This is a genomic window from Dysgonomonas hofstadii (genome assembly GCF_014196915.1).
GTDB classification, from domain to species: Bacteria; Bacteroidota; Bacteroidia; order Bacteroidales; family Dysgonomonadaceae; genus Dysgonomonas; species Dysgonomonas hofstadii.
Window position 1 is genome coordinate 1 of sequence record NZ_JACIEP010000002.1, and the last position, 57,671, is coordinate 57,671.

Genomic DNA, 57,671 nt, shown 5'->3' on the forward strand with positions numbered 1-57,671 from the left:
GAGTGAAACGAAGGATCTCTTATCTTACAAGAGATGTTTCACTCCGTTCAACATGACAAAGAGGGTATAAATTTCAGAACTTAACAGCCCTGCCCTGCGGGGAAAGACAGTTCCTCCCCTGCGGGCAGGTCAGAAGGGGCTTGATTTTGTAAGGTTTGTAAGTTTTTTGTTAAAATATCAATTGACTCCGTCGATTCCCACGAAACAACGTCCAGCGGAGTTAATTGCCTCCAGCTAAAGCTGGAGGATAAAATGAGGAATGAAGATGGCTTTAGCCAAAAGACATTTGACTCTGCCTATCCTCCGAATTCGACTAAAGTCGTTTGGTCATTAACTTTATTCCACGCCTTAAAAGGCATGGCAATTAATAGGACTTAACACCCTTTCCCTCCTGAGGAGGCCGGGAAGGATGAACTGCTAACTGCTGATTGTTAACACTAAAGTTCTCCTGCTGATTGATATTATTTACTAATGATTCCAATAAAAATGCGTACCTTTGCACCAAAATCAGAGATACAATAATTAATTATGGGAAATTTAGTAGCTATCGTCGGTAGGCCTAATGTGGGCAAATCAACCTTATTCAACCGTTTGACCGAGAGCCGGCAAGCTATTGTTGACGAAACCTCGGGTACAACCCGCGACCGCCAGTACGGAAAAGTAGAATGGGGCGGCCAGGAATTCTCTCTTGTAGATACAGGAGGATGGGTTGTCAATTCAGAAGATATTTTCGAAAGCGAGATAAACAAACAGGTAACTATAGCCATTGAGGAGGCCGATGTCCTCCTATTCATGGTAGACGTAAAGAATGGCCTTACCGACCTCGATTCGAGTGTAGGCAATATGCTCCGCCGCTCAAAGAAGCCGATCATACTTGTTTCGAACAAGGCTGATAACTTTAACCTGCATGCCCAATCGGCTGAATTTTATGCTTTGGGGCTGGGCGATCCGATTAATATATCGGCGATCAATGGTTCAGGGACAGGTGACCTTCTCGACCTGATCGTTTCGAAATTCACGAAGAAGGGAGAAGAAGAACCTTTGGAAGAGATCCCACGTATAGCTATCGTGGGACGCCCTAATGCCGGGAAATCTTCTTTTGTGAATGCATTGATAGGCGAAGAACGGAACATTGTGACCAATATAGCCGGCACCACACGCGACTCGATCTATACCCGCTTCGACAGGTTCAATATGGATTTCTATCTGGTAGATACTGCGGGGATACGCAAGAAAGGCAAGGTGGTAGAGGATCTGGAATATTACTCTGTCATCCGTTCCATCAAAGCGATAGAAAACTCAGATGTGTGTATTCTTATGCTGGATGCCACACAAGGGATAGAAAGTCAGGACCTGAATATATTCTCATTGATACAGAAGAACAGTAAAGGCCTTGTTGTATGCGTGAATAAATGGGATCTGGTGGAGAATAAAGAGCTGATCGCAATCAAGACGTTTGAGAACGCGATCCGTAACCGTCTGGCTCCTTTTACCGATTTCCCTATTATCTTCGGGTCAGCCCTTACCAAGCAACGCATACTGAAAGTGCTGGAAGAGGCAAAGGAGGTATATAAACGGCGTAAGACAAAGATTCCGACTCACAAGCTGAACGAGGTACTGTTGCCGATAATAGAACATACCCCGCCTCCGTCGAACAAGGGTAAATATGTAAAGATCAAGTATATTACCCAATTACCTAATACGCAGATACCATCGTTTGTGTTTTTCTGCAATCTGCCGCAATGGGTGAAAGAGCCATATAAACGCTTCCTGGAAAACCGGATAAGGGACAACTGGGACTTATCGGGTACTCCGGTAAATATATTTATCAGGGAGAAATAAGATAGAACCGAATATAACAAGGAGTGGCTTTCAGGACGAAAACCACTTTCTTTTTCTAAGGTAGGGCTGCTTATTCAGGAAAAGATGCTACTATAAGAAACAAGAATTATTATCTTTGTAAGTTTGAGGAATATAACAGAAACAGATAGTGGATCAACCAAATATAAATATAAAGAACAAGCGTGCCAGCTTTGATTACGAGTTCATCGAAACATACACGGCAGGCATCGTACTCACAGGCACAGAGATAAAATCGATCCGTCTGGGCAAGGCCAGTCTTGTTGATACATTCTGCATGTTCGAGAAAGGCGAACTGTGGGTTCGTAATATGTATATCGCCGAATATTTCTACGGTTCGTATAACAATCATGCCGCACGCCGCGACCGTAAGTTGCTATTGAACAGGAAAGAGCTTAAAAAAATAGAGCGTCTGGTCAAAGAGACCGGATATACCATTGTACCTACCAAAGTCTTCCTGAATGAACGAGGCCTTGCAAAAGTGAATATTGCAGTTGCCCGGGGCAAGAAGCAATACGACAAACGCCAGTCTCTTCGTGAGAAAGACGACAAACGGGCGATGGACAGAGCGATGAAGGGAGATTAAGAATGAATGGGCTTAAGAAATACTTTTCTGCCGGATGGATCAGGAATAATACGTCAGTATTGGTCTTGTCGGTTGTCATGGCTTTGACTGGTATATTCTTCTATCTTCTTAACACCCTCTACCCTATCTATCTCGACGACTGGTTCTACTCATTCAATATGGTTGACGGGCAAAAGATAGATAGCTTCTCGGCAATAATACAAAGCCAGTATGCACATTACTTTGAATGGGGCGGCCGTGTTATTCTGCATAGTATAGCCCAGGTCTTATTATGGCTTGGAAAATCGTGGGCCGATATATTGAATACGCTGGCTTATGTGGCTTTGGTTTATATCATCTACTCCATTGCCAACAAAGGGAACAAAGCCAATCCGATCCTGTTTGTATTTATAAATATCTTCCTTTGGTTTACCTTACCTTCATTTTCCCAGAATATATTGTGGAAGACAGGTAGTGCCAATTATCTGTGGGGAGGACTTATCCTTTTCGCCTTTATATATGTTTATGTATCCTACTATCTAAGCCCTCAGTCCTCAGAAAATAAGATGAAGTCTCCGGTATTGTTCCTCTTTGGCATCATTGCAGGATGGACAAACGAGAACATGGCGCTGGCACTGGTATTCTTTCTTATCGCATTTATTCTACTGCTGAAATATCAAAAGAGACCAATTCCCAAATGGATGTTATTCGGATTAGCCGGAGCAATAACGGGTTGCCTCGTAATGCTCTTGTCACCCGGAAACGCAATAAGGAGCAGTAACGACTTATGGGTAGCACACCAAAGACGTGAGACGGATCTGTCGTTTTACTTTTATCGCTTTGTCACAGTTACCAGACTGGCATACCAATATATCCTTATTCCATTTATGCTATATGTATTATTACTGGTATTGCACTGGTGGAAAGGGAATGCTAAGAATAAGAAAGAAGCAGTATGCTTATCTGTATTATTCCTATGCGCGGCAGGGATTGCCACAGCAGCTATGTCCGGGTCTCCGATGTTTCCCGAAAGAGTATGGTTCGGTATTATTCTATTTCTTATGACAGGCACAATGATATTATATGCAAACCTCGATTTTTCGGCTTTGATACCCAAAATAGTCAATTATTCAGCCTTCTCCATTATCCTGATCATTTACATCATATCATGCAAAGAGAACTACACAGAACTGAAACGATTCAGCCAGGTGTGCGGAAATAGAGACAGTATGATCCTGGCCGAAAAGGATGAGGGAATACAGGATATTGTTATAACCGACTATTTTTTCCATCAGAAGCAATCGGCGCTGATTGTCCTCGATTTGCAGGACTGGATGATGATTGATCCGGGATGGAACAAACGGGTAGGTAAGTATTACGGTGTGAATACAGTTGTTTTTAAAGAAAAGAAGCAAACGCTGGAATGACGATAGTTAAAGATAGCAGAAAAAAGAAGAGTATTTTATTATGCATAGCGATTGTCCTTACATTCGCGGGCATTTATGCGTTGAATTATTTCTTCCCTCTATATACAGATGACTGGAAATATGCATTCGTGTACGGACGCGATTCCGACAGAGTTGCCGGATTCCTTGATGTGCTGGAGTCCCAGTACTATCATTACTTCCATTGGGGAGGACGTTCAGTGGCACACACAATTGCACAATCATTTATTTATATAGGAGAACAATGGGCCGGTTTGCTCAACAGCCTCGCTTACGTTACTTTAGTCACATTGATCTACCTTATTGCTGATTATAGACGAAAGGTCAATCCATTTCTTTATGCAGGCATCAGCATCCTAGTCTGGTTCTTCGTACCCGATCTTATGGTATGTATAGCATGGCTGACAGGAAGTGCCAACTATCTTTGGGGATGTATGCTGGTGGTATCGGTAACAGTCCCCTACTGTATGTACTACCTGAAATATAAAGAACCTGACAAAAAGAAAGACAGCATTGGACGATGTATATTATTCATCTTTTGTGGTATTCTTGCCGGATGGACAAATGAGAATCTGGTCGCAGGACTTCTAACTTTCCTGTTCATATATATCCTTCTCCTTAAATATGAAAGGAAGGCCATACCGAAATGGGTTATATCCGGATTTATAGGAGTGGTAATTGGTGCTGTTTTTATGTTGGCAGCTCCGGGCAATTTTATCCGTAATAAGATAGAACTGGAAACCATACATGGTATAACTCCGGATCATTTTTCGTATTCATATTACTTTTACCGTTTGGTTTCGGTCATAAAGGCCTATTTAGTATATGGTATCTGGCCTACGATTATATACCTGTTCTCGTTACTGCTTTTCTGGAAAAAGGGAGAAATGGACAATAAGAGAAATGTATTGCGCCTGTCTTTATTATTCTTTTTCATGGCTATGATATCGATGCTGGTAATGGCAGGAGCACCGATCTTTCCGGAGAGGGTATGGTTCGGCATAATTGTGCTGATCATAATAGCAACGGCCTTGCTGTATACAAACCTCAATTTTGAATACAAGCTAATTAAAGTATCTAATTACGTCGTCTGGATTCCATTCATCATATTTTTTCTCGTATCATATACATTAAGTTTAAAAGATACGATCAGGCTTAGTGAAACATTCGAGTTCCGGGAGACTTATATACTGGAGGAAAAGAAGAAAGGAATAGAAGAATTTATCCTGTATGACAGGTTCGAACCCAGGCAAACATTTATCTTTACCCAAAAGGTATATGATATTCCCCATCTGGAGAATAATCTGTGGGAAGATGCTTATGCAAAGTATTACGGAATAAAGTCCATTGAAATAAGGAAAGGATCAGAGAAATGAATATACTTCAGCAGATATTGAAAAGCAGGATATTACTAGGGATTATCTCTCTGGTAGTATTTGCTGTTATATTCATCTTTAACAGATTGTTCCCGCTATTTGCCGATGATTGGGTCTATAGTTTCATATTCGAAAATTCATTTTTCGACCATTCCCTGAAACCGATCTCCGGATTATCTGATATATTCATTTCGCAGTACAATCACTATTTTCTTTGGGGAGGACGTAGTGTTGTACATTTTATCGATCAGTTTCTGTTATCTATCGATCCATTATTGTGTGATGCAATAAACAGCCTGGTCTATCTGGGATTTATATTCTTCATATATAGACTTATCAATCAGGGACGGGAAACTAATATAGGGGCATTCATTTTTGTTATTTGTTTTTCGTGGGTATTTGTGCCTCAACTTACAAGCAATGTGTTCTGGATAACAGGCAGTGCCAATTATCTTTGGGGAACATTTATTCTTTTGCTCTTTTTATATCCATATTATACTCGTTTTCTAAATGGAAGGGAGAATGATCCTGATACTGTGTTTAAATCAGTCATTTTCTTTATTACCGGGATAATAGCCGGATGGACAAACGAAAATACGGTACCCCCTATTCTATTAATGATCTTTTTTCTGGGTATTTATCTATATAGAAAAAGGGAATTGCCCCGATGGATGATTTTCGGATTTATAGGTTTGTGTGTCGGGTATCTCATTATGGTATTAGCCCCAGGAAATTATATAAGAATGCAATTCGAGTTCGAGCATAGTGAAAAAATGGTTGACGTAGCCTTTATAACTATTATAAAAGAACGGATAATCAGAATATTTTCTAAAAATTATCTGTTATATATGCTTCCGTTGGTTATTCTCTACCTGGCAATGTTTCTTGTTCACCGTAAATATGGCTATAAAACAGAGGAAGGAATAAATAAGAAACTATTGGCTTCCATATCCTTTTTCATAGCAGCACATATATCATTCTTCATAATGATCGCCGCCACAACCTTCCCGTTAAGAGCTATGTTCGGAATGGTGATTTATATGGCAATTGCAATCGGGATATTGTATTCCGAAATAGAAATAAACACAAAATGGAAGTCAGTTGTTAATATAACGTTCATTGTAATTCTGGCCTGTTTATATACTTTCGATGTTATCAGAAAATACCCTTCGATACACCTGATATCGGAAACATTCAGGCAACGTGAGATAATTCTTGAAGAACAAAAGGCAAAAGGGATTAAAGACATTACCTTTGAAGGGCGAATCGGATTCCACGAAAAATATGGATTTGAAGACCTACAGTCTGATTCAACGGCGTGGATGAACCGCGAATATGCAAAGTTTCACGGAATACACTCTGTAAAAGCAATAAATAAAGAATAGCTATATATGGAAAGATTCATTACCAGTATTTACAATAAGTTATCGAGTAACAAAGTTCTACTCGTTATTCTTATCATAACCTTTGTTTTTATTTATATGTTCAACAGGATATACCCGTTAATGATAGACGACTGGATGTATACTTTTATTTTCGGTCAAAACCCTCCTGTAAGAGTAAGCAGTTTTAATGATATTTTAGTATCTCAATACAATCACTATATGCAATGGGGAGGACGAACTGTTGTTCACATCATTGCGCAAGTATTAATCTGGATAGGCCCCTTCTGGCATGATCTGCTAAACTCAATAGTTCTGGTCGGGTTATTATTCCTTATGTACCGAATTTCTAATTATACAAATAAAACCAATATAACTGTTTTCATTATTACAGCAGTTTTGTTTTGGTTTCTTCAACCGGGATTTGCCGCTACAATGTTTTGGATAACAGGTAGTGCAAACTACTTATGGGGCACAATGATCATACTATTGTTTGTATATCCTTACTATACTTACTATGTAAAAGGGCAATCCCGTGATGGTATTATTAAAATGCTGGGATTCCTGTTCTTTGGCGTCATAGCCGGGTGGTCTAATGAAAACATGTCTATTGCGCTTATATTTTTCATAATAGCTTTATTTATAATATTGAGAAAGCAGGATAAGGATATACCAAAATGGGCTGTATTCGGACTGGTTGGTGTTATTATAGGATCTCTTTTTATGCTTCTGGCTCCAGGAAATTATCTAAGATACGAATCTGCAATGATAAATCTAAATCTGCAAAGAGAGAGCCTTTTTTCTTTAGATGTTTTGATGCCCAGAGTTTCTTTTATGTCTTGGCTATACCTAAAACGTGTATTTATTCTTTGCCTTCCTTGCTTGATACTTATACATTTCTACAAGAAGCAAAAATGGGATTCGGAAAAAAAGAAAACCTTTATCATTGCAGTTCTATTCCTTGTTTCTGCTCATGTTGCCTTCATCTCCATGCTGGCATCTCCCGGATTTCCTAACCGCGCCTTGTTTGGCATAATAGTATTTATAATCATTGCTATTGGTATTATATTTGCTAATATGAGTTTTCAGACAGTGAAGGCACATGCTATTATACTATTGATATTATTTGCTTCAATTATAGGATCCGGTATTGATTATGGTATTAAGTATAAAACCGTTGGACTTATATCCGAGACGCTAAAAGAGAGAGAGCAGATAATAAAAGAAGGAAAGGAAAAGGGACAAACAGATTTTGTTTTTACAAATGGATTAAAAATAAGAAGTCGATATTCGTATACCGAATGTACCGATGACCCTCATTTTTGGGTAAATATACTTTATCAGAACTATTATGGTATAAATTCGGTAAAGGTAATAGAAGTAGAGAAGAAATAGATTTATGCATAAGATAGAAAATATACTAAAAGACAGGATTCTTATCCTCGATGGTGCTATGGGCACCATGATACAACGATATAAGCTTACGGAGGAAGACTTTCGTGGTGAGCGATTCAAAGATTCAACTACCCTGCTGAAAGGCAACAATGATCTCCTTTGCCTTACTCGTCCTGATGTTATAGAAACCATCCATCGCGAATATCTGGAAGTGGGAACAGATATCATTGAAACCAATACTTTCAATGCCAACGCCATCTCGATGGAAGACTATAATATGTCCGGTCTGGTGAAAGAAATAAATATAGCTGCAGCTAAACTGGCACGGAAAGCAGCCGATGATTATACAAAGCAAAATCCTGATAAGCCTCGTTTTGTAGCCGGGTCGATAGGGCCAACCAATAAGACGGCCTCAATGAGCCCTAAAGTAGAAAACCCTATCTTCAGAGCAGTTACGTTCGATGACCTTTACTTTGCCTATAAAGAACAGATAGAAGGCTTAGTTGACGGAGGTGTGGATTTACTATTGATAGAAACGATCTTCGATACCCTGAATGCAAAGGCCGCACTCTTTGCTGCGGATGAAGTCAGAAAAGAAAGAAATATAGCTCTTCCTATAATGATTTCTGTCACCTTATCAGATAAGGGAGGACGTACATTATCGGGGCAAACGATCGGTGGATTCTTAGCATCGGTCAGCCACATAGACTTCTTGTCGGTCGGGCTCAACTGTTCTTTTGGGGCAAAAGATATGAAACCTTTCTTAAAAGAACTAGGCCGCTTGGCTCCTTCTTTTATATCTGCCTATCCGAATGCAGGACTACCAAACCAATTCGGGGAATATGACGAAACACCGGAGATAATGGCAGGCCAGATCAAAGAATATATTGATGAAGGCCTGGTTAATATTTTGGGTGGTTGCTGTGGCACAACCCCTGAACATATTGCCCGGTATTCGGAACTGGTAAAAAATGCTATTCCCCATAAACCTGCCGAAAAGCCAAAATACATGTGGCTTTCAGGCCTGGAGTTATTGGAAGCCAAACCAGAGATCAACTTTATAAATATAGGCGAACGACTCAATGTAGCTGGGTCTCGTAAATTCTTGCGACTTATTAAAGAGCAGAAATATGAAGAAGCGCTTACTATTGCTCACAAGCAAGTAGAAGATGGGGCGCAGGTGCTCGATGTGAATATGGATGAAGGTCTCCTCGATGGTGTGAAAGAAATGACTACTTTCCTCAACCTGATGGCGTCAGACCCCGACGTGTCTCGAATACCTGTGATGATAGATTCTTCGAAATGGGAAGTGCTCGAGGCAGGGCTGAAGTGTGTGCAGGGAAAGCCTATTGTCAACTCTATTTCATTGAAAGGCGGTGAAGAAGAATTCCTGCATCAGGCACGCCTGGTCCGCCAATATGGAGCGGCTGTTATTATTATGGCATTTGACGAAACAGGCCAGGCGGATACATATTCCCGTAGGATAGAGATCTGTGAACGGGCATACAAGTTATTGATCAATGACGGATTCAATCCGCTGGATATTATATTCGACCCTAATATACTTGCGATAGCGACAGGAATTGAAGAGCATCGTAACTATGCCGTTGATTTCCTTGAGACCATTACATGGATCAAGAAGAATCTTCCGCATGCAAAGATAAGCGGAGGAGTCAGCAACCTCTCATTTTCTTTCCGTGGAAATGATTATGTACGTGAAGCGATGCACGCCGTATTCCTCTATTATGCCATACAACGGGGAATGGATATGGGAATTGTTAATCCGGGACAATCAGTAGTGTATGATGATATCCCTTCGGATTTAAGAAACCTTGTTGAAGATGTTATCTTCAATCGCAGGCCGGAAGCTACTGACGAACTGATCGAATACGCAGAAAAGGTTAAAAATGAAAACACAGGCCAAACCGAGCAAAAAGTAGAGGAATGGCGCTCTTATCCACTTGACGAACGTATCCAATATGCCTTGATAAAAGGGATCAGTGATTATCTCGAAGAAGATCTGGCCGAAGCTTTAAAAGTCTATCCCAAAGCGGTGGATATTATCGACAAGCCATTGATGGATGGAATGAATAAGGTTGGCGACTTATTCGGTTCGGGTAAGATGTTCCTGCCTCAGGTTGTCAAGACTGCCCGCACCATGAAACGTGCTGTGGCTATACTTCAACCTACACTGGAAGCTCAAAAAGCATCTTCGTCGGGAAACAATAAAGCAGGCAAACTGGTCATAGCTACCGTTAAAGGAGATGTGCATGACATTGGTAAAAACATCGTTTCCATTATTCTGGCTTGCAACAACTACGAAGTGATCGACCTTGGTGTGATGACTCCACCGGAAGTAATTATACAAAAGGTAAAAGAAGAACAACCGGACATCCTTTGCCTTAGCGGGTTAATTACCCCCTCTCTTGAGGAAATGAGTATCGTTGCACACGAAATGGAAAAGGCCGGATTCTCAATTCCTTTGATGATTGGTGGGGCTACTACCTCAAAACTTCATACGGCGATTAAGATTGATCCTAAATACAATAATGGTTCGGTGGTATATGTAAAGGATGCTTCACAGGCTCCGGCTGCTGTAAGCAAGTTGATCAATCCTACCACCAAAAACAGCTATATCAAAGAGATAAAAGACGAATACTCTTCACTCAGAGATAACGCCGTAGATAAAAAGGAAGGCCTCCTTCCTCTGTCTGAAGTTTTGGGTAAGGGCATGAAAGCTGATTGGTCTGAATATATCACGCCAACCCCTAAAGTAGAAGGACGGCAGATGTTGAAACATATTCCTATCGAAAAGATTATCCCTTATATCGACTGGAAATTCTTTTTCCATTCGTGGAATCTTTCTGCCCGTTATGCTTCTGTACAACATATAGATGATTGCCCATCATGCAGGCAGCAATGGCTGAATTCTTTTCCAGAACAGGAAAGGGAAAAGGCCACTGAAGGAATGCAGTTATATAAAGATGCCAAAGAACTCTTAGACCAATTAGTCTTTAATAAGGCTGAATATATCAATGCTGTGTTCGGTATATTCGAAGCCTATTCCGATAATGAATGTATCTTCATCAACGACATTTGTTTTCCGATGCTTCGCCAACAAAAGAAGAACGAGAAAGGGGAATATCTCTCGCTTTGTGATTTCGTTGCACCCAAAACTTCCGGGATGAAAGACTTTGTAGGCGGATTCACCGTTACAGCTGGAATAGGAGCTAACGAACTGATGAGTGAATACGAACGGCAAGGCGATGAATACAAAGTCCTCTTGTTAAAGTCCGTATTAGACCGACTGGCGGAAGCGACTACCGAGTGGCTTCATGCCAAGATCAGGAAAGAATACTGGGGCTTTGCACCGGATGAAAATATATCGGTTAATGAGATGTTCGCCTTAAAATATCAGGGCATCCGCCCGGCAGTGGGTTATCCGTCTATTCCCGATCAATCCATTAACTTCCTGCTGAATGATAACCTTCTTCAATCAAAGGAGATTGGTGTGGAACTTACCGAGAACGGGGTGATGCTCCCGAACGCTTCGGTGAGCGGTATCATTATCTCGCATCCCAAATCCAAATATTTCAATATAGGCAATATCCTCGACGATCAGTTGGAGGCATATATTGAAAGACGCGGCGAAGATGCCCAGCTAATCCGTAAATTCTTAGGGGCTAATTTAGTATAATATGGAATTTTTCGATCTCTTATCATACTCCTTTTTTCAGAATGCCTTGCTGGGCAGTCTTTTGGCCAGTATAGCCTGTGGAATTATTGGTTCGTATGTCGTTGTGCGCCGGCTGGTCTTCATCAGTGGCGGCATCACTCATGCCTCGCTTGGCGGGATAGGAATGGGATTCTACTTCGGGTGGAACCCTATTCTGGCGGCAATGGTCTTTTCCATATTATCCGCATTCGGTATCGAATGGCTTTCGTCCCGTCAGGGAGTACGCGAAGATTCAGCGATAGGGTCATTCTGGTCGTTGGGTATGGCTGTGGGTATTATCTTTATATACCTCAAACCCGGCTTTGCACCTAACCTTTCCGACTATCTGTTCGGAAATATCCTTACAATAACCCAGACGGATATCATATCTTTAGCTATCCTTTCCCTTGTACTGATCGCAGTATTCCTGCTATTCGGGCAGCATATACTCTTCGCTGCTTTCGATCCCGACTTTGCCAAGACCCGTAACCTGCCTGTCAATTTCATCAAGTATGCCATGATGATGGCCATCGCTATTACCATTGTCCTTTCTATACGCCTGGTTGGCATCGTCCTGCTCATGTCTATCCTCACCGTTCCGCAAATGACAGCTAATTTGTTTACTTCCAATTTTGTAAAGATGATATTACTGTCAGTGCTCATTGGCTTCGTCGGATGTATTGCCGGCCTTTTTCTGTCAGCCATACTGGATGTGCCATCGGGAGTATTCATCATCTTTACTCAGATCGTGGTATTCCTCGTTGCAAGATCAATAGTCCGTTTAACTTATAAACACGATTTAAAGAAAATGGCCGAATAATGCGAATCAGCAAAACTTTATAGTAAATAGTCATCAGTTAACTAAAACCTGACAAAAATTACATATTTTATTATTTTCCAATTTGTTCATTTTTCAAATTATCATCAGCACATCGGCATATTATATAATCAGCACATTGATATACTATAGATAAAGTATCTGAAATAAAATGCAGGTCCAACTATCTATTTGCATAAATAATCCCCGCTTGTTTTATCCAAGACTGTAATAGTGAACCTCATTCCCCCTGTCACTGCATCTTACCTTTTCCTATGACATCCTTAAACGAAATATGTTTCACGCTCTGCTTCCTGAACAACAACGCTCCGATACATATACCTATTGCCAAAGTGAACAACAACGACATAGTCAGCATCAGGTTATGTGCCGTATCTATCAGGATATGCGGATTCTGCTCTATCGTTGCCAGATCGGTAGATTTTATTCCCCCTATCATTGTCCGGTAAGCAAACATACCCGGGATCATGGTAATACAGGCAGGCATCGTAAATACTACCGGAGGGCTGTCCACCCTATGGGCGGCAAATATACCCACAAACCCGATAAATACAGAACCGGCCAGCGTAGCCGTGATTAATCCGAAATCAAGCTGTACTAATATAAAACGTATACAATGCCCCATCCCACCAAGCAACCCGGCCACCCATAGCAATCTTTTGGGTGATCCGAACAAAATAGCCCAGCAAAATCCCACTATAAAAGCGATACCAAAATCGCGCAGAATATTTAATATTGTCAGTTCTTCCATATTATCTAAAAGTTACCGATACCTAAAAAAGTGATACACAATGTCATACCCGCTGCAATACACAACAATATAAATCCGCCGAACAATGCCCTGTTCATAGCCGAAGACAGATAACCTTCTATCAGGTCTATCACACAATTAATCAACGGAACTCCCGGTATCAGGTACAAAACAGCTGTCGCCATCGCTGCCTCAGGGTGCGATCCTATACCATATATTCGTCCTAGAGCCGTGATCAGAGTAGTAACAAAGGCGGCAATGGAAATGCATATCATCGGGTTGAATTTCTTACCCGAAAAAAAGCATTTTATCAGATAACCGACAAAAGCTGCAAAAAATGCAACGACCGCATTCATCGTATCTCCCAAAGAAAACAGGCACAGTCCGGCACACGAAAACCCGACCGCTATGGCAACAGGAAAATCTTTATAATTCGGTTTATTCTTTATCCTGGTAAACTCCTTTTCTGTTTCATCTATAGATAACTCTTCTTCCTGAACCTTCCAAGACAAATGCGACACCTCTGTCAACACAGCCAGATGGACCGAATGAGCTGGAGATTCTTTATAACAGGTTACTGAATTAGATGAATCGTTCTTATCCTTTACCGTTACCAGCAAACCTTTGAAAGTAGGGCTCATATTCATTTCAAACCCCCAGGTAGAAGCAAGCCTGCCCAAATTACTGTTCAGACGTCCACAATGAGCACCCGAAGCAAGCAGGTATGTGCCAATATCGAGTACCAGGTCGGCAAACCGTTGCGCAGGTATCTTTTCTTTTTTAGTCTTATCTGTTATAAGTTCCGGCATATTCGTATGCAATGTAATTTTGATGCAAAGATATTAAGAAATTTTTGTCTATTCCCTTATTACAAACAACTATACTGATGCATTGTTTTTTCTCCTCAGCCACATTTTAACTAAAACATTACAAACTTGACATTTTATTTAGCCTATAATTGTTAGTTTGTTAACCCCTATATTTTTAACTAAAACCTTACATTCCTTACAGATTTTCAAAGATCTTTTTACTATTGGCACATCGGCATATTAGCCAATCGGCACATTAGTATCCTACAGATAAACTTTTTTATTTCTCATTCGCTTAACTCATAACTATTTCTTACCTTTGCACAGCTTTGTTCCTTATAGGATTAAAAGGGAATCAGGTGTAAATCCTGAACAGACCCGCTGCTGTAAGCTCCGCAAAGTTTCATACAACTATAGCCACTATATTGAATGGGAAGGCTGTATGAAAATGGAGCAAGTCAGAAGACCTGCAAAGTGGATTTTTCTTAAAAGCTTTCGAGGAATAAGGCTTAAGAAACATTTTAAAGATACATTTCTTTTCTTTGTTCTTACCGGAAGCTATTTATTAATCTAAGACTGCTTTAGCCGTGGTAAGAGTTTCAATCTTTTCTGTCTTATTTTTTTCTATTGTATGTACTTTACAGGCACAGATAAAAGATAGTATACCCGACCAAAAACTACGGGAAATAGAAATATCAGTTCATAACAAACCTCTAAACTCATTATCAACCAGTCCGCTTCAGGTCATTACCAATGACGAGCTTTTACAACAAGGTATACAATCGGTAGCCGATGCCGTGCGTCGTTTTAATGGCATTGTTCTGAAAGATTATGGAGGCATAGGTGGACTGAAAACCATTGCCATACGGGGGATGGGGGCGGAGCACACAGCTATCAGCTACGACGGAGTAATGGTCAGCAATGTACAATCGGGGCAAGTAGACTTAGGACGTTTTTCTCTCGACAATATATCGATGGTCTCGCTCAACATAGGACAATCGGACGAAATATTACAAACAGCAAAATCCTTCGCATCATCGGGCGTTTTGAATCTGCAAACTATAACACCGGAATTTATTGAGCGTAACTTCACAGGTCACGCAAGCATAACTGCGGGTTCATTCGGACTATTCAACCCGATGCTGGATTATGCACAGAAACTGAACGAGACATTTGTAGTCTCTGCCAACGGAAGCTGGCAGCGCGCTGACGGGAATTATCCGTTCAAAGACTACACGACAGGAGAAAAGAAAAAGCGGAATAACAGTGATGTGGATATATGGCGGACAGAGCTTAACCTGTTCAGCGACTTTGGCAAATCGGGGAAACTAAATGCTAAAGTATATTATTTCGATTCTGAACGTGGATTACCCGGGAATGTGACTTATGGAAATGATTATGCCGCAGAACGGTTATGGGATAAAAATTTCTTCTCTCAACTTGCCTATATCAATAACTTAGGGAATAAATTTAAGCTCAAGTCGCAAATAAAATATGATTATGTTTATACAAAATACGAAGATAAACATGATAAATACAGCCAATATCCCAATAATACCCTGAGAAATATTTACAAAGAACAGGAGTTATACTTATCAAACGCATTGCAATATCTGCTGAATGACAAAATATCATTCTCCTTTGCCGAAGATTTATTTTACAACAAATTAAAAAATGAAATACAACTAGCGGAGGCACTCCCTTACCCCGAACGTTATAATTCATTATCCGCATTAGCTTTTCAATATAAGCATAAACGCCTCATCGTGACATCAAGTATTTTGGCAACTTACATCTCCGAAAAAACGAAAAACAACAGTAAAAACACTACATATAAAAAATTGTCTCCTTCATTAGGATTGTCATATAAACCCATTGACGCTACCAATTTAAGGATAAGAGCATCATATAAACAGACATACCGTGTACCGTCTTTCACAGAACTATATTACACCCCGGTAGACAAAAAACTTAATCCGGAATCTGCCCGGCAATTCAATCTTGGACTCACATGGGTAGGTGCAATTCCAAATACGGCTTTCAATTATATAAGCTTATCCGCTGATGCTTACTACAATAACGTGGATGATAAGATTGTGATCATACCCAAAACATTTATAGCCACAGCCTTCAATATGGGGAAAGTGGATATTAAAGGAATAGACCTGCGAGCTGTAAGTAATTATGCTATCAATAGTAAAATGAGCCTCAACCTGTCATTAGCATACAGTTACATGAAAGCGCTGGATGTTACCGACAAGAGCAACGATACTTATAAACATCAATTGGTGTATACTCCACAGCATTCGGGTTCTGCATCCTTATCTTTCGATAATCCGTGGATAATTTTCTCTTATTCGATGGTAGCCGCAAGTAAACGTTACTCCCTGCCTATCAACGAGAAATCAAATGCACTGGACGCATATACCGACCATAGTATATCATTATACCGCGCCTTCAAAATCAAAAACAACGAATTGTATTTGCAGGGCAACATACTGAATATCTGGAATAACAATTACGATATAATCAAATTCTATCCTATGCCCGGAAGATCTTTCAAGATTTCGGCAGGGATAAAGTTTTAATAAAGTAAAATCAAATTATTTATAAAAATGAAGAAGTATTTTTTAAGAACCATTTTAATCGGAATTTCGGCAATTTCTTTTTTTTCATGTGATTCTGACGATGACCCGGACTGGACGGAGCCCGAAGTGAAAACGACAGGAGTATACATACTAAACAGTGGAAACTATAAGGGGAATGATGCCAGTCTCACATATTACGATGTAGAAAACAATACTGTTACAGAAAATGTATTTGCCAATGTTAATAAACCCCTTATATTGGGTGAACTGGCGAATGACATGGCCATTTACGGAAGTAAGATGTATATTGCTGTGACAACTTCCAACAAAATATATGTAACAGACAAAAAAGCCAGGCTAGTGACTAATGGCACAATCACTCCTTTGAACGATGAAATGCCAATGGAGCCTCGTTGTATTCTTACTTATGAAGGGAAAATATACATATCTACTCAAACCGGCTATGTTTTGCGAATGGATACAACAACATACAGTTACGATAAAGTAAAAGTAGGCGCATACCCTGAGCAAATGGCAATTTCGGGGAATAACCTGTTTGTCGCTAATTCGGGGCAATATTATGATAATACGGTTTCAGTTGTTAACCTGAATACTTTTTCTGAAACCTCCAAAATAGAATTACCTACATATAATCCGGTAGCAATACAAACAGATAAGAGTGGCAATATATATGTACTCTGCTGGGATATACATATGGGAACATCTTCCGCCTTATACAAAATAAACGCTACTACACACGCCATTACGAAAATAGGAGATGACGGTATAGGATCATACATACTTATGAATGGCGACAAACTGCTGATAATGAGTTTGGATTATGATGCGAACACCAGTAATATAATTAGTTACGATACAACCGGCAATACATTCTCGGGTTCTTTCGTTACCGACGGAACTGTTATCGAAACCGGTAATTCCCTGAACATAGATCCGGTTACAGGTAATATATATGTTGGAACAGCAGTCTATGGCAGAAAACATCAAATGCTTATTTTCTCTCCTGACGGCAAATTAATCACAAAATTCAATACCGGAGGCTATTATCCAATGGGAGCATATTTCCTAAGTGAAATAAAATAGCAATAGATAATGAAACTACTGAATATCACTATCATTTCATACTCACTTATTTTTCTGCTTACGGGCTGTAACCAAAAACAGCCCGCAAGTCAGGAACCGCTATCTGTGAAGCCATATGAGATACACTATGCAAAAGGATTTCAGGTTAAGAAATATGCTGATTTCACAGAAGTTTCAGTAGTCAATCCCTGGGATACTACAAAGCTTCTGCAAAAATATATCCTTGTTGACAGGGACAAAGATATTCCTGCCGGTATTCCGCAAGGAACACTTGTTAAAGTTCCTGTAAAAAGTATGGCCGTTTACAATACACTCCAGTGCTCCACTCTGGATGAGTTGGAGTCTCCGGACATAGTCAAAGGAGTGTTTGAACCGCAATATGTAAAGCAGGAAACAATAAAAGCCGGAGTGCAGAATGGAAGCATCGTTAATTTAGGTGAAGCCAGTAAGCCCGATATCGAAAAACTTATTATGCTTTCTCCCGAAGCCATACTGGCATCCCCCATCGTAGGGCAGACATACGGAAATATCGAAAAAACAAAGATTCCTGTGATCGAGATACCGGATTATACAGAATCCAATCCGTTAGGACGTGCTGAATGGATACGCTTCTACTCTCTCTTTATAGGAAAAGAAGAATTGGCTGATTCTCTCTTCAACATTACAGTAAGCAATTACAATAAACTTAAAGATATAGCTACATCAGCAGCAAATAAACCAACTGTATTTACTGATACCAAATATCAGAGCAACTGGAATATGCCGGGAGGCAAAAGTTATATGGCTAATATGCTGACTGATGCAGGAGGTGCATATATATGGGCCGAGGATAATTCGACCACATTCCTGCCTCTGTCGTTCGAAGCTGTACTGGACAAGGCCGGAGAAGGAGATGTTTGGCTTATCAGGTACTTTACACCGCAGGATATGACTTACGAAAGCCTAAAAAAGGAATACAAACAATATTCTTATTTTAAAGCATTCAAAGAAAAGAACATATATGGTTGTAATACAACCTACTCGCCTTTTTATGAGGATCTGGCCATACACCCCGATTATATACTGAAAGATTTTATTAAAATATTTCATCCGGAATCGCTACCCGATTACAAACTGAAATACTATAAAAAGATCGGTGAATAATAAATACCTGAAAGACTTTGATACCAATTATCAAGGTCTTTTTCTTTTTTCAGGATTTACTTAGAGCCTGTATGAAAATTTTTGCTAAAATTTAAACAGGCTCTTAATCTAAAAAGTTGAAAAAACATCATCTATAATTGTGGAAATCGGGAACAATATGCATCTTTGTATATAGAGGCAATCTCATAAAAACTATTATAAAACAAGAGGATCAATCATAAACACTATAATTCCATGAAAAAGAACTTGTTATCAGCTTTACTTTCAATACTGATTATCTGCCCGTCCCTTTGCTTTGCTTCAGACAAAGATGACTATAAAAAAGGATGGGATGAATTTTATAAAAACAACCGCACGGAAGCCCGCAAACTGTTTACATCAGCCCTGAACGATGAATCCGTAAAAGCCGACGCATACCTCAGTCTTAGCCTGTTAGACTGGAGCGAATCCAGATTGGAAGACGCTTTTACAAAACTGGAAGGATTCTACGATTCGTCCTCCGATCCGGCGCCGTATCTGTACGGGATGTATTCTTTACCATTTGCATTCAGCGGAAGCGAAGTTTTAGAGAAGAACAAACTCGCCCTGCTCGAAAAACTGGCCGATACTCCAATACACGGGACACTGAAAGCGATGATATATATTTCACTGGGAAAACACTATATGGGTTGTAACGATTTTGAAAAGGCCAATATACTGTTCGACAAAGCAGGTTCTTTGAAAAACTGGCAGGTACTGGGTACATTCAATAATATTTCGGGTAGCGGGTTCGACAAAGATTGGGGTGCATTGGCAAAAAGCCAGACTAACGACAAATTCACCAATCAGATCGGGGCTTCTGTTAACTGGTACACCCCAAGTTCTAATAAGCCGGACGGATGGTTCTATTTCGATTATTACTTTGTACTGAACAGCATAATAGTATATGCCCAGACATTCGTAGACAGCCCTGTCAGCCAGGAAGTATATCTGCGAACCGGAACCTCAGGATCATTAAAAATATGGGTAAATGACGCCCAGATATCTTCTGTTGCCGATGAGCGCAATTGCGACCTGGATATATATGCATATAAGATAAAGCTGAATAAAGGGGCAAACCGCATTCTCATACAGATAGGCCAAAGCTATATAAACGCAGCTAATTTTCTTATGCGTATCACCGATACCAATGGAAACCCAGTTGAAGGCCTAACTCACAAATCTGAATATACCAAATATACCAAATCAGCAGCAAAGGATACAAACAGTCTGCTACCGATGTTTGCCGAAGAATATTTTGAGAACAAAGTAAAAGAAGATCCTGAAAATCCTGTCAATTACCTGATTCTGGGAGAGACATATCTTCGCAACGATAAGGCTGACGAAGCGATAGGAATATTACGCAGGCTTCAAAATATAGCTCCTATGTCTTCATTGGTGCAGCACCGCCTTGCCGAAGCATATGCCCGGGCCAATAATAACACGTATTACACCAAAGAGATAGAAAGTATAAAAAAAGGAGACCCTGATTCTTTCTATGCCCTCGATATCCTGGCAGGAGAGGCTATCAGTTCGAAAAAACTGACTGAAGTAAAAAATATCAATCAGAAAATGAAAGACCTCTACGGAGAAAGTATCACCACCCGTGCCATCGATTCGTGGCTGGCAGCTCAACAGGGAGACCAGGAAACAGTTATTGCAATATCCAAAGCTAATTACGAGAAATATCCTTATCGCTACGATTTGATGAATACCATGTTTTCCATCGAGGAATATACGTTGAAAAACAGTAAGGCCGCAACCGCCATCGTCGAGGACTATTGTTCAAAATACTTCAGTGCGGCCGCATTGGAAACCCTTTCAAACAGATATATAAAAGACGGAGATACTGAAAAAGGACTTAAAATACTAGCTGACAGAATCGATAAAATGCCTTATGCAACAGGATACCTCTACAATTATGCCAGTACCCTGTATAAGATGCAACGCTATCAGGAAGCTCTTGACGCAGCCGAACGCCTCCATAAGCTTTCTCCATATCTGCCCGGAGTATATGTACTGAAAGCAGATATTTACAAAGCGATGAAAGACGAGAAAAAGGCTATTGAGAACTATAAACAATCGATAACATACGACCCATCCCTGTTCAGTTCCCGCACCCAACTGGCTCAGCTGGAAAATAAGAAAGAGATAAACGACCTCTTTCCTAAATATAATATTGACAGCCTGATATCGAATGCTCCGACAGTAACAGAATATCCAAACGACCACTCTGTCGTACTGCTCAACGAAACCAAAATGATATTCTATCCGGAAGGAGCAACAGAATATTTGTGTGAGCTGGCAGTAAAAATTCTCAATCAATCGGGTATTGAGACGTGGAAAGAGTATCAGATTCCATATTATGGCAGCCAGAACCTTACCCTCGATAAATCGGAGATTATAAAGGCTAACGGACAAAAGGTAAAAGCTGAAACCAATGGAAACAGCCACATCGTATTCACCAATCTGGAAGTAAATGATGTCCTTTACCTCGAATACAGGATCAAGGATATGGCTACAGATGTTTTGTCGAAACATATTTTCGACCAGACTAACTTTAAGTATTATGTACCTACTGTAGTAACCAGTTACTCGATACTGGCACCTAAAGATAAAAAGATCAATTATATAGTGACCAACGGAAAGATCGATCCTAAAATATCTGATGTAGATGGAATGAAATTATATCATTGGGTTCTCAGCAATCAGGAATCGATCAAATCGGAACCATACATGAGTCCTCTTATAGATATCGCTCCTACGCTGACAGTAAGCAGTGTACCCGACTGGACATTCGTCAGCAACTGGTACAAAGACCTTACTACCAATAAATTCAAGGACGATTATCTGCTAAAGGAGACCATGGCGGATATACTGAAAGGGAAAGAAAATGCAGGCCAGTTGGAAAAAGCGGAATTGTTCTATGATTATATCATGAAGAATATCACTTACTCCAATGTTCCGTTCATGCAAAACAACTATATCCCGCAAATGGCTTCGCGCACGATATCAACCCGCCTAGGCGATTGCAAGGATATGTCGACACTGTTTGTCGCCATGTGCCGCAAATCGGGGATACAGGCAAACCTGGTACTCCTTATTTCCCGCGATAACGGTGAGAACATGATTCTGCTGCCGGCTAATAACTTCAACCATTGTATCGCTCAACTTGTTGTCGACGGGAAAACATATTATGTGGAACTGACTGACAACAGACTGGCATTCGGATCAGCCCTTGAGGTCGACCTGCACTCATGGATTCTCCCGATTCCTTATGGAGATGAAAAAGGTGTGGGCAGTACTATCCTGAAAATGGATATGCCTTTCCGCACTCCAAATTCCATGTCAAGGGAAACAAGCCTCAATATGGTCAACAATGATATGCAGACATCGACGAAAGCAACACGCACAGGTTCATTTGCATCCTATCTTCGCCAGATGTATGCAGACCTGGGACAGGAAGACAGATTGAAAGAGTTTTCTCAGATAATAGCCGCAGATTATACCACTCCGGTGAAAGTAACGAACCTCGTTTTCGATGATCTGACCAGCCTGTCCGAAACCGCAGTATATTCCTATGATATAGAAGCCAAGAACATTATCCAGGAAATAGCAGGAATGAAGATATTCAAGATCAGATGGTCCGACGGTATCAGTTCGCAGGAAGAATTCTCTGTTGAAAACCGTAAGACTCCATTCGAACTATGGATATATATGATGGAAGATTTCAACGAAGAAGAATATACCATTGTGCTACCTGAAGGAAGGAAGATGGTAGAAATTCCTAAAGATGTTCATCTGGAATGCGCCAACGCTTCTTATGACCTGAAATATGACGCACAAACACCGGGTAAAGTAAAAGTGCGCCGTACAATGAAACGTAAGACCGAGAAAGTATCAATAGAAGAATACAGCGCATTCAAAGACTTCATGCACTCCGTCAGCGAATACGACAATAAACAATATGCTGTAAACTAACACAATATAACAAAACAGAAAAGCCTTCCGATTTTCAGTCGGAAGGCTTTTTGTTTATATAGTATAGTTATTCTGCTTTTCAGGCTTCTCCTTTTTTACGCCATTTTACATTCCTCATATCGCCTGTTTCATTAAACGCTTCGTGGAATGCGAAAGCATTGTACATATCGAAACGTGTATGTCCCTGCGGAGCATTTTTGATGTACTCCTGCAACAACGGACGATAATCAGGATGAGCACATTTATTAATGATTTCCTGTGCACGTTCATCCGGATCTTTACCACGAAGGTCTGCTACCCCATATTCTGAAATAATGATCTTAACAGAATGCTCACTATGGTCCTGATGTGCTACCAAAGGAACAAAAGAACTGATCTTTCCGTCTTTTGCCATAGATGGAGTAACAAAGATCGATACATATGCGCTACGGGTAAAGTCACCCGAACCACCGATACCATTCATCATCTTTGTTCCCATAACATGAGTAGAATTGATATTTCCATAAATATCGGCTTCGATAGCCGTATTGATAGCAATAACACCTAAACGGCGGACAACCTCAGGGTTATTGGAATATTCAGATGGGCGAAGGATGATTCTTTTCTTGAAGAAATCGAGGTTCTGATATATATGTTCGATGCATGGATTACTTACTGTCAGCGAACAGCCACTTGCAAATTTAACACGTCCGGATTCCATCAGTCCGATTACAGCATCCTGTATTACTTCAGTATATACTTCAAAGTCAGGAATTTCTTTGCTATCACCCATAGCAGCCAATACCGCATTAGCGATATTACCTACTCCCGACTGAACAGGAAGGAAAGTTTTAGGCATACGGCCTTCGGCTATTTCCTTTATAAAGAACTCGGCAACATTTGCACCTATCTTAGAAGTAACATCATCTACCGGAGCAAAGCCACTTCCTTCATTCGGTTCGTGAGTCTTTACTACAATGATTTTTGTCGGATCTATTTTAATATGATTCTTGCCCACTCTGTCGTGAACATCATAGACAGGTATATCTTTACGACGGGGAGGATCCATTGGTTCAGGAATATCGTGCATACCACGCATTTCTTTCGGATTCCAGTCATTCAACTCCACAATAACTTTTTTAGCCAACCGGGCAACTGTAGGTGAGATACCCACACCACAAGTAGGAACGATTTCACCGTCTTCTGTCACATCGCAGGCCTCTACAATCGCAAAATCGATATTTCCGTAGTATCCGTAACGGATATCCTGGGCCATAGTAGACAGGTGAAGGTCACAGAACTTAACTTCGCCATTGTTTATAGCCTCACGCATACTCTTGTTAGTCTGGTAAGGTGCTCTGAAGTTAATAGCCTTGGCACGGGTTAGAACTCCATCCAATTTATCTCCGGTAGATGCTCCCGTGAAGACATTGATCTTAAAAGGGTTCCCCTTAGCGTGCTCTGCTTCTGCTTTTTTAGCGATGAATCCGGGAACTACTTTAGGACAGCCAGCGTGTGTAAACCCGCTGAATCCTACATTGTCGTTGTTGTTAATCAGCTCTGCCGCTTCTTCGGCAGTCATAAATTTTAAAGCCATTGTTTTTACAAAAAATATGATTTATATTGTTTTATATCCTTTGTTATAAGATCTTCTACTTTCGCGCTGCAAAATTACGAAATAAATACCTGAATAGCTATTTTAAATAACTAAAAGTTACTTAGTTTTGCACTTATTGAGGATATATGAAGCCTTTATAAAATCGAAATAAGAATACCCATTCTTTTTTGTTTCATTTTGTCACCCAGAGGTGTCAAAGATCTCTTTTTTCTGAAATTATAATTCATGTCAATCAGTGGTTAAAAGTTGACAATTATCAATCGCCGAAGCGCAGGCGAGGCAAAGTTGACGCATTTTTTCATTTCCTTTTTTGTCATCCTGAGGAACGAAGTATCTTCCCTTTAGATGCTTTGCTTCGCTCCAGCATGACAGAGTACAAAACCTGACAAACAACGTTCGGCAGAGCAAAGCGGAGCCAATTAGCTACTCTACGTTCCGCTGAACGTTGTTTCTTACACATTTTATTTTCTTTATTTTTCATCTCTTTCATTTTCACATTGGCATATTGCCACATTAGCTCATTGTTTTCTATATAGATAAAGATCCCGAAAAAAGATGTACACAATAACGATTACTTCTTTCATAAAATAAAAAATACCGCGCTTTGTCTTGAAGCACGGTATCTATATTACTTATCTCCGTTTTACTTAGTTAAATGCCCGATCCAGAACAACAGCCAGCCTTAAACCGCCTTTTTGTAACTGCTCTTCCATTTTATACTTATATTGGTAGCTGTATTGGTATGACAGTTCCATACCGTTGTGAACATTTGCATATACATCTTCTGCCACCAAATAGGTATCATGCATCCAGTCTTCCAGTGTGCCGGCCTGCATTTTCTGTTTTTTGTCTTTGCTGATCGAATTCAGTATATCGGCATACTCTGTGTAGCTGTAATTCTCATTGTCCACAATGCGGGAATCCCACACAGAGTGAATATTTGTATTGCTTCGGAACCATGTCACCGAAATCTTATTTCCCCCCAGATCTTCTTCTCGTCCCATATGCATTGGCTGATGCGCATCTCCTACCAGATGGATAAGAAAATAAAGGGCTATGCGCTTCTGGTCATCTGTAGATTGTTTATTTTTTATGATGGCCTCCAGTTTAGGAATTTCACTGTATACATTCTCTTGTGGTGTATTTTTTATAAAATCGATATATGCCTGCTTATCCAACCCACCCGGAGCATTCACAAAATGCCAGATATGAGTGTGCTTCCATGTGTCGGTAGTATCCGATTTTATAAAGTCAGCCCAATTGGCCCAATATGCCATCGGATAACCATCCAGCAATTTGTCTATTTTCTTTTTTGTCTTCGATTTAATATTCTTATTCGCAATCTCTGCTATCACACGATGTCCCGTAGTTCCCCACGCAAATAATTCATTCGGCAATATAAGTACCACAAGCAAAGTGAGTGTTACAATTATTTTCTTCATAATATTTCTTTTAAATATAAACAAAACAAGCCGGACTTATCCGGCTCGTAAAGGTATAAAATAATTTAACTGAAAGAGAATACGACTGTACTACTTTTCCGTTAAATATTTGCAGAGGGCTTTCACGGCCAACGCCCGGTGACTGATTTTATTTTTCACATCGAGCCCCAGCTCCGCAAAGGTATGAATGTAACCTACCGGACGGAAAACAGGATCGTAACCAAATCCGGCTGTCCCATGCTCTTCCGTAAGTATCTCCCCGTCTATGCGGCCTTCGAAGTAATGTTCCTGCCCATCAAGAATGAGAGCTATTACCGTACGGAAACAAGCCCGGCGATTTTCAATACCACTCAATTCCTCCAGCAATTTTTTCATATTGGCTTTAGCATCGTGCCCGTCTCCGGCATAGCGTGCCGAATATACGCCCGGTGCGCCGTTCAAAGCTTCTACTTCGAGTCCTGTATCATCTCCAAAGCAGTCGTACCCGTATTTGTCCTTAACATACTTTACTTTGATAAGAGCATTCTCTTCCAGCGTTTTCCCTGTTTCTTCAATATCCTCGGTACAGCCTATATCTTTCAGGCTTAGTATTTCAAAACTATCGCCGACTACTGCCTTTACCTCTTCCAGTTTATGTGCATTATTTGTGGCAAATACAAGCTTTTGTTTCATATTAAATTTCAAGTTTCAAGATTTCAGGTTTCAAGATTTCAAGATTATTTTTCAAAATTTTGAAACCTGAAATCTTGAAATTATTATAACTTATTATACGTTTCCAATGCCTTTTCCAGTACAGTCAGGGCATTTCCTAAATCTTCCTTATTCAGTACATAAGCAATACGGACTTCATTTTTACCCAATCCGGGAGTAGTATAAAAGCCCGAAGCAGGAGCCATGAAAACAGTCTGTCCCTCGTATTCGAAATCGGAAAGGCACCACGCGCAAAACTTATCAGAATCATCTACCGGAAGACGGGCCACAGTATAAAATGCACCCATCGGTATAGGTGAGTAGACACCTAGAATGCGATTTAACCTGTCAATCAGGAACTTACGCCTTTCCACATATTCATCGTAAGTATCCTGCAAATAGTCAGGACTGGCTTCTAACGAAGCTTCCGCTGCGATCTGTCCGATTAGCGGCGGACTAAGGCGTGCCTGACAGAATTTCATCAATGTTTTACGCAATTCCTTGTTCTTGGTTATAAGCGCCCCGATACGGATGCCACACTCGCTGTATCGTTTCGAAACAGAGTCGATCAGCACCACATTTTCCTCGATCCCCACCAGATGACAAGCTGATATATATGGCGAATTTGTATATATAAATTCCCTATAAACTTCATCGGAGAAGAGATACAGGTCATATTTCTGCACCAGATGTTTTATCTGGTTCATCTCGGCACGCGAATAGAGATAACCGGTAGGGTTATTAGGGTTGCAAATCATTATCCCTTTGGTACGCTCATTTATCAGCTCCTCGAACTTCTCAACCGGCGGCAGGGCGAATCCCTCTTCGATAGAAGATGACACTGTCTTTATCACTGCACCCGCCGATACGGCAAAGGCCATGTAGTTGGCATAGGCAGGTTCAGGCACAATAATCTCATCGCCCGGATTCAGACAGGCTAGGAATGCGAAAAGCACAGCTTCTGAGCCTCCGGTAGTTATAATGATATCGTCTGCCGATACATTTATTTTAAATTTGGCGTAATAGCCCACCAACTTTTCCCTGTAGGAACGATAACCATCGCTCGGACTGTATTCCAATATCTTACGATCTATATTGCGGATGGCATTCAACGCTTCTTCCGGGGTCGGCAAATCGGGTTGTCCTATATTCAGATGATAAACTTTCAGACCCCTGGCCTTAGCCGAATCTGATAGCGGAGCCAGCTTCCTGATGGGAGAATTCGGCATTTCCAAGCCTCGTTGCGAAATATGTGGCATAATGAAATTATATAATACAATTCTTTAACAATAAGTCGCAAATGTACAAAAAAACTTGCAGTTTTTACTAGTTAGCAGATAGTAGACAGTAGTTAGTAATTTTTTAACTAAAAACGGACAAAGGTGACAGATTTTTAGCCTTTAGCTGTTAGCCAATAGCTATAAGCTTTTTAACTAAAATCTGACAAACATTACAAATTATCAAAGATCTTTTTACTATTGGCACATCGGCATATTAGCCAATCAGCACATAAGTATCTTATAGATAAAGTCACCCAAATCTGATCTACAAAAACAAAAAAGCCTGCTCTTAATGGCAGGCTTTCATTCCCCGGATATTATATCTTATCTGAATGCGGCTTTCCGTGTAACCCAGATCAGCGTATCTTCTTTATTAGTCATAGCGTCAACCGTTGCGAAAGATGATAAAGAAGCTGCATACTCCTTATCTATCTCCTTCATCGGCACAGCCTGTACTATTTTGAAATTACCATCTCCTGTTTTGTAACCAATATAGTGCTGACGGATATCGAGGACCGATACATCGCCATCGCCGTAATATTTAAAATCGCCATTCTTTTCTACATACAAAGAGCCATCCTCGAATTTATAAGGGAAAATTTCCTTAACACTCGATTGCTCTATCGACATCCTTTCCCCGATAAACGATATGCTCGTACTGGTATAGCTTTCGAATGAAGCTGAAGCAAAAAATACTTCGGGCTTCCTCTTCAATGTATCTGTTCTGGTATTTTCAACTCCTCCGGCATCCGATCCATAATACAGTTTAAAGTCTACCAGCCCTGACTGCGAATCCACGTAACGGAGTGCGGTAGTATCCGAAGCATCGTCACCACAAGTTGCTAACAATAATACGGATAAAATTAACGGTACTATATATTTTAGTGTTTTCATATTCAGAATCAATTAAACAGATATTTAATATTACACCAGACTATGGTATCAGACGACAGTTTCAAATCGTCTAAAGAATCGTGTCCTGCTAGTTTCAGTATTGTATCGGCTCCTATTATTACATCAAACGTCTGAATCGTATCTCTGTCCAGCCCCGGCAACGGATAGCGAGCTATACTTCTCAGCATATATAAATTATTGGGATTATCGCCATATGCTACAAACTTCAGTGTATCGGCATTCAATATGTAGAGTTTATCATCCTTAAACTCATAAGTCGATACAATCTTTCGCCCTATTCCGTTATCATCCAGAAAAACATATGTCAAGCGACCTTCATAAAAATCCATAGTGTATCTGCTGAAGTAAGCGGGTTGGTATGATGTCTTGAAAAAATATGAAGCCAGCGTCCTGTTTTTAAGGTCGTTGTATATAATTTCTTCCGCACCGGACGCACTCCCTTTATACACTACCAGATCCGATAGGTCTAAATAATTGACAGACTTCTCTGTTGTCAGCTTATCGTCATCGCCGCAACTCATAAAAGAAAGGAAGCCAATAAATATCAGATATATTATTTTTTTCATTGACAAATCTGTTTTTTTTAGAACCGTAAAGATAAATAAAAATTGCCTTATCGCGCAATTATTGTTCAACACAGGATCGCCTTCCCTATAAAATAAAAAAGGCAATCATACCGATTGCCTTCCCATATATTAATAGAAATAGATTAATATGCCCATTTAAGATATAAAGAGCCCCATGTAAATCCACCACCGAATGCAGCAAGAATAAGGTTATCCCCTTTCTTCAATTTATCCTGCCATTCGTAAAGGCAAAGAGGAATAGTACCGGCGCTGGTATTTCCATATTTCTGGATATTGATCATCACTTTATCAGCAGAAAGCCCCATGCGGTTGCCCACGGCTTCAATTATACGGATATTTGCCTGATGTGGTACCAACCAGTCCACAGTTTCCCGTGTAAGGCCATTGCGCTCCATGATCTCAACAGAAACATCAGCCATTTTAGATACAGCGTGCTTGAAGACAACCTGTCCTTCCTGATATACGTAATGCATATCTTTATCTACTGTCTCGTATGAAGCAGGATACACAGATCCGCCGCCATACATATGAAGATTAGGCCTCCCCGAACCGTCGACATGCAGAATAGAATCTATTATACCGACATCTTCGGTTGTGGGTTCCAGCATAACAGCTCCCGCAGCATCGCCGAACAACGGGCATGTGGTACGGTCTTTATAATTGGCTATCGAGGTCATTTTATCGCCGGCGGCAACAATCACTTTCTTGTATCGTCCCGATCTGATAAAATTCGATCCTACTTCCAACGCATAAATAAAGCCGGAACATGCAGCCTGAATATCAAAACCCAAAGCATTTTTTATACCACAAGCTTCGGCGGTCATTGCTGCTGTTGAAGGGAATATATAATCGGGGGTTGTTGTCGCAAATATGATGACTTCCACCTCTTCAGGCTTAGTATTGGATTTTTCCAAGATTATTTTTACAGCTTCAGCCCCCATAAAAGAAGTACCCTTACCTTTTCCCAGTACACGACGTTCTTTGATACCCACACGTGTCATGATCCACTCGTCGGTAGTATCAACTATTTTGGCCATATCATCATTGGTCAATATATCCTCAGGCACATATGCGCCAACGGCGGTAATAGCAGCTCGAACCATCTTTATTTTTGTTTTGTATATAATTAATAAAAAAAATGCCCTATTTTTTTAGGGCTTAAAGATTCGGATTAAAGAATTTAAACCGCAGCTTCTTTTTCAATTGCTAATTTCCCCCTGTAATATCCGCACTCAGGGCAAACTGTATGAAAAACATGCCATGAACCACAATTAGAGCATACTGCCAGTGTAGGAGCGACCGCTTTATCGTGAGTTCTTCTCTTAGCTGTTCTAGACTTTGACTGTCTTCGTTTAGGATGTGCCATTTTCGTTTTATTTAGTTATTTTTATTTATCCGGATTAGAAAAATTATTTTCTATCTATTTTTCTTGTTCTGTTTAATCTTCGTCCACTGCTACATCTTTCAGTCCATCCCAACGGGAATCGGAAAGTGATGAGTCGTCTTCTGTTTCCACATCGTCGTAATCGTCATCCGAATCATCGTCGTCTGAACTCTTCGCCCTGTGTTTATTTAACTTGGAAGACATCATTTTATTGCATGTGCCCGGAGGATGCACTTTCTTTGTAGGCAGGCTCAGAGCTATAAATTCGTATAAAAACCAGGCGATATTTATTTCCCCGTCGGCTTCAGGTATAATAACAATCTCATCGCTTTCTTCCGAATATTCTTTTCCAAACTTTACGATCAGTTTATTCTGCGTATCGACATCCATTGTTATATCATCGAGACATCTGTCACAGGGAACATGTACCATGCCCTTAATATCGAAATTCAATTCGAAAGTAACAGATGTTTTTTTCAAAGATACAACCACCTTAAGATTGCCTCTTTTTACATCTGCCGAACCATCGTCGATAAGTGCGAAAAACTTATTATCCAGATCGTACAGGAACTCATGTTTCCCTTCTGATAATCCCCTTAACGGGATATTATATAAACTAAACTTTCCCACGCCTTAATTTAATAATGAAAAGAACGGCGGCAAAGGTACAAAGTTTTTTTGAATAAATAAATAATTAATCAATTAACCTTTAATCTTAACACCTGACAACAAATATGATTTATTCTATCTGCCTTTTTGCAGAACCAGACCTTTGTTCTAAATAAATTATGATTTTATTTTTTAATTAACTATATTTGATGCACCTATGAAAGGGTAAGACAAACAATGGAATGAATACAGCGACTTTAACAAGGCGTGATGTATATGCTGATTATGTAAAAGGGCTACTTATAATATTAGTCGTTATGGGTCATGCTATACAACACCTTAGATATCATAATCCTGTTTTTTGGGACGATTATATATATAAAAGTATATATATGTTTCATATGCCATTATTCATTGGAATAAGTGGTTATTATTCTTGTTTTTCACTAAAACGGAAGCCGGCCCTGAGTTTCATCAAAGAGCGAATGATCTTACTACTCGTCCCCTTGATAACATGGGGAATTATGAATGGGCTCTTCGATATAATAGCCAAAGGAAATACAATCCCCGATAAATATATGTATATATACATGACCATAAGATGGTCATACTGGTTTATATGGGCCTTGTTGATCTATTCTGTCATATTTGGTGTTCTTAAGCTTGTACGATTAGATAATAAATATGTAATAATGGTCACGGGAGTGCTTTCCATGCTGGTTCCCCTGTTCTTTACCCAGAATGTCATACTGGCTTTTACGAAAGACATGTTCGTTTTTTTATTTTGGGCTATTTACTTACCTGTGTGAATATTAACAAGTTGTATCTAATCTGCAAAAAATACTTTATTATAATTATTGTGCTGGTAATTGCCTGTTATTGCGTATGGACCAAAGAAGACCTTATATATTTTACCCCATCGGATATTTTTCATCTGAAAACAGGAATACTGCGTCTTATCAGTGGAATAATATTATCAACCGCATTTTTGGCTATTACATTCTTTATATACGGGCTAACAAAAAGTAGTAAATTTATTCATTCATTAGCTCAATTGGGTACAAAAACCATGGGCATTTATATGATACAGGGATTTTTATTTTCCTGTCTGGCCAGTAATTTTCTGTTCAATCTGAACATTCTGCCATCTTTACCTTCTTTTTTTTATATAATACCAACTTTGTTTATTATTATTGTCATTTATTTCGTCATTAAACTGATGGAAAAGAACTGGCTTACAGCCTTTATTTTTCTGGGAAAGAAAAAGAAAGTGAAAGCCACAAGTAAACAAACGGTTGATGTTGTGACTAAAGAATCTGAAAATGAATGCGGAGAAATTATATATAAAGAATATGGTTTGTGACCGATGCAAAATGGTTGTCAAATCGGAACTCGAAAAACTTGGACTTACTCCTCTAAATATCGATTTAGGGGAAGTCATATTAGAAAAACCTTTGGATGAGCATCAAAAATTATTGATAGAGAATGCTTTGGCTCCACTCGGCTTCGAACTGATAGACGATAAAAAAAGCAGACTGATAGAACAAATTAAAACATTGATCATCGAACTGGTACATTATAACAACAGTAATCTGAAAATAAACTTATCCGATTATCTGAGCGACAAACTGCATCACGACTACAATTATATCAGTAATCTGTTTTCGGAAATAGAAGGTACAACCATCGAAAAATATTTTATAGCCCAAAAGATAGAAAAAGTAAAAGAACTACTGGTCTATGACGAACTATCTTTAAATGAGATCGCTTTCCGGCTCAACTACTCCAGTACTGCACATTTAAGCAGTCAATTCAAAAAAGTAACAGGGCTTACCCCCAGCCACTTCAAACAGATAAAGACAAATAAACGGAAACCTCTGGACAAGGTGTAAATCATATAAATCTATCTGTAAATAATGTAACGGAAATAATCCTTTCTTGTGCCATCTTTGTTATATCAAATTATAAACCACAAAGATTATGGCAACTCCAAATAATAAATCGGTCCTAACTAATAAAAATACAGCCGGAAAACCGACATTTTCCAATCCCGGCAAGAATCTTGTTTTTGCAGAGGGCAATTCAGTAAAAGCAGACTTTCCGGTAACAGGTATGTCATGTGCATCGTGTGTCGCTCATGTACAATCGACATTGAGTAAACAACCCGGCGTAAAAAATGCAACGGTCAACCTGGCCAATGCAACTGCTTATGTAGAATACCTGCCTTCGGTAGCAACTCCCGAAAAATTGAAGGAAGCCGTTCAGAATGCAGGTTATGATCTCATTATTGAAGAAAAAGAAGAGGAAGAGATAGAGGGTATACACAATAAGCACCTGGCTGAGCTGAAAAGAAACTGCCTGTGGTCTGTCATATTCGCCATACCGCTGGTTGTTATAGCCATGCTTTTTCACACCATACCTTATGCCAACTATATAATGTGGGCATTGTCTACCCCTATTGTACTTATTTTCGGACGCCAATTCTTCATTAATGCATGGAAACAGGCAAAACACCGCTCCACAAACATGGACACTCTGGTTGCGTTAAGTACAGGAGTAGCTTATCTTTTCAGTATATTCAATACACTCTTTTCTTCTTTCTGGACAAGTAAAGGCCTCGAGCCACATGTTTATTTCGAAGTATCGGGTGTGGTTATCGCTTTTGTCCTGCTGGGAAGATATCTTGAAGAAAGAGCCAAAAGAAGTACGACTACAGCAATAAAAGAATTGATAGGATTGCAACCCAAAACAGCTATATTAGTAAAAAACGGGCAATTCACAGAGACTCCGATCAAAGAGATAAAAACCGGTGATGAGATTGTTGTGAAACCCGGAGAAAAGATAGCTGTCGATGGTCAGATCGTTAAAGGCAATACATTTATCGATGAGAGTATGATAAGCGGCGAACCCATCGCGGTGGAAAAAGGAGAAGGCGAAAAAGTTTTTGCAGGAACGATAAACCAGAACGGAAGCTTCCACTTCATCGCCGAGAAAGTGGGTAAGAATACACTCCTTGGCCAGATTATAAAAATGGTGCAGGAAGCGCAGGGCAGCCAGGCTCCTATACAAAAAACAGTAGATAAAATATCGAGTATATTCATTCCTATCATAGGTGTTATTGCTATTGCTACATTCTTTCTCTGGTTTTTCCTTTCGGGCGAAAACGGATTCACTCAGGGACTATTGTCTCTTGTAACCGTGCTGGTTATAGCATGTCCTTGCGCATTGGGACTAGCCACGCCAACTGCCATTATGGTAGGCATAGGCAAAGGTGCGACAAACGGAATCCTTATAAAAGGAGCCGAAGCCCTCGAAAAAGCACAGAAAACGACTGCCGTGGTTCTGGATAAAACGGGCACAATCACCGAAGGAAAACCACATGTAACGAATATGATATGGACAGCAGAGCCGGCCAAAGAATTATACAATATATTATATAGTATCGAGGCCTATTCGGAACACCCGCTTGCCGATGCCATAAAGTCATACATAAAAGACAAATCGGAATTATTGCAAAACCTGAATGTGACCTCCCTTACAGGCCGGGGAGTACAAGGTGATACGGCAACAATGAAATATTTCGTAGGAAATAAAAGACTACTTGAAGAACAAGGCATTGCACTTACTGAGGAACAAGAAGGACAAATAGCGATTGAAACGGAAAACGCCAATAGTGTAGCTTTATTTGCCGATCAGAATACGTTATTAGCGATAATCGGCATTACCGATACCGTTAAGCCAACCTCACTGGAGGCCATCCGGAAAATGAAAGCTAATGGATTGAAAGTCTATATGCTTACCGGAGACAGTTTCCACTCCGCTAGTCTTATCGCCGGACAAGTAGGGATAGAGCCGGAAAGAATAAAAGCCGGAGTATTGCCTGCCGAAAAATCTGATTTTATAAAAGAGCTGCAAAATCAGGGAGAAGTAGTTGCCATGGTAGGCGATGGTATTAACGACAGCGGGGCCTTAGCAACAGCAGATATAAGCATTGCAATGGGTAAGGGCAGTGATATCGCGATGGATGTTGCGCAGATCACCATCATATCATCCGATCTCAACAAGCTGCATCAGGCAATAAAGCTATCTAAAGAGACAGTGAAAACTATAAAACAGAATCTCTTTTGGGCATTTATCTACAATCTGATAGGTGTGCCAATAGCGGCCGGTATACTTTTTCCCATCAACGGGTTCCTCCTCAACCCAATGATTGCAGGGGCAGCGATGGCGCTTAGTTCGGTAAGCGTAGTCACTAATAGTTTATTACTCAAATTCAAAAAGATATAAGAGAAGAGGCTGTCCCAAAAGTAAGATTATACTATCAAAGTGTTACTTCCCTTTGTCATTCTGAGTGCAACGAAGAATCCCGACTCTCCGGAAACGAGATGTTTCACTCCGTTCAACATGACAAAGAGATAATAAAAATTACTTTTCAGACAGCCTCATTCTTAATATTATTCCGCTTTCTTTAAAACAAACCGTTGTTTAGATGCATTTGCTATCTGCTCATAAAAAGCTTTATAGGAAGGATATTCAGACTTATCGTATTTCCCGGTAAAGACAACTGTATTCTGGGAATATATCACCCTGCCATCCTCTTGTTTAGCCGAAGACAGGAATGTTCCGTACGGTGTTTCTACCGAAATATCCTTAGGTGAAGATTCAAGGACATATCCATTTGGTAAATTATATATTATCGTATCAGCCTGCGAGTAACCATTATTGATCACAATATCATGATTCCTGTTTTTAGAAGAAAATACACTATATTCTTTTTTATTGAGGGGACATGCGGGAATAAACAATCTTGAGCCTGTCTTGTTGGCAAACTCTGCAGCATCGAAATTTGCGGTAAGGGTACAGGATGGCATCGAAGATTTATTCTCTTTGGCTTGCACCTGGTTAAACTGAGCTTTAGGAAGCTTCAGATTCCTGTTCAGATACCTAACTACAATATCCCTGTCTTTCGATGTCATACTAAATTCATTTACTGAATATCCGTGAAGGTTTTCCACAAAAACAGCTTCCCCCCTGGCGCTACCGTCTTCTGTCAAATTAATAATTAGAGTCGATTGTTTTCTATTAAGACTGTCAGTATAAACCGGCAAACGGCACATCTTCCCGCCATCGTCTGTTACTACCAGCACATCGTGGCCGGCTATGTCTTCATGTACATAACCAAATGGCAATCGCTGCGATGTACATTCCAGCCAAATACTATCGTTTTTGAGAGGAACAAGAAGAATAGCATGATTAAATTCATTCAAATTCGTAAAATCTTTTGTGAAATATTTCTTATCTCCCAGGTAAATAGTACAATAATTTGATGGTATATCCAGAGCCTTCAGCATGGCTTTCATCAAATTGGTCAGTCCTTTACAATCACCATAATTTGTTTTGGAAACAGACATTGCGTTTATAGGCTTCCAGCCCCCAATACCAAGTTGTATACTTACATATCTCCAGTTATTTTGTAAATATTTATACAGTATCTCCACTTTTTCCCTGTCGCTTCCCGCATCCTTGGTTATGTCTTTAATTTTACTCACAAAATCAGCAGGTAATACATCCTGATTTTTGAGGAATTCTAATATCCAGTTTCCATAGTTCTTCCAATCAGACATGTTACCGCAATAGGAATCGAAGCAGAAATTGTTTGGAGCTATAAGTACCTGAGGGAATATTTCTTTATAGAATGGGGACAGGGCTTCACTTTCTATATAACTTAAATTCTGCACCGAGAATGAGTATATATGTTTATTCTCTGTTTTTTCGTCTTTAATCTGGCAATCGAAATTAGTATTATACCGCAAATCCATATCAACAGGTAATTCTATCGTATAAGTAGCTTTTGTTACAGATTGCATATAACCGTCTATCGGATCGAAAAGTGGATAAACAATTACTCCGTTCTTCCATCGTTCTTCATAGGTATACTCTACTGTATAAGGATAGGTAGTTGCCTTGCAATTATACATTATCGAGTAAGAATCGGTAGCCATCTGATCCGAAAGGGAAGAGATAACCAGGTCTTTTTTACCTATCTTGCGAATAACTGCTCCCGTTATACTTTTCACCACACCCGAAAAATCCTTCAACTCTCTGAATTTATCTCCCGACGACCTGAAATAACCGTAACCTTCGCCTTGTTTTTCAAATATAGTAACAGACTTAGTAACCTTATATGTTGCATTATTCAGATCCGTCTGAGTAAACACTGCTTCATAATTATTTACAACGGAAACCGCATTCCCGTCCTTACTTGTCAGAGCTGTAGGAATCTGCGCACTGACAAATGGAAATGTAACGAACAAACTTACAATTACAGATAAAAAACGAATCATATTTTATCCTCCCTCTCTATTTATTTTCTGCAATACTTTTTGCTTTTTTCAATACGATCATCTCCGAATTCTTCAATATCAGATTTGAGAAGAAGGTACGTAAATCTTCATACTCATCCGGAAGAAATAATAATTTCTTTAACTGATACTGATAATGTACCCTTACATGGCCTTCCGCTTTGATTACACGATAAGTCAGCATAATATGATTATCCTTAAACACAATCCTTTCCGAACGGGGTACTTCGTCTACAACAAATCCCGCAGGGATAGGTATATCGATAATTTGCACATAATTCATCAGATTATCAAATTGCACAGGGTACTCTCTTTTTTCTTCCGTGAACGGATTTGTCGAATACAACTTTTCTACAATAGGATTTATATACACAACATCCTCATCCAGGTTTATATCCTGCATTTGTACATAACTCATAGTCAAAGCTTCTGCTGTATTATCCAAATTTGAGATACTAAAGCTATCTATTTCTGCTTCCAAACGTGCAGATTTCTTCTCTACATAGTCTTGTTCATCTTTAGCGTCAAAATACGAAGATCTGGCATTGTAAGCCGTATTTCCTTTCAGAGTCTCTGTCACTTTGGCTTTAGCTTTGGAATCCGTAAATTTAAAATTTGCCATTTTTACTGCTGAAGATGGAGCAATCGTAGACAAATCCCTCCAGTGAAATCTTTCATCCCGTAATTCACAGGCATTAGGCACCATACATTCCTCTGGGAGAATATTCCAGTTCCCATATTTCGCGGCAGCATCTGTATAATATATAGTTGTATCTATCTGTATCCCTGTTATCACGTAATCAAACGCCCGTTCGGTAGGCCGGAACATCGGCAAACGTCCATCACTACGGGTCCTCAGCAGCACAGGGAAAGCATCGAATCCTCCGGTCTTCAAAGCATTGATAAGCAGAAAATTAATATCAGCACTATTTCCTTCTCCTTTTTTGAGTACATTAGTCAGGTTACCGGGTATTCGCGCGTTTCTGTCGTTCCATTTTACCTTATACTTTATCATGTCCTGTATTTCCCTTGCACGATCGAGAGTTGGATCACCTTGCGATATTTCATCTTTAAACAGCTTTTCTTCTTTTAGTCTTTTCCCAAAACTACTTGCTCCCATATAATTACCTGCCACTTTTGACCACGATGACGATGTAATATTGTGAGCTTTTTCGGCAAACGGCAGGTCAATATTTTTCAATTCATAAGACACTCTCGATATATAATCGGATATTGCCCATACATAACTTTCTTTTTTCATTGCCGGAGCATTTCTCACCTCGGTTATTGTCCGGCTCGATGTCCATCTGAGAGCTTCCTGATAAACACCGAATCTATCCCTGTAGGCCGCAGGGAAATTCTCATTTTCAAACTCTGATTTAGTATTAAATCTCAGGTAGCCCTGATAGTTAGGAGTATATCTAAAATATTCGGGAATAGTAATATCAAACACACTATATTCTACAGGGATAGATTCCTGAAAATCAAAATCACGCAACATCCAGTAAAAGTCCGACACAAGGGTATATTTGTATTCTATCACAGATCCCACTTTTGCGGCAGGCATGGTAAACTTCTTGACTCTCCATATTCCATCGACATCTTCATCGAAGATATGCTCTTTCGACAGCTTCACTTTTTGTATTTTTCCATCTTCGAGATTATATGTAGTGCCCGAAAGTCCACGTATATCTTCCTTGTCTGTCCTGCTGGGCTCATAATATTCGATCTCATTATTACACCAATCCAAACCTTCAGTTTTTAGTATTTTTATCCTGGTTTGTATCGTATACTCGATCTGAAACAGCTTATGCAGACTGAATATAAACCGGGCAGTGCCTATTTTTGACAATACAACTGCCGTAGCGGCTGTATCCTGTGGATAGACTTCCATGGTCATCTCTTCCATAGTTACATTACCATACTTCGACTGGGAATAACCAGAGGATACAAACATAAACAACAATGCAAAAAACATTATCAGGGTATAGTTTTTCATAAGATAGATTTTTCAGTTTATACAAATGTATAAATATTTATTCAATTAAATTAACATTCAATTCATGTCATAAAGCATAATATTTCTTTCTATTTAGAGGAATTGAAATACAAAATTCCATAAACTAAATAACACAAATAATCTCACAATACACTCAAAGTGATGAATATCAAATAATTGATCGCTCAATATAGAATCCTACAAATTTACAACCAGAAGCCTATCCCCCCTGAAAATGAAAGAAAATTATCCGGATATAAATTTCACATATGTTGTGAAACAGCAAAAAGAAAGTTTTGCCATATATATTTCATCCGATCGATAAAGTATCGGTAGATATTAAAATATTTCAATGGAGGGTATATATCGACATAACCATGTAAAAAAATGGCATAAAGATAAACTATAATTATATAGTTATTATTTTAAGAATTCCACCTCGCCACATTAACGCTTATTAACTTAAAGGATGAAAACGAATGAATATTCATAGCAATTAATCCATAAAATATCAATTTGCAACATCAAGTAAGCAAAATGATGTATTTTTGTAAACATCAGCATTTTAATTGACATTATCGATAAAATATATGAGTCATTTTGTTCTTTTTTGATAAATAAATAAAGTATCTTTGTGCCCTGTAAAAACAAAGTATGTTAAGGAGGAAATTATGAGTTCAAATCTGTATGATTTTTTACCCATATTGATGCAAATCGCCTTTTCTTTTATTTTCGTATTCGCTACGGTATTTGCATCCAATATGCTCGGCCCGAAACGTAAAGGCTTTAGAAAACAGGCAAACTTCGAATGCGGTCTCGACCCCATAGGTAACGCCCGGTCACCTTTCCCGATAAAGTACTTTCTGATAGCAATATTGTTTGTGCTTTTCGATATCGAAATCATATTCATGTACCCATGGGCTGTCAACTTCAAGGAACTAAGCTGGGAAGGATTTGGCAAGATGGGAATATTTATAGGAGTTATAGTCGTTGGCTTTTTGTACGAAGCTAAACGCAGGGCTTTGGAATGGGAAAAATAAACAAAATATATTAAATGTTATATCCATAAACTATAACAAACAAGCAATGTTATAAGTATATACATTTAATAATATCGATAGTTAAAGACCATGAGTAAATCATCAAATATAAAAGTAGTACCAGCGCCCGAAGGTTACACTGGGCATGGTTTTTTTGCCACAAAATTCGATTACGTTGTCGGATTGGCACGGGCAAACTCTTTATGGCCACTACCATTTGCCACTTCTTGTTGTGGTATCGAGTTTATGGCCACAATGGCATCTACATACGACATGGGACGCTTCGGAGCCGAGCGCAACAGCTTCTCTCCACGTCAGGCAGATATGCTGCTGGTGATGGGAACTATTTCGAAAAAGATGGCTCCCATTCTTCGTCATGTATATGAGCAGATGGCCGAACCTAAATGGGTGATCGCAGTTGGTGCATGTGCATCGTCAGGTGGAATATTCGACACATATTCGGTATTGCAGGGAATCGACAAGGTTATTCCTGTTGACGTCTATGTACCGGGATGCCCACCCCGCCCTGAGCAAATACTGGACGGAGTAATGCAATTGCAGGAACTCGTAAAACACGAATCGATACATCGCAGAGGTTCTGAAAGATACGAAGAGCTTCTTGAATCATATAAATTTGAATAATTGGGAATGACACTTGAGACTACAGTTATTGAAAACAAGGTAAAAGAAAAATTTGGGGACAACGTATCGGATTTCAGGATGGAGCAGGATATACTCACGTTCCATGCTTTGCCTGTATCTATCTGGGACGTGATCAGTTTCATGAAAAATGATGAAACACTTCGTTTCAACTTTATGACCGATCTCTGTGGAGTACACTATCCGGATAATAACGAAGACGCACAGTTTGCCGTTGTCTACCACCTTCACAATTGGGTAGATAATGTACGTGTACGTGTAAAGACATTCCTCGATGGTAAAAACCCCGAAGTGAATACAATGTCCGATATTTTTGCAGCCGCCAATTGGATGGAACGTGAGACATACGACTTCTACGGTATAAACTTTATCGGACACCCTAATCTGAAACGTATACTGAATGATGAAGGCATGGTTTCGTTCCCTATGAGGAAAGATCATCCGTTGGAAGATGCCGGAAGGACTGATAAAGACGACAGATTCTTCGGAAGAACACCGAATAATTATGAACCAACTAAATAAAGCAAAGTAAAGTAATGTCAGATCCATTTGTAAATCCGGAACATCGCTTTGCGAAAATAGTAAGAGAGCAAAAATTTGAGGATGGAAAGGAACTATCCGTATTGAACTTCGGACCAACCCACCCTTCCACTCACGGCGTGTTTCAGAATATTCTGCTGATGGATGGTGAACGCATCCTCGATGCTGACACTACCCTCGGTTATATTCACCGTGCTTTTGAGAAAATAGCCGAACACCGTGCATTCTATCAGATAACCACACTTACCGATCGTCTGAACTACTGTTCTGCACCTATCAACAATATGGCGTGGTGGATGACTGTTGAAAAAGCACTTGGCGTGGAGGTACCCAAACGGGCGCAGTATATGCGTGTCATAGTGATGGAACTTGCCCGCATTACCGACCATCTTATATGTAATGGCATATTGGGTGTAGACCTCGGTGCATATACTCCGTTCCTTTATGTAATGAAATACCGTGAACTGGCATACGAAATCTATGAAGAGATCTGCGGAGCACGTTTAACAACCAATATGGGACGCATAGGAGGTTTCGAACGGGACTGGAGTGATGCTGCATGGCGAAAACTCGATGAGTTCATTGATGGTTTTCCTAAAGCATGGGATCAGCTTGAAAGCCTTTTCAAACGCAACCGTATTTTTATAGACAGATTGGTTGGGACAGGACAGATCTCAGCTGAAAAAGCTATGAATTATGGATTTACCGGCCCCAATCTACGTGCGACAGGCATCGATTATGATGTACGGAAAGCACAGCCATATAGTTCATACGAAGATTTTGAATTCGATATTCCTGTAGGGCAATCAGGTGACACATACGATCGCTGGTGTGTACGTGCAGCCGAAGTGAAAGAAAGCCTGAAAATAATCATACAAGCTCGTGACAATATGCCGGAAGGTTCTTTCCATGCCGATGTACCTGACTATTACCTTCCTCCGAAAGAAGCGGTGTATACCGAAATGGAAGCTTTAATAGATCACTTTAAAATAGTGATGGGCGAAATACCTGTGCCTATCGCCGAAACATATCATGCTGTGGAAGCCGCTAACGGAGAATTGGGCATGTACCTGATTACAGACGGTTCACGCTCTCCTTTCCGCCTGCATTTCCGCAGACCATGCTTTATATACTATCAGGCTTTTCCTGAGATGATAAAAGGAGGTATGTTTTCTGATGCTGTGGCTACATTATCCAGCATCAATGTTATTGCAGGAGAATTGGATGCTTAGGCAATTTGCCAATATGAAAATATGCTAATGTGCCAATTTATAAAAATATATTTTAATTAAAAAGCTAAAAGCTAATGGCTAAAAGCTAAAAGCTAATATGGAATATAAACAAATAATCAATATGTCGGATGAATTGATGGCTCGTATCAATGAATTGTTGAGCCATTATCCTGCCGACAAAAAGAAATCGGCAATGCTGCCTGTACTTCACGCTGTACAGGATGCACATGACAACTGGCTTAGCCTGGAATTAATGGACAAAGTTGCTGAAATACTCGAAGTAAAGCCAATCGAAGTGTATGAGGTGGTAACATTCTATTCAATGTTTAACCAAAAACCGGTAGCCAAATACATGTTCGAGTTTTGCCGTACTGCCTGTTGTGCTATACGCAAAGGTGAAGACCTGATGGACTATACCTGTCAGAAACTTGGCGTTAAACAAGGAGAAATCACCCCCGATGGCATGTTCAGTGTTGTAGGCGTAGAATGCCTTGGCGCATGTGGTTTTGGCCCGATGCTCCAACTGGGAGATAACTATCACGAGAATCTGACAAAAGAAAAGATCGACACCCTGATAGAAGATTGTAAACAAGGAAAAGTAAACCTATACTAATTTGCGATGGCTAAAAAGATATTACTTGAAAAAATAGATATCCCCGGAATAGACGGATACGAAGTTTATCGCAAAAACGGCGGTTATGCCTCTGTGGAAAAAGCTCTGAAAACCATGACTCCTGACGAAGTAGTCGAAGAAGTCAAAAAATCGGGTATCAGAGGCCGTGGAGGTGCAGGTTTTCCTATGGGGATGAAATGGAGCTTCATCGATAAAAAGTCGGGTAACCCCCGCCATCTGGTGGTCAATGCGGACGAATCGGAACCGGGAACATTCAAAGACCGTTATCTGATGCATCATATTCCTCATCTGTTGATCGAAGGGGCTATCGTTTCCAGCTACGCACTAGAGGCTAACCTATCATATATATATATCCGTGGCGAATATATGTGGATTTTCAAAATACTGGAAAAAGCCATAAAAGAAGCATATGCTAACGGATGGTTAGGTAAAAATATACTCGGGACAGGTTACGATCTCGATCTGCATGTTCATTGCGGAGCAGGAGCATATATCTGCGGAGAAGAAACCGCTCTTATAGAATCATTGGAAGGTAAACGAGGCAATCCACGAATCAAACCGCCGTTTCCTGCCGTTAGTGGATTATGGAACGAGCCGACTGTTGTGAACAATGTAGAATCCATTTCAACAGTATCATGGATTATCAATAACGGTGGTGACGAATATGCAAAAGTAGGGATAGGTAAATCCACCGGAACAAAATTAATGTCTGCTTCGGGACATATCAAAAATCCGGGCGTATATGAAGTTGAGCTGGGTATCACAGTAGATGAATTCTTCAATTCCGATGAATATTGTGGAGGCATGATGGACGATCGTCCGTTGAAAGCCTGTATTCCCGGTGGAGCATCCGTTCCGATTTTACCGCCGAATTATCTGTTTAAAACAGCAAACGGGGAAGACCGCCTGATCTCTTATGAATCTCTGGCTGACGGAGGATTTATTACAGGATCGTCTCTTGGTTCAGGTGGATTCATCATTTATAACGATTCTGCCTGCATAGTAAGAAACACAGCCAATTTCGCACGTTTCTTCCATCACGAAAGTTGCGGACAATGTTCTCCTTGCCGTGAAGGAACAGGATGGATGGATAAAATCCTGCATCGTATAGAAAACGGTGAAGGAAGGGAAGAAGATATAGACTTATTGTGGAGTATTCAAAGCCAGATAGAAGGAAATACCATCTGTCCGCTCGGAGATGCAGCTTCGTGGCCGGTAGCGGCTGCCATACGTCATTTCCGTGAGGAATTTGAATACCATGTGCGCTTTCCTGAAAAGATAAAAGACAGAAATCACTTTGTGAACGAACCAATGGAGAAAGTTCGCCACCTTTTAGGATAAAAGCCGTTAGCCAATAGCCTTTAGCTGTTAGCAAAGGTTTTTGGGAGCAATTATATAATCATTATAAAATGCTAATAGCCAATAGCTATCAGCTAAAAGCTAAAAAAATGAAAATTACAATAGACGGACATACAGTAGAAGTAGAACCGGGAACAACTGTTCTGGAAGCCTGCCGCATGGTAGGTGGCGATAGTGTTCCTCCTACAATGTGTTACTATTCCAAACTGAAAGACTGTGGAGGCAAATGCCGTTGCTGTCTGGTGGAAGTAACAAAAGGAAGTGAAAGAGATCCGCGTCCGATGCCCAAATTGCAGCCATCATGCGTGACTGCTGCCCAGGATGGCATGGAAGTAAAAAGCGCCACTTCGGAAAGAGCCAAAACATCACGCCGTGCTGTTTCAGAGTTCTTACTGATCAATCACCCACTCGATTGCCCGGTATGCGACCAGGCCGGAGAATGCGATCTGCAGGATCTGGCGTATGGCAATGAAAATTTCAGGTCTCGTTTTGTCGAAGAAAAACGCACATTCGAACCTGAAAATATAGGACCTTATATACAGTTGCACATGAACAGGTGTATACTTTGCTACCGTTGTGTGAAACTGGCGGATCAACTGACACCTGAACGTGTTCATGGCGTTGTAGGAAGAGGCGATCACGCACAAATATCTACTTACATCGAGCGTGCCATAGATAATGACTTCTCCGGAAATGTGATCGATGTATGTCCGGTAGGTGCTCTTACAGATAAAACATTCCGGTTCAAATCACGCGTGTGGTTTACTAAAAAATTCAATGCACACCGCCATTGCACCAAATGTTCGGGTAAAGTCACCCTTTGGATGTTTGGCGACAGCATCCTACGTGTAAGCGCCCGCAAAGACCAGTGGAAAGAAGTGGAAGAGTTCATCTGTAACGAATGCCGCTTCGAACATAAAGAAACTGAAGACTGGGTAATCGAAGGGCCCCATAAATTTCAGAAATACTCTGTCAATAATGTGAACAACTACACCGAACCAATGGAAAAGGTGAAGATCAATATTGATGAGCTGGCACTGGAAGGAAGAAAACAAGACCAGAAAAAAATTAGCATGGTAAACACGCCTTACGATGCCAATGAATTGGAAGCTATAAAGAAAACAAAAGAAGAATGAAACAGATACAAGTAAACAAGATACGAGATACAAGTTTTGAAACTCGTTTACTTGTCTACTTGTTAACTTGTCAACTAAGTTAAATATGGAAGTTGCTTTGATTTTAGAAAAACTGATCCTTATTGTTCTGGTATTTGCCGTTACAATGCTTTTTGCCTTGTACTCGACTTATGCCGAACGTAAAGTTGCCGGATTCCTCCAAGACCGTTACGGGCCAAACCGGGCGGGACCTTTCGGGTTATTGCAACCACTGGCCGATGGAGCAAAACTTTTCGCAAAGGAAGAGTTTATGCCGAATACGCCGAATAAAGTATTGTTTATTATCGGGCCGGCAATCGCCATGAGTATCTCTTTACTTGGTGTTTCGGTAATCCCATGGGCTGAAAAATTCATCATCGCCGGATATGAATTTATTCCGCAAATAGCTGACGTAAATGTTGCCGTCCTTTATATAGTAGCCGTCCTGTCAACCAGTGTATATGGTGTTGTTATCGGAGGATGGGCATCCAATAATAAATATTCGCTGATAGGTAGTATCCGCGCCGGAGCGCAAATGATTTCTTACGAGATTGCAATGGGGCTTTCCATCATTGCCATCATCATGATGACCGGAACATTGAGCCTTAGTGAGATAACACAGCAGCAGGCCAATGGCGTATGGAATATCATACTTCAACCATTAACATTTATCATATTTCTGGTTTGTTCATTTGCAGAATGTAACCGTACTCCGTTCGACCTCGCAGAATGCGAATCTGAGTTGGTAAACGGTCACCATACGGAATATTCATCTCTGGGAATGGGATTTTATATGTTCTCTGAATATGCCAGTATGTTTTTCTCATCGGCATTTATATCCGTCCTTTTCTTTGGTGGATATCACTACCCGGGAATGAGTTGGGTAAATGAAAACTGGGGTGTAAATATTGCGAATACATTAGCAGTACTATCATTGCTCGCTAAAACAGCATTCTTTATATTCTTCTACATGTGGGTAAGGTGGACAATACCGAGATTCCGTTACGACCAGTTGATGAAGTTGGGATGGAAGATGTTGTTCCCTTTAGCTATTGTAAATATTATTCTTGTGGGTGTTTTCACCCTGCTATTCAAATAATCTGAGGTTATGTCAATAAAAGATATATCATTATCGGGAAAGAAAAAGGAAGTCGTAGATAAGAAGATGACTCTTATCGAAAAGCTTTATCTTCCTGCGATAGTACAAGGTTTGGGAATCACGATCAAGCATTTCTTTCAGAAGAAAGTGACTGTACAGTATCCCGAACAACAACGTGAATACAGTCCTGTATATCGTGGGCAGCACGTACTGATGCGTGATGATCAGGGACGTGAACGCTGCACAGCCTGTGGACTATGCGCATTGGCTTGTCCTGCGGAGGCTATCACTATGACTGCTGCCGAACGCACGAAAGGTGAAGAACATCTTTACCGGGAAGAAAAATATGCCGCTGTTTACGAAATTAATATGCTGCGTTGTATCTTCTGTGGATTATGCGAGGATGCCTGTCCAAAAGAAGCCATCTTCCTTACAAAATCGAAATTGCATGTAAAACCTGACCTTGAAAGAGAAGCTTTTATTTATGGAAAAGACCGGCTTGTGATTTCAGTTGAGGATGCTAAAGCTCGTAAATACGATTAAAATACAGATACAAGGTACAAGATACGGGATACAAGTTAAAACTCGTTTACTTGTCTACTTGTTAACTTGTTAACTAACATAATATGGTAACTATAATTTTTTATATTCTGGCAGCTATCACATTAGGAACGGGAATTCTGACTGTTTTGTCAAAGAATCCTATCCATAGTGCGATATATATGATTATCTGCTTCTTTTCTATTTCCGGGCATTTTCTGTTGTTGAATGCATTGTTTCTTGCTGTTATCAATATAGTAGTGTATGCCGGTGCTGTGATGGTCTTATTGCTCTTTACCCTGATGCTTATGAATCTCGGAGAACAGCACGAGCCGAAAAAGAAAGTGATAAGCCGTGTTGCGGCAACTTTATCGGGATGTCTGATGGGAGTTGTTCTGTTGGCTGCACTATTGAGATCGGCACCTGTTATAGAAAACTATAAAGCCGAAGGACTGGATTACCAATCGGTAAATATTATCGGTCAGGTGCTTCTGGATGAATATCTTGTGCCGTTCGAATTTGCAGCCATATTATTGCTAGCCGCCATGATAGGAGCCGTACTGATTTCAAAAAAGGAGAAAAACGAGAAAAACGCTTAGCTATGCTGAATAATATATTAGAACAAGTTGGAATTGACAATTACATCTATCTCTGCATTCTTTTGTTTACGGTAGGTGCAATTGGAATACTTTATCGTCGGAGCACGATAGTTATGTTGATGTCGGTAGAACTGATGCTGGCCGCAGCAAATATGTTACTGACCATTTTCTCGGTTTACTATCAGGACACGAGCGGACAGGTTTTCGTGATATTCTCGATGGCGGTAGCCGCTGCCGAAGTTGCTGTCGGACTTGCTATCCTTGTAGCTATATACCGGAATATCGGTACCATAGACATCGATAAATTAAAAAACTTAAAAGGATAATTTCGGATGGAGACATTATTGGTATTACTACTCTTAATTAGCCCGGCTACCGGATTCCTGATAAACCTGCTGGTGGGTAAAAAGCTCACAGGACGCAAAACAACAGGAATCATCGGCTCGACCGCAGTGATCATTAGCTTTGTTATATCTGTGTATTTTTTCATTCGACTGCTAAGTACCGGAGAAGTGATTAACGTAAACTTTTTCCAATGGATCGAACTTGGAGAATTTACAACAAACTTTGCATTTACACTGGATCAACTGTCTATTATCTGGTTGCTGTTCGTAACCGGAATCGGTGCTCTAATACATATCTATTCGATAGGCTATATGAAAGACGATGAGAATATCGACCGTTATTTCTCATACCTCAACCTATTTATATTCTTTATGTCATTCCTTGTGATGGGTAGCAATCTGCTGGTTATGTTCATCGGATGGGAAGGCGTAGGATTATGTTCTTATCTGCTTATCGGATTCTGGTCGGAAGATCATAAGAACAACAACGCCGCTAAAAAAGCATTTGTAATGAACCGCATCGGGGACTTGGGTTTCCTTATCGGTATCTTTACTCTCGGATATTTATTCCATACGGTAGATTTCGAAACAATGCGACAAGCTGTATCTACAACACACGATCCGGAAACATTATCGATGTTAGGCCTAGCTACTTTAGCTTTGTTTATCGGGGCAACAGGTAAAAGCGCCCAGATACCTTTATATACATGGTTACCCGATGCAATGGCCGGCCCGACTCCCGTTTCCGCTCTGATACATGCCGCAACAATGGTTACCGCAGGTATATTTATGGTAACCCGCCTTAATTTCATATTCGACCTCACTCCTAACATACAGATGGCAATAGCCATAATAGGAGCAGCAACAGCACTTTTTGCCGCCACAATAGCAATAGCACAAACGGATATAAAAAAGGTTCTCGCCTACTCTACCGTGTCGCAACTCGGGCTTATGTTTCTTGCTGTAGGACTAGGGGCCTATCATGTAGCAGTCTTCCATGTTATCACTCATGCATTTTTTAAGGCCTGCCTGTTCCTGGGTTCGGGTTCTGTGATCCATGCTTTGGGTGGCGAACAGGATATGCGTAAGATGGGTGGTTTGAAAGGTGTAATGTTAATCACTTTTGCAACATTTGCCATCTCTACATTATCTATTTCAGGAATACCACCATTAGCAGGTTTCTTCTCGAAAGATGAAATTATGATGGTTGCTTTCCAGCATAACAAAATATTATGGGCGGTAGCTGCTCTGGCTTCCCTACTCACTGCATTCTATATGTTCCGTGCGCTCTACCTCACATTCTTCAAGGAATTCAGGGGAACGCAAGAGCAAAAACACCATTTGCACGAATCACCAAAGGTAATGACTATCCCACTTATCATACTTGGCTTCCTTGCTTTATTTGGCGGACTAATTGGTCTTCCTTTCGGATTTAGTTGGCTGAACAGTTATCTTGAACCTGTCCTGCCGGGAATCGCGCTCGAGGAGCATGCATCTATCGGTGATCAGGCCATAACAATGGTTATATCTACAGTGATTGCGTTTGCAGGCTTGGGATATGCATATTTCAAATATATTAAGAGATCCCATGTTCCTGTCAATGATGACAAGATGACCGGCCCCACCAGAATGCTTAACCATAAGTATTATGTAGATGAGATACTGAACCTGCTCATTACCAAGCCAATTTTCATACTGGCTGACTTCTTTAATAAAACATTAGAACCTCTGATCAAAAATATATTTAAAATCGGTGGCGGTGTCGTCGAAGTATTATCGTTCCCGGCAAAGAAACTGCAAAACGGAAGTCTCGGATTCTATCTGTTCTTTTTCGTATTAGGATTCTGTACGCTGATCATCTGTTTATTTCTCGTATAAAAATAGTCAAGGAAACATGAATATAGCAATTATATTAATCATTTTACTAGCGGGTTCAATACTCACCTATCTTTCAGGAAACAGGTTTGCATCGAAGGTAGCCATGCTATTCAGTATAGCCGCCGCAGTTTTCTCCGTTGCATTGTACCTTAAATACGGTGCTGCCGGAGTAGATTTTAGTGTAGACTGGATCACTAATCCTAATATATCATTCTCATTAAAAGCCGACGGGCTGGCAATAGCTATGCTGTTGTTATTAACGGTCTTGTTGCCCATTATAATACTGGGCGCTCATAACAGGGAATTCAAAAACGAGAAATTGTTGTTCAGCCTTGTCATGTTCATGGCCTTTGCCATGGCGGGCGCTTTCCTTAGCAGTAATGCACTGGTATATTATGTATTCTGGGAAATGTCGCTTATACCTATCTATTTTATAGTAACAATATGGGGCAACGGTGAATTTGCGAAAAGAAGACGTGCTGCCATGACATTCTTCCTGTACACCTTTGCAGGATCATTGTTTATGCTGGCTGCCATCATATTCCTGTATGTGAAAACAGGAAGCTTCCAGCTTGAGGCATTCTATAATGCCAATCTGAGTGAAACAGAACAGATATGGATATTCCTTGCATTCTTTGTTGCTTATGCTATCAAAATACCAATTTTTCCATTCCATACATGGCAAGCAAACCTATATAGTAAAGCCCCAAGTATCGGGACTATGCTTCTGGCCGGTATCATGTCAAAAATGGGTGCGTACAGTGTGCTTCGCTGGCAATTACCGGTAACGCCTTATGCATCGCAGGAATTAAGGACATTTATTCTTATTTTATGTAGCATCGGTGTGGTCTACGGGGCAATTCTGGCTTTACGACAGGAGGAACTGAAACGTTTCCTTGCTTATGCATCTCTATCGCACGTTGGTTTTATCGCCGCCGGAGCTTACTCCCTCACCTACGATGGTATATCGGGAGCTTTGATACTTATCCTCGCACACGGATTTGGTATAGTAGCCATGTTCTATTCCGCAGATATCATACAGAACAGAAGAAATACACTGATGATAAAAGAACTGGGAGGAATACGGCCTTATACACCTAAATTTACAGTCGCATTCTTCTTTAGTATTTTGTCTTCTATCGGGATACCATTGACATTCAACTTTATTGGAGAATCGACAATCTTATACGGACTATTCCAGGTAAACCTGGGTTTCTGTATAGCTGTAGGATCATCATTATTCCTGGGGGCATTATTTATGCTGCGCATGTTCCAGCATACCATGCTCGGACCACCTGCAAAAAAGCCATTCAGGGATTTGTCAAAAACAGAAGTAACAGTATTTACCCTTATTATCATAGTGCTGGTATTCTTCGGGGTATATGTGAAACCGGTTACAGATCTTGTATCGACAAGCATCTCTGAAATAGTAATGTATATAAACAGATAAAAGCAAATGAAAAATTAAGAATTAAAAATTAAGAATACCATTCTTTTATTTTTGAATCTAGAAATTTTTAAATCTTGAAATATAAATAATGAGTACATTAATAGCCATCTCGGTATTAGGAATAATTTCCCTGTTGTTAGATATTTTCAACCTAAGGAAGATACTTGTACCTGTAACTCTTATAGGATTAATAGCCATTCTGGGTATGACTGTCGCCGAGTTTTACCAGGGTAATGCGTTTATCGAAGTAGATAAATATAATATGATCGTTACTTCAGGATTTTCACAAGGCTTTTCCATTCTGTTTATAGTGCTTGCTATCCTGATTATAGCAATGACTCCTAAATTCTATGAAGAGAAGATTGTAAAAATAGCTGATTATGTCGCGCTGAAAGTATTTATGCTGGCAGGAGCCGTGGCAATGGTTTCGTTCGGTAATTTTGCCATGTTCTTCATTGGCCTCGAAGTTCTTTCCATATCGGCCTATGCACTGGCATCCAGTGAACCGAAAAACCTGAGAAGTAACGAAGCCGGAATGAAATACTTCATTATGGGAGCATTTGCCTCCAGTTTCATACTTTTCGGATTAGCTTTAATATATGGAGCGACAGGTTCATTCGACATTACTGAAGTTAACTATTCATCAATATCTCAGGGAGATTCGTTGCCCGTATGGTTCTATATCGGTTTCGTGATGATCACTGTAGGAATGATGTTTAAAGCGGCGATTGTTCCATTTCACTTCTGGTCACCCGATGTATATGAAGGCTCCCCTACCCTTGTTACTGCCGTGATGAGTACTCTGGTTAAGGTAGCAGCTATCGGAGCTCTGTTCAAAGTTATGGGAATATTATCAGTAGGAATGACTCCTGTATATATGATAATACTGGTCGTAATAAATATCCTGACGCTATGTGTGGGTAATATATCTGCCCTGAAGCAAACCAATATTAAACGCATGATGGCATATTCGGGTATTTCCCATGCCGGATTTATGTTGATTTCGTTTGTAGCAATAGGCGCATCGGCTAACGTTATACTTTATTACGCCGCAGCATACAGCCTTGCTGGAGTCGCAGCGTTCGCTGTAATATTAGGTGTTTGCAACAATAAAAAGAATGAGGATATAGAAAACTTCCGGGGACTGATAAGAAAGCAACCTCTGCTCACAGCCGTTATGATAGGAGCTTTGTTATCACTGAGTGGTATACCTATATTTTCGGGATTTTTCGCTAAATTCTTCGCATTCAGTCAGGCATTACAGGCAAATTATCTGATACTGGTTATATTCGGGATCATCAATTCCATCATTGCCGTCTATTATTATTTCGGAGTGATCAATGTAATGACTGCACGGGAAAAGGACGAAGAACCGGAACCTATGAAAGTGGCAATCGAGTATAAAGCTGTTGCGGCAATCGCTATATCTCTCAACATTATTTTAGGAATCTTCCCTTCCATCATTATGGGATTGAATTTATAAAAATAAATGTTGTAATTAACTTAAAAAAGCAGGCCTGGGGCTTGCTTTTATTTTTTATATACGATAAATTTATATATTTGCATCCGATAAAGATTTAACGGGATCATGACTAAAATAAAAATAACAATACTTCTCATTTCACTGTGCTTTACTTCCTTCATCTACAGCAATCCACCGGAAAAAGAGAAAGACAATGAAAAGATCATTTTAGGGTATATGGATCTGAAAGACCCTGCCATAGAATTTGCCACATCCGACATTAATATGATGATCATGCGTAAAAGCAGAGGTTATCTGTGGCCTGCGACAAAGATCATGCTGACAAAGGAAGACGGTAAGCTTTATTTCACTGTTACCGCAATAGACAACTCTTGGTGCAACATGTTTTGCCCCGATGAGACCGCGCATGGTTTTACAGTAGTAAACGGAAGGATGTTTATCATCACCACTAAAGGTGATATTCCCGAGGAATTCTATAAAATCTTTATACCGGACAATGAAGTCAAAACCAAAGCCTTTTCGAAAGCTGACCCCGAATCGAAACCTACGGCAAAAAATCCGGTATGGACATATTTGCACCGGGGAAATGATAAAATGGCAACAGTGATTAAATCTGTATATACAGAGAACTTAGGCAGATAAAAGATTCTAATTTGCCTCAAAAAAAATAAAAGCTGGCAGTTGTCTGTCAGCTTTCTCTTTACATCTACCGATGAATTATTTTGTTTGTTTGTCTAATTTCTTGAGATTTGATTCGGTTTGTTTTACACTTGCTTTTCCCTTTTTCACTTCTGCGTCAGACTTGCTTTCTGTCTTTTTCACATCCGATTTAACAGAATTTTTAGCAGAGCTTAATTTTGCTTCCGATTCTTTTTTCAATTGTTTGGTCTCATTTTTTGCTTTCAGATCCGCCTCTTTTACATCAGCTTTTGTGTCCTTCTTCACTTCTTTAGCATCAGTCTGTACTTTTTTCACTTCACTTTTCACTTCTTTTTTCGCTTTTGGGAGAGCGTCTTGAGCCATAATATTTGCAGATGCCAAAAGGGCAATTGCCATAATTCCGGAAAGGATAATCTTTTTCATAATTTTTTCTTTTTAAAGAGTTAGTGAATCAATTAATTTCAATTCCAGAATAGAACAAAAATTATCAGACTTTGTTTTTAATATTTTCAGGGAAAAAATCGTTTTTAATTTATTTAATAGACCACTCCTTGTTAAGTAAATAAAACAAAACAGCCCCTGATAATATGGCATTATCAGGGGCTTACTTTAGTTAATATTTTATTTACTGTATCTCTTTATCCAGTCGAGAATAAGGTAACAGGCCGGAGCATATACATTGCCATGATTGAACCCTTGTAACTCGAATAATTGAACATCCTTGTTTCCTATTCCCTTTAATATTGCTTCAAGGTGAGCATTTTCTTCATAACGGGCCAGCATTTCCAGTTTACGATCACCTGTTATAAGTAAGGTGGGAGGAACATCTTTTCTAGCCTGATTGAGTGGAGCAAATTCATCTATTACAGGAATATCATTAGGTAAATCCCTCTCTTTACGGATAGTATAGTGAGTGTTGGTCTGACCACTTACCGGTATTAACCCCCTAATCTGATTGGCGTCCACATCATATTTCTTCAGATATTTTTTATCAAGGCCTATCATCAGTGCCAGATATCCTCCTGCCGAATGGCCTGAGACATAGATATGCCGGGGATCACCGCCGAATGAAGCGATATTCTCAAATACCCAGGCTACAGCCTCAGCCGCATCCTCTATATAAGCCGGATTCTTAGCTTTCGTACTAAGCCGATAGTTGGGAGCGACTACTGCGATACCCTTATTCTTTAATTCCGCAGGAATCCCTTTTTCTCCTCCTTCGAGACCACCACCATGAAACCAGACCACTGTAACAAAGTCTTTTTTATCTGACGGATAATAAATATCAAGCTTACACCTCTCTTTCCGGTATTCGTCCGTTTCTCCTTTCGGAATATAGGAAACATCTTCTTTCGAAATATATTCCTGCGAAAAGGACATCAGGAAAAAAAACGAAAGACAAACCAGTAATATCGATTTTCTAGTCATTATTTACCCAAGAGTTTATTATATAGACGATCATCCTTAATTATCTCATATGCCTTCTTAAAAGTATCGCTATGATCGTTAAAGACTTTAATCAGGGTTTCCATATCATATACATCACGGCCTATAAGTCCTTTGATTTGATACTTAAAAACTTCTTCCGATTTATCGTATTGTTCCTGATTGAATTCTATTTTTTCTTCCTCTCCGGCAGCAATCAGCCTTTTCATTATAGCATCCGATACATTGTAGCTTTCGTAGAAGTCTTCCTTTGTCGGATACTTTCTTTTTATTTCATCCCTGTGATTATCTACCTCTTCGTAAGCGACTTTATACAAAACTCCTCTGTTGCCTATGCTCCCCAGGTAAGGCGTATAGCGCGATGTATCGGCAGGGACAAAGTAATCGGGCATAATACCACCACCGCCATAAACAGTTCTCTTGTTCACCAATGTCTGATATTTGAGTGAATCTGGGAAATGAATACTGTCAGCGTGCATCATCTCACCTCTGTTGTAACGCTCTATCACATCTTTGTTATATGACATAAGATCACCACTAGTATAAGGCTTCTGTATAGATCGTCCGGTAGGCGTATAATAGCGTGCTACGGTAAGTCTGATCATAGATTCGTCCGGTAACGGAATCGGACGTTGCACCAGTCCTTTACCAAAACTACGGCGACCGACAATCACTCCCCTGTCCCAGTCCTGGACAGCACCTGACAGGATTTCACTGGCTGATGCCGAACCTTCATTTATCATGATCACCAGTTTCCCCTGTTCAAAGGAACCCTTTCCTGTTGCCACTTCATCACGTCTTGGCTGGCGGCTGCCCTCGGTGTATACAATAAGCTTACCCTGTTCCAGGAAATCGTCAGAAAGGTCTATTGCCGGAGCCATATATCCTCCGCCATTACTTTCCAGATCAAGCAACAGATTTGCCATTCCCATATCTTTCAGTTTTTTCACCGCATCACTGAATTCTTTAGAGGTAGTGGCTCCGAATCGTGTTATGCGGATGTAACCGGTATTATTATCTATCATATAGCTGGCATCGATGCTATACACAGGAATTTTAGCCCTTGTAATCTTGAAATTCAAAAGATCGGGAACTCCACGGCGTAAGACTTTAACGTTCACGGTTGTTCCTTTAGGCCCTTTTAAACGGGAAGTTACAAATTTGGTAGACCTTTTAACACCTGCAATCAGGGTATCATTCACATATATGATTTTATCTCCCGCACGCAGCCCTACCTTTTCCGACGGCCCTCCGGGAATAGTTTCTATTACATACAATGTGTCTGTTAACATATTAAATGAAATACCGATACCATCAAAATTACCTTCGAGCGGTTCGTTCATTTCCTTTACTTCCTCAGCACTGATATAAGTGGAATGCGGATCTAACTTTTCCAATAAAGATTTAATGGCATCTTCGGCAAGTTTATTATCATCGACCTTGTCTACATACATATTCTCGATGACCGCCATTGTAGTTGCTACTTTTTTCGATCCCTCACTCATCTTAAACTGAGCGGAACTACTTAATACCACGAAAAACGCAAGTAGCAGTAGTATTGTTATTTTTCTCATTACTAATTATTTTTCATTTGTTATCACTAACAAACTGTATATTTATATTAATCCTGGATTTCTCAAATTCAAACCTTCAGGAAGGAATTCGCTGACATCATAACCAAATCTTAAAAGCTCACGGACTATGGTGGAGCTGATGTG

Annotated in this window: 49 protein-coding genes and 1 riboswitch (1 of these 50 running past the window's edge); of the genes, 31 read left to right on the forward strand and 18 right to left on the reverse strand. The window is 40.0% G+C overall.

Annotated features, from left to right (window positions below; genetic code table 11):
• Positions 1-528 precede the first annotated feature (528 nt).
• From der to GGR21_RS02005, 8 genes are all read left to right on the forward strand, one after another.
• Entirely contained in the window at positions 529-1,842 is a 1,314-nt protein-coding gene (gene der / locus GGR21_RS01970; RefSeq protein ID WP_183305485.1) for a ribosome biogenesis GTPase Der, read from the forward strand.
• Positions 1,843-1,990: 148 nt separating this feature from the next.
• The gene (smpB, locus tag GGR21_RS01975; RefSeq protein ID WP_183305486.1) at positions 1,991-2,446 is read left to right on the forward strand and encodes an SsrA-binding protein SmpB; all 456 of its coding nucleotides are present in this window, start codon (positions 1,991-1,993) and stop codon (positions 2,444-2,446) included.
• Between the two features lie 2 nt (positions 2,447-2,448).
• Positions 2,449-3,852 carry a DUF3329 domain-containing protein gene (locus GGR21_RS01980; RefSeq protein WP_183305487.1) on the forward strand — a complete coding sequence of 468 codons (1,404 nt, stop codon included), beginning with the start codon at positions 2,449-2,451 and terminating at the stop codon, positions 3,850-3,852.
• Positions 3,849-5,246 carry a DUF3329 domain-containing protein gene (locus GGR21_RS01985; RefSeq protein WP_183305489.1) on the forward strand — a complete coding sequence of 466 codons (1,398 nt, stop codon included), beginning with the start codon at positions 3,849-3,851 and terminating at the stop codon, positions 5,244-5,246. The genes GGR21_RS01980 and GGR21_RS01985 overlap by 4 nt, the downstream gene beginning before the upstream one ends.
• Positions 5,243-6,631, forward strand: a complete 1,389-nt coding sequence (locus tag GGR21_RS01990; protein WP_183305490.1) for a DUF3329 domain-containing protein — start codon at positions 5,243-5,245, stop codon at positions 6,629-6,631. The genes GGR21_RS01985 and GGR21_RS01990 overlap by 4 nt, the downstream gene beginning before the upstream one ends.
• A gap of 6 nt (positions 6,632-6,637) precedes the next feature.
• Positions 6,638-8,023 (forward strand): DUF3329 domain-containing protein, encoded by a 1,386-nt coding sequence (locus tag GGR21_RS01995; RefSeq protein ID WP_183305491.1) that lies wholly within the window; start codon positions 6,638-6,640, stop codon positions 8,021-8,023.
• 4 nt (positions 8,024-8,027) lie between these two features.
• Positions 8,028-11,720 carry a methionine synthase gene (metH, locus tag GGR21_RS02000; RefSeq protein ID WP_183305492.1) on the forward strand — a complete coding sequence of 1,231 codons (3,693 nt, stop codon included), beginning with the start codon at positions 8,028-8,030 and terminating at the stop codon, positions 11,718-11,720.
• Position 11,721: 1 nt separating this feature from the next.
• The gene (locus tag GGR21_RS02005; RefSeq protein WP_183305494.1) at positions 11,722-12,558 is read left to right on the forward strand and encodes a metal ABC transporter permease; all 837 of its coding nucleotides are present in this window, start codon (positions 11,722-11,724) and stop codon (positions 12,556-12,558) included.
• Positions 12,559-12,808: 250 nt separating this feature from the next.
• On the opposite strand, the gene GGR21_RS02010 is transcribed toward GGR21_RS02005, so the two are convergent.
• On the reverse strand, positions 12,809-13,327 hold the full coding sequence (locus GGR21_RS02010; RefSeq protein ID WP_183305495.1) for a threonine/serine exporter family protein: 519 nt from the start codon (positions 13,325-13,327) through the stop codon (positions 12,809-12,811).
• 5 nt (positions 13,328-13,332) lie between these two features.
• Positions 13,333-14,136: a threonine/serine exporter family protein gene (locus tag GGR21_RS02015; protein ID WP_183305497.1), complete on the reverse strand. Its 804-nt coding sequence runs from the start codon at positions 14,134-14,136 to the stop codon at positions 13,333-13,335.
• A gap of 312 nt (positions 14,137-14,448) precedes the next feature.
• Positions 14,449-14,625, forward strand: a riboswitch (cobalamin riboswitch).
• A gap of 98 nt (positions 14,626-14,723) precedes the next feature.
• On the opposite strand from GGR21_RS02015, the gene GGR21_RS02020 reads away from it, so the two are divergent.
• The 4 genes from GGR21_RS02020 (at position 14,724) to GGR21_RS02035 (ending at position 22,970) form a co-directional block, all read left to right on the forward strand.
• Complete coding sequence (locus GGR21_RS02020; RefSeq protein ID WP_183305499.1) at positions 14,724-16,724, forward strand: TonB-dependent receptor plug domain-containing protein; 2,001 nt, start codon at positions 14,724-14,726, stop codon at positions 16,722-16,724.
• Positions 16,725-16,751: 27 nt separating this feature from the next.
• Positions 16,752-17,828 carry a DUF5074 domain-containing protein gene (locus GGR21_RS02025; protein WP_183305500.1) on the forward strand — a complete coding sequence of 359 codons (1,077 nt, stop codon included), beginning with the start codon at positions 16,752-16,754 and terminating at the stop codon, positions 17,826-17,828.
• A gap of 9 nt (positions 17,829-17,837) precedes the next feature.
• Positions 17,838-18,971, forward strand: a complete 1,134-nt coding sequence (locus tag GGR21_RS02030; RefSeq protein ID WP_183305501.1) for an ABC transporter substrate-binding protein — start codon at positions 17,838-17,840, stop codon at positions 18,969-18,971.
• A 234-nt stretch (positions 18,972-19,205) separates the two neighbouring features.
• The gene (locus tag GGR21_RS02035) at positions 19,206-22,970 is read left to right on the forward strand and encodes a DUF3857 domain-containing protein (protein ID WP_183305502.1); all 3,765 of its coding nucleotides are present in this window, start codon (positions 19,206-19,208) and stop codon (positions 22,968-22,970) included.
• 79 nt (positions 22,971-23,049) lie between these two features.
• Here GGR21_RS02035 and GGR21_RS02040 read toward each other — a convergent pair whose 3' ends face one another.
• From GGR21_RS02040 to GGR21_RS02085, 10 genes are all read right to left on the reverse strand, one after another.
• The gene (locus GGR21_RS02040; protein WP_183305503.1) at positions 23,050-24,546 is read right to left on the reverse strand and encodes an acetyl-CoA hydrolase/transferase family protein; all 1,497 of its coding nucleotides are present in this window, start codon (positions 24,544-24,546) and stop codon (positions 23,050-23,052) included.
• A 334-nt stretch (positions 24,547-24,880) separates the two neighbouring features.
• On the reverse strand, positions 24,881-25,081 hold the full coding sequence (locus GGR21_RS02045; RefSeq protein WP_183305504.1) for a hypothetical protein: 201 nt from the start codon (positions 25,079-25,081) through the stop codon (positions 24,881-24,883).
• A gap of 133 nt (positions 25,082-25,214) precedes the next feature.
• Positions 25,215-26,009 carry a S1/P1 nuclease gene (locus tag GGR21_RS02050; RefSeq protein WP_183305505.1) on the reverse strand — a complete coding sequence of 265 codons (795 nt, stop codon included), beginning with the start codon at positions 26,007-26,009 and terminating at the stop codon, positions 25,215-25,217.
• A 90-nt stretch (positions 26,010-26,099) separates the two neighbouring features.
• On the reverse strand, positions 26,100-26,681 hold the full coding sequence (locus tag GGR21_RS02055) for a non-canonical purine NTP diphosphatase (RefSeq protein WP_183305506.1): 582 nt from the start codon (positions 26,679-26,681) through the stop codon (positions 26,100-26,102).
• A gap of 83 nt (positions 26,682-26,764) precedes the next feature.
• Positions 26,765-27,958, reverse strand: a complete 1,194-nt coding sequence (locus tag GGR21_RS02060) for a pyridoxal phosphate-dependent aminotransferase (protein ID WP_183305507.1) — start codon at positions 27,956-27,958, stop codon at positions 26,765-26,767.
• 345 nt (positions 27,959-28,303) lie between these two features.
• Entirely contained in the window at positions 28,304-28,873 is a 570-nt protein-coding gene (locus tag GGR21_RS02065) for a hypothetical protein (RefSeq protein ID WP_183305508.1), read from the reverse strand.
• Between the two features lie 8 nt (positions 28,874-28,881).
• Complete coding sequence (locus tag GGR21_RS02070) at positions 28,882-29,460, reverse strand: hypothetical protein (protein ID WP_183305510.1); 579 nt, start codon at positions 29,458-29,460, stop codon at positions 28,882-28,884.
• 143 nt (positions 29,461-29,603) lie between these two features.
• The gene (locus GGR21_RS02075; RefSeq protein WP_183305511.1) at positions 29,604-30,584 is read right to left on the reverse strand and encodes a beta-ketoacyl-ACP synthase III; all 981 of its coding nucleotides are present in this window, start codon (positions 30,582-30,584) and stop codon (positions 29,604-29,606) included.
• A gap of 77 nt (positions 30,585-30,661) precedes the next feature.
• Complete coding sequence (rpmF, locus tag GGR21_RS02080) at positions 30,662-30,847, reverse strand: 50S ribosomal protein L32 (protein ID WP_183305512.1); 186 nt, start codon at positions 30,845-30,847, stop codon at positions 30,662-30,664.
• Between the two features lie 72 nt (positions 30,848-30,919).
• Complete coding sequence (locus GGR21_RS02085; RefSeq protein WP_183305514.1) at positions 30,920-31,495, reverse strand: YceD family protein; 576 nt, start codon at positions 31,493-31,495, stop codon at positions 30,920-30,922.
• Positions 31,496-31,716: 221 nt separating this feature from the next.
• Between GGR21_RS02085 and GGR21_RS02090 the strand changes: the two genes are divergently transcribed.
• From GGR21_RS02090 to GGR21_RS02105, 4 genes are all read left to right on the forward strand, one after another.
• The gene (locus GGR21_RS02090; RefSeq protein ID WP_183305515.1) at positions 31,717-32,283 is read left to right on the forward strand and encodes an acyltransferase family protein; all 567 of its coding nucleotides are present in this window, start codon (positions 31,717-31,719) and stop codon (positions 32,281-32,283) included.
• Between the two features lie 50 nt (positions 32,284-32,333).
• A complete protein-coding gene (locus tag GGR21_RS02095; protein ID WP_183305516.1) occupies positions 32,334-32,837 on the forward strand; it encodes a hypothetical protein in 504 nt (167 codons plus the stop codon).
• Positions 32,797-33,366: a helix-turn-helix domain-containing protein gene (locus GGR21_RS02100; RefSeq protein ID WP_183305517.1), complete on the forward strand. Its 570-nt coding sequence runs from the start codon at positions 32,797-32,799 to the stop codon at positions 33,364-33,366. Before GGR21_RS02095 ends, GGR21_RS02100 begins: the two co-directional genes overlap by 41 nt.
• 88 nt (positions 33,367-33,454) lie before the next feature.
• On the forward strand, positions 33,455-35,761 hold the full coding sequence (locus tag GGR21_RS02105) for a heavy metal translocating P-type ATPase (RefSeq protein WP_183305518.1): 2,307 nt from the start codon (positions 33,455-33,457) through the stop codon (positions 35,759-35,761).
• Positions 35,762-35,928: 167 nt separating this feature from the next.
• On the opposite strand, the gene GGR21_RS02110 is transcribed toward GGR21_RS02105, so the two are convergent.
• Both GGR21_RS02110 and GGR21_RS02115 read right to left on the reverse strand, forming a co-directional pair.
• A complete protein-coding gene (locus GGR21_RS02110) occupies positions 35,929-37,818 on the reverse strand; it encodes a DUF3857 domain-containing protein (RefSeq protein ID WP_183305520.1) in 1,890 nt (629 codons plus the stop codon).
• A 16-nt stretch (positions 37,819-37,834) separates the two neighbouring features.
• Positions 37,835-39,835: a DUF3857 domain-containing protein gene (locus tag GGR21_RS02115; RefSeq protein WP_183305522.1), complete on the reverse strand. Its 2,001-nt coding sequence runs from the start codon at positions 39,833-39,835 to the stop codon at positions 37,835-37,837.
• Between the two features lie 671 nt (positions 39,836-40,506).
• Here GGR21_RS02115 and GGR21_RS02120 point away from each other — a divergent pair.
• The 15 genes from GGR21_RS02120 (at position 40,507) to GGR21_RS02190 (ending at position 54,489) form a co-directional block, all read left to right on the forward strand.
• Positions 40,507-40,875 carry an NADH-quinone oxidoreductase subunit A gene (locus tag GGR21_RS02120; protein WP_183305523.1) on the forward strand — a complete coding sequence of 123 codons (369 nt, stop codon included), beginning with the start codon at positions 40,507-40,509 and terminating at the stop codon, positions 40,873-40,875.
• Between the two features lie 90 nt (positions 40,876-40,965).
• On the forward strand, positions 40,966-41,517 hold the full coding sequence (locus GGR21_RS02125; protein WP_183305525.1) for an NADH-quinone oxidoreductase subunit B: 552 nt from the start codon (positions 40,966-40,968) through the stop codon (positions 41,515-41,517).
• Positions 41,518-41,523: 6 nt separating this feature from the next.
• Positions 41,524-42,057 carry an NADH-quinone oxidoreductase subunit C gene (locus GGR21_RS02130; protein WP_183305526.1) on the forward strand — a complete coding sequence of 178 codons (534 nt, stop codon included), beginning with the start codon at positions 41,524-41,526 and terminating at the stop codon, positions 42,055-42,057.
• A 14-nt stretch (positions 42,058-42,071) separates the two neighbouring features.
• Positions 42,072-43,307, forward strand: coding sequence for an NADH dehydrogenase (quinone) subunit D (gene nuoD / locus GGR21_RS02135; protein ID WP_183305527.1), 1,236 nt, complete (start codon positions 42,072-42,074; stop codon positions 43,305-43,307).
• A 97-nt stretch (positions 43,308-43,404) separates the two neighbouring features.
• Entirely contained in the window at positions 43,405-43,920 is a 516-nt protein-coding gene (locus tag GGR21_RS02140; RefSeq protein ID WP_183305528.1) for an NADH-quinone oxidoreductase subunit NuoE family protein, read from the forward strand.
• A gap of 6 nt (positions 43,921-43,926) precedes the next feature.
• A complete protein-coding gene (gene nuoF, locus GGR21_RS02145; protein ID WP_183305529.1) occupies positions 43,927-45,282 on the forward strand; it encodes an NADH-quinone oxidoreductase subunit NuoF in 1,356 nt (451 codons plus the stop codon).
• A 107-nt stretch (positions 45,283-45,389) separates the two neighbouring features.
• On the forward strand, positions 45,390-46,436 hold the full coding sequence (locus GGR21_RS02150) for a 2Fe-2S iron-sulfur cluster-binding protein (RefSeq protein ID WP_183305531.1): 1,047 nt from the start codon (positions 45,390-45,392) through the stop codon (positions 46,434-46,436).
• Positions 46,437-46,521: 85 nt separating this feature from the next.
• Positions 46,522-47,553 (forward strand): NADH-quinone oxidoreductase subunit NuoH, encoded by a 1,032-nt coding sequence (gene nuoH / locus GGR21_RS02155; protein WP_183305533.1) that lies wholly within the window; start codon positions 46,522-46,524, stop codon positions 47,551-47,553.
• Positions 47,554-47,562: 9 nt separating this feature from the next.
• The gene (locus tag GGR21_RS02160; RefSeq protein WP_183305534.1) at positions 47,563-48,096 is read left to right on the forward strand and encodes a NuoI/complex I 23 kDa subunit family protein; all 534 of its coding nucleotides are present in this window, start codon (positions 47,563-47,565) and stop codon (positions 48,094-48,096) included.
• An 83-nt stretch (positions 48,097-48,179) separates the two neighbouring features.
• On the forward strand, positions 48,180-48,692 hold the full coding sequence (locus GGR21_RS02165) for an NADH-quinone oxidoreductase subunit J family protein (protein ID WP_183305536.1): 513 nt from the start codon (positions 48,180-48,182) through the stop codon (positions 48,690-48,692).
• A 2-nt stretch (positions 48,693-48,694) separates the two neighbouring features.
• Complete coding sequence (gene nuoK / locus GGR21_RS02170) at positions 48,695-49,018, forward strand: NADH-quinone oxidoreductase subunit NuoK (protein ID WP_183305538.1); 324 nt, start codon at positions 48,695-48,697, stop codon at positions 49,016-49,018.
• A gap of 6 nt (positions 49,019-49,024) precedes the next feature.
• Positions 49,025-50,914, forward strand: coding sequence for an NADH-quinone oxidoreductase subunit L (gene nuoL / locus GGR21_RS02175; protein ID WP_183305540.1), 1,890 nt, complete (start codon positions 49,025-49,027; stop codon positions 50,912-50,914).
• A 16-nt stretch (positions 50,915-50,930) separates the two neighbouring features.
• Entirely contained in the window at positions 50,931-52,364 is a 1,434-nt protein-coding gene (locus GGR21_RS02180) for a complex I subunit 4 family protein (protein WP_183305541.1), read from the forward strand.
• Positions 52,365-52,452: 88 nt separating this feature from the next.
• Positions 52,453-53,847 carry an NADH-quinone oxidoreductase subunit N gene (locus GGR21_RS02185; RefSeq protein ID WP_183305542.1) on the forward strand — a complete coding sequence of 465 codons (1,395 nt, stop codon included), beginning with the start codon at positions 52,453-52,455 and terminating at the stop codon, positions 53,845-53,847.
• A 105-nt stretch (positions 53,848-53,952) separates the two neighbouring features.
• Positions 53,953-54,489 (forward strand): hypothetical protein, encoded by a 537-nt coding sequence (locus GGR21_RS02190; protein WP_183305543.1) that lies wholly within the window; start codon positions 53,953-53,955, stop codon positions 54,487-54,489.
• A gap of 75 nt (positions 54,490-54,564) precedes the next feature.
• Here the strand turns inward: GGR21_RS02190 and GGR21_RS02195 are convergent, their stop codons facing one another.
• The 4 genes from GGR21_RS02195 to coaD all read right to left on the reverse strand — a co-directional run.
• A complete protein-coding gene (locus GGR21_RS02195; RefSeq protein ID WP_183305544.1) occupies positions 54,565-54,930 on the reverse strand; it encodes a hypothetical protein in 366 nt (121 codons plus the stop codon).
• Positions 54,931-55,128: 198 nt separating this feature from the next.
• Complete coding sequence (locus GGR21_RS02200; protein WP_246347986.1) at positions 55,129-55,887, reverse strand: alpha/beta hydrolase; 759 nt, start codon at positions 55,885-55,887, stop codon at positions 55,129-55,131.
• Positions 55,888-55,934: 47 nt separating this feature from the next.
• Positions 55,935-57,527, reverse strand: coding sequence for a S41 family peptidase (locus tag GGR21_RS02205; RefSeq protein WP_183305546.1), 1,593 nt, complete (start codon positions 57,525-57,527; stop codon positions 55,935-55,937).
• Positions 57,528-57,569: 42 nt separating this feature from the next.
• Positions 57,570-57,671, reverse strand: the 3' end of a protein-coding gene (gene coaD / locus GGR21_RS02210; protein ID WP_183305547.1) for a pantetheine-phosphate adenylyltransferase. It continues 372 nt past the right edge of the window; the window shows 102 of its 474 coding nt (coding positions 373-474); the start codon falls outside the window, past its right edge; the stop codon is at positions 57,570-57,572.

Coding starts and splice junctions, on each gene's coding strand:
- der (WP_183305485.1), top strand. CDS start 529: ATGGGAAATTTAGTAGCTATCGTCGGTAGGCCTAATGTGGGCAAATCA.
- GGR21_RS01980 (WP_183305487.1), top strand. CDS start 2,449: ATGAATGGGCTTAAGAAATACTTTTCTGCCGGATGGATCAGGAATAAT.
- GGR21_RS01985 (WP_183305489.1), top strand. CDS start 3,849: ATGACGATAGTTAAAGATAGCAGAAAAAAGAAGAGTATTTTATTATGC.
- GGR21_RS01990 (WP_183305490.1), top strand. CDS start 5,243: ATGAATATACTTCAGCAGATATTGAAAAGCAGGATATTACTAGGGATT.
- GGR21_RS01995 (WP_183305491.1), top strand. CDS start 6,638: ATGGAAAGATTCATTACCAGTATTTACAATAAGTTATCGAGTAACAAA.
- metH (WP_183305492.1), top strand. CDS start 8,028: ATGCATAAGATAGAAAATATACTAAAAGACAGGATTCTTATCCTCGAT.
- GGR21_RS02005 (WP_183305494.1), top strand. CDS start 11,722: ATGGAATTTTTCGATCTCTTATCATACTCCTTTTTTCAGAATGCCTTG.
- GGR21_RS02010 (WP_183305495.1), bottom strand. CDS start 13,327: ATGGAAGAACTGACAATATTAAATATTCTGCGCGATTTTGGTATCGCT.
- GGR21_RS02015 (WP_183305497.1), bottom strand. CDS start 14,136: ATGCCGGAACTTATAACAGATAAGACTAAAAAAGAAAAGATACCTGCG.
- GGR21_RS02025 (WP_183305500.1), top strand. CDS start 16,752: ATGAAGAAGTATTTTTTAAGAACCATTTTAATCGGAATTTCGGCAATT.
- GGR21_RS02030 (WP_183305501.1), top strand. CDS start 17,838: ATGAAACTACTGAATATCACTATCATTTCATACTCACTTATTTTTCTG.
- GGR21_RS02035 (WP_183305502.1), top strand. CDS start 19,206: ATGAAAAAGAACTTGTTATCAGCTTTACTTTCAATACTGATTATCTGC.
- GGR21_RS02040 (WP_183305503.1), bottom strand. CDS start 24,546: ATGGCTTTAAAATTTATGACTGCCGAAGAAGCGGCAGAGCTGATTAAC.
- GGR21_RS02045 (WP_183305504.1), bottom strand. CDS start 25,081: ATGTGGCAATATGCCAATGTGAAAATGAAAGAGATGAAAAATAAAGAA.
- GGR21_RS02050 (WP_183305505.1), bottom strand. CDS start 26,009: ATGAAGAAAATAATTGTAACACTCACTTTGCTTGTGGTACTTATATTG.
- GGR21_RS02055 (WP_183305506.1), bottom strand. CDS start 26,681: ATGAAACAAAAGCTTGTATTTGCCACAAATAATGCACATAAACTGGAA.
- GGR21_RS02060 (WP_183305507.1), bottom strand. CDS start 27,958: ATGCCACATATTTCGCAACGAGGCTTGGAAATGCCGAATTCTCCCATC.
- GGR21_RS02065 (WP_183305508.1), bottom strand. CDS start 28,873: ATGAAAACACTAAAATATATAGTACCGTTAATTTTATCCGTATTATTG.
- GGR21_RS02070 (WP_183305510.1), bottom strand. CDS start 29,460: ATGAAAAAAATAATATATCTGATATTTATTGGCTTCCTTTCTTTTATG.
- GGR21_RS02075 (WP_183305511.1), bottom strand. CDS start 30,584: ATGGTTCGAGCTGCTATTACCGCCGTTGGCGCATATGTGCCTGAGGAT.
- rpmF (WP_183305512.1), bottom strand. CDS start 30,847: ATGGCACATCCTAAACGAAGACAGTCAAAGTCTAGAACAGCTAAGAGA.
- GGR21_RS02090 (WP_183305515.1), top strand. CDS start 31,717: ATGAATACAGCGACTTTAACAAGGCGTGATGTATATGCTGATTATGTA.
- GGR21_RS02100 (WP_183305517.1), top strand. CDS start 32,797: ATGAATGCGGAGAAATTATATATAAAGAATATGGTTTGTGACCGATGC.
- GGR21_RS02105 (WP_183305518.1), top strand. CDS start 33,455: ATGGCAACTCCAAATAATAAATCGGTCCTAACTAATAAAAATACAGCC.
- GGR21_RS02110 (WP_183305520.1), bottom strand. CDS start 37,818: ATGATTCGTTTTTTATCTGTAATTGTAAGTTTGTTCGTTACATTTCCA.
- GGR21_RS02115 (WP_183305522.1), bottom strand. CDS start 39,835: ATGAAAAACTATACCCTGATAATGTTTTTTGCATTGTTGTTTATGTTT.
- GGR21_RS02120 (WP_183305523.1), top strand. CDS start 40,507: ATGAGTTCAAATCTGTATGATTTTTTACCCATATTGATGCAAATCGCC.
- GGR21_RS02125 (WP_183305525.1), top strand. CDS start 40,966: ATGAGTAAATCATCAAATATAAAAGTAGTACCAGCGCCCGAAGGTTAC.
- GGR21_RS02130 (WP_183305526.1), top strand. CDS start 41,524: ATGACACTTGAGACTACAGTTATTGAAAACAAGGTAAAAGAAAAATTT.
- nuoD (WP_183305527.1), top strand. CDS start 42,072: ATGTCAGATCCATTTGTAAATCCGGAACATCGCTTTGCGAAAATAGTA.
- GGR21_RS02140 (WP_183305528.1), top strand. CDS start 43,405: ATGGAATATAAACAAATAATCAATATGTCGGATGAATTGATGGCTCGT.
- nuoF (WP_183305529.1), top strand. CDS start 43,927: ATGGCTAAAAAGATATTACTTGAAAAAATAGATATCCCCGGAATAGAC.
- GGR21_RS02150 (WP_183305531.1), top strand. CDS start 45,390: ATGAAAATTACAATAGACGGACATACAGTAGAAGTAGAACCGGGAACA.
- nuoH (WP_183305533.1), top strand. CDS start 46,522: ATGGAAGTTGCTTTGATTTTAGAAAAACTGATCCTTATTGTTCTGGTA.
- GGR21_RS02160 (WP_183305534.1), top strand. CDS start 47,563: ATGTCAATAAAAGATATATCATTATCGGGAAAGAAAAAGGAAGTCGTA.
- GGR21_RS02165 (WP_183305536.1), top strand. CDS start 48,180: ATGGTAACTATAATTTTTTATATTCTGGCAGCTATCACATTAGGAACG.
- nuoK (WP_183305538.1), top strand. CDS start 48,695: ATGCTGAATAATATATTAGAACAAGTTGGAATTGACAATTACATCTAT.
- nuoL (WP_183305540.1), top strand. CDS start 49,025: ATGGAGACATTATTGGTATTACTACTCTTAATTAGCCCGGCTACCGGA.
- GGR21_RS02180 (WP_183305541.1), top strand. CDS start 50,931: ATGAATATAGCAATTATATTAATCATTTTACTAGCGGGTTCAATACTC.
- GGR21_RS02185 (WP_183305542.1), top strand. CDS start 52,453: ATGAGTACATTAATAGCCATCTCGGTATTAGGAATAATTTCCCTGTTG.
- GGR21_RS02190 (WP_183305543.1), top strand. CDS start 53,953: ATGACTAAAATAAAAATAACAATACTTCTCATTTCACTGTGCTTTACT.
- GGR21_RS02195 (WP_183305544.1), bottom strand. CDS start 54,930: ATGAAAAAGATTATCCTTTCCGGAATTATGGCAATTGCCCTTTTGGCA.
- GGR21_RS02200 (WP_246347986.1), bottom strand. CDS start 55,887: ATGTCCTTTTCGCAGGAATATATTTCGAAAGAAGATGTTTCCTATATT.
- GGR21_RS02205 (WP_183305546.1), bottom strand. CDS start 57,527: ATGAGAAAAATAACAATACTACTGCTACTTGCGTTTTTCGTGGTATTA.